The sequence below is a fragment of the Paenibacillus lautus NBRC 15380 genome (genome assembly GCF_004000945.1).
GTDB lineage: Bacteria > Bacillota > Bacilli > Paenibacillales > Paenibacillaceae > Paenibacillus_AQ > Paenibacillus_AQ lautus.
Map to the genome: position 1 here is coordinate 1 of NZ_BIMF01000021.1, position 57,671 is coordinate 57,671.

Consider the following 57,671-nt stretch of genomic DNA (forward strand, 5'->3'; position numbering starts at 1 on the left):
TTTTTAAATTAATTACTTACTCATTATGAAATTTCATTGTGCCGGTGTGGCGGAATTGGCAGACGCGCGCGACTCAAAATCGTGAGGGAAACCGTGGGGGTTCGAGTCCCTTCACCGGCATTAAATAACGGGATGTAGCTCAGCTTGGTAGAGCACCTGGTTTGGGACCAGGGGGTCGCATGTTCAAATCGTGTCATCCCGATTCGAATCGAAAGACTGCTTTCAGTGAAACTGAAGGCGGTTTTTCTTTGTTATGGATTGAAATTGATGCTAATGGCAAAAGCGGAACTGAATAATTTGGCAGCTTCCCGGTCACAATATGAAAAACATTGAATAGAAGGGGATAACCTTGAGTGTTTTTCATTTCTTTAAGAAGCTGTTCAGAAAACGCTGGAGACGCTGGAGACGCGCGATTTGGTCCTGTGCGATCATTTTGATCGCAGGTATCATGATATGGTCCGGCCAGAATATAAAGGATCAGATGAAAAAGCTGCTCACTGCTGCATCCAACGAAACGCCACTGGCCGTAGAAACGATGCATTACTTGCAGATCGAGGATGAAAAGCAGGAAGAACGCAGGCAGGATCAGAGGGAATTCATGCAGAAGCTGAATACCTCGAAGGGAAAGAAGCTTGTTCATGTTCGCATCACTTATGTATGTGGCATCGAAGAGCAGGATATGGGAAAGCTTACGGCGGACGGTATTTATGAACTGATGAATAAAAATCCTTTATGGCAGGGACGATTGGATAACAAAGGCGAAGTCTGGCTGGAGCATGCCGTATCGGACCTTTCCCCCACCTGTAAGAGGCAAGCCTATATGAGCATCGATTCCAACGGAAACTTATCATTGTTTGATGGCCCGCCGGAGGAAGAGAAAGTGATGCGGACCTTCTTTCAGCTGGATGTCGGTTCGATGGAGTCCTCTTTGCCTAAAGATGTGATTCAACAGCTTGAAGAAGGTATTCGCATTCAAGATATGGAAGAGTATAACAGTGTTCTGTCAACTTTTAGCGACTATGCACGGGATATGGCTGAGAATGTCATGAACCCGACCCCTTAGATCGTCCCATACTTGTCGCTTCGTGACCGAAGATGCTGCTGCCCGGAAATTGTCCGGGCAGTTTTTTTGCGTTCTACGGGGATGTCAGCGGTCTCAATATAGAGGATACGTAACTGGTGCTTAAAGGATCAAAGTTTTTCCTCAACAGAGGTCGATCTTTTGTTATAATGGGAGAACGATACATATGTTCGCTTCATCAGAGGAGAGATTGGTTTGCGTATTTTAGGGATCGACCCCGGGATCGCGATTGTAGGTTTCGGGTTTGTAGATAAGGTTGGAAGTAAAGTCACGCCAGTACAGTATGGCTGCATCCAGACGGAAGCCCATACACCGGATGAAGAGAGGCTGCAACACGTGTACGAAGGCATGCTGCAGCTCATTGATAAATATGAGCCTGAGGCCGTTGCTTTCGAGAAATTGTTTTTTAACCGCAACGTTACCACGGCGATGTCCGTATCCCAGGCCAGAGGGGTTCTCATCCTGGCTGCGGTCCAGCGCGGGCTCCCGATTGCAGAATATACGCCGATGCAGGTGAAGCAGGCGATTGTCGGCTATGGCAAGGCCGAGAAGAAACAGGTACAGGAGATGGTCAGGATGTTCCTGAAGCTGCAGAGCATTCCCAAACCTGACGATGTGGCGGATGCATTGGCTGTTGCGATCTGTCACGCTCATTCCTATACACTGAATTCCAAGTTAAATGAGGTATTGCGAAAATGATTGATTTTTTACGGGGACAGGTTGTCCACTTAGAGAGTGAATATATTGTATTGGATGTTCAAGGGGTAGGATATCGGGTGTTCTGCCCGAATCCGTATGCCTTTGCCAAAACTGAAGGAACCATCACGGTGTTTACCCATCATCATGTCCGGGAGGATGCCATCCTGTTGTTTGGATTTCCGACACGGGAGGAACAGAAGCTGTTCCGTAAACTGATCGAAGTCTCAGGAATCGGTCCGCGTGTGGCGCTCGGCATATTGGGCGGGGGATCTCCGGATCATGTAGTTTCCGCGATCTACCAGGAGAATGTATCCTTCTTAATCAAACTTCCCGGAATCGGTAAGAAAACGGCGCAGCGCATGATTCTGGACCTTAAGGACAAGCTTGAAGGATTCGGGAATGCGAGCATGATGACCGGTCTTTTTGCCATACAGGAGCCTGAACCGGAAGCAGATGGCTCGGCGTGGTCTGAGGCACGTGAGGGATTGAAGGCTCTTGGTTATACGGATAGCGAGCTGGACAAGGTTTGGCTCAAAATTAAGGATTCTGCCGCAAGCGGTGAATCCGTCGATGTGCTGATGAAACGGGCACTGCAGCAGCTATACGCCGGTTAGAGGATCGCTGCAGGAGAGGAGTTTATTTAGATGGACGATCGAATTATTTCCGCCAATCTGATGATGGACGAACAGGCTGTCGAGCTTAGTCTGCGTCCACGCTATTTGGCTGAATATATAGGACAGAATCAAGTTAAGGAAAATCTCAAGGTATATATCGAAGCGGCAAAAATGCGTAACGAAGCGCTTGACCACGTGTTGTTGTACGGTCCTCCGGGACTTGGTAAAACGACGCTGGCGAATATTATCGCCAATGAGCTTGGCGTTAATCTCCGTACGACGTCCGGTCCGGCAATCGAGCGTCCGGGGGATCTGGCTGCGCTTCTCACCAATTTGCAGGAAGGAGATGTCCTGTTTATTGATGAGATCCATCGGCTGCACCGGACGGTAGAGGAAGTGATGTATCCGGCGATGGAGGATTTTGCGCTGGATATTATGATCGGGAAAGGGCCAAGCGCACGTTCGGTTCGTCTGGATCTGCCGCCGTTTACCTTAATTGGCGCCACTACCCGGGCTGGATTGCTCTCTGCGCCGCTAAGGGATCGTTTTGGTGTGGTAAGCCGTCTGGAGTTCTATACGGTCGACGAGCTGAGTTACATCGTGTCACGCAATGCCGATCTTTTGGGGATCGAGATATTGGGAGAGGCAGCGGAAGAGATTGCCCTGAGATCGCGCGGGACGCCCCGCATTGCCAACCGTCTCTTGAAACGGGTGCGTGATTATGCCCAGGTTCGAGGAGATGGCATGATAACGCCAAGCATCGCTCAGGAAGCGCTGAAGATGCTGCAGATCGATCCGATGGGTCTGGACTTTATCGATCATAAAATGTTGAACGCCATGATCAAAAGCTTCCGCGGGGGACCTGTAGGCCTGGATACCATCGCGGCAACCATCGGAGAAGAAAGCCAAACCATTGAAGATGTATATGAACCGTATCTCCTGCAGATCGGTTTCTTGCAGCGTACACCCCGGGGACGGGTTGTAACGCCTACAGCTTATCAACATTTAGGTATTCCTTTCCCTGAGGATCGCCGTTAGATTATAGAATCATTACATTCATACCAAATCCTAATAGCTACAGGAGGAAAGACGTAAATGGATAGGAACTGGACGAAATCATTATTTGGTTGGACCACCAAGGGACTATTGTCACTGGCTGTTGCCGGAACCTTATGGAACGGGCCTGCGGTACATGCGGCCGCTCCTTCATTAGATACGATTCGAGTTGCGATGTTTTTGGATCTGGGCAGTCAGTATAAATCGACAACCAATGCCGTTACGCTAAAATCCACTGAGGCTCTGACCGCATCGCTGCGTGAATCCGGTGCTCAGCAGACTTTGATGAACATCCCAGCAAACCAGCAGGTCCGAATGAGTGTGGATACATACCGCGTCAAGGTGCTTGAGACCGCGGATTGGAAAACGGCTTCGGAAGCAGCGAAAAAACTGCAGGCCACGAATGACAAACCGATGCTGTTTACGGACGGCAATGTATACAAACTATATGCCGGTATGTACGGTACAGAGAAAGCGGCCGTGGAAGCGGCTGCGCGAACTGCGAAAACGGCGGCTGCTTATCTGAATGGTCAAAAGCCTTCCGTTAAAGGAGGGCTGCATCTGTCTGCGGGCTCGTACGGATCGGAGGCGGAGGCGGAGTCTGTGCGTAAGACGTATGCAGATGCCGGAATGGATGCTTTCAATGTTGTGGTGCAAAGCGGAGGTACATCCGCTTATGAGGTGTGGGTAGGCGAGGCTGCCAACACAGCCGATCTGGCTGCAGTCAAACTGGAAGCTGCTGCAATATCCGGTTCCCTCGTTGAACAGAATGCCACCACCCCGGGTCTGATTATGAGACGAGATGTAAGCCTGAACCTGGCGACTCCTCAAGAGTCACAGCATTATATGTTGTCGGGTGGTCAGTCCGTTCTGCGGGTGGAGGGGAGTTCAGGAGCCGGGACGAATGTGAAGGAACGATCGGATCGTTCGTATCGAGGCGCTTTGGAGATCGGACAAAAGAACGGTCAATTGTATCTTGTCAATGAACTGCCGTTCCAGCAGTACCTGTATTCCGTCGTTGGAGCCGAGGTGCCGTCTATTTGGGGGGCTGAAGCTCTGAAAGCCCAGGCTGTGGCAGCGCGCAGCTATGCGCTATTCCAAGGAAATAAGTTCGAAGTAGCTCATGTCGTGGACACAACGCTAAGCCAGGCCTATTACGGAACAGCCTATGAGTATCCGAGCATTATTCAGGCAGTGGATGCAACCGACGGCGAAGTGGTCATGAAGGACGGCAAAATCGTGGAAACCGTGTTTTCTTCCAATAGCGGAGGAATGACGGCAGACTCCACCGAGGTGTGGGGTAACCGTAACGATCTGTTTGCCGCGGTGGAAAGCCCTGGAGATTCCTCATCTCAAGCAGCGCTTAAATCCTGGTATCATGTACTTCTTCCGAGTGGCATTACAGGTTATGTACGTGAGGACAATGTGAAGGAAACCGGCAACAAAACATCGGCAGGACTCCTGTATATGACCGTTACCGCCAAGGATACAAACGTACGTCCACTGCCATTGATCCAATCCAACGTTGAGCCTGTAGGCAAGATGAATCCGGGAGAAACAGCCGTTGTCCTTGAGAAAGTGCCGGAATCCAATAGCTATGACTGGGTTCGCGGTCCCTATACTTCGGATCAACTGCTGGCCTCTCTAAAAGGAAAAACCTCCAACAGTCTGCCTGCTTCCATTACTTCGCTGGATGTAACGGAGCGAGGCCCGTCCGGACGTGCCCTTACGGTGAAAGCAAACGGTCAAGTGCTGGACGTAAAATATCCGGATATGTTCCGCTCGGCTTTTAACGGTCTGCCAAGCACATTGTTTGATATTGAATCGACCGGAAGTTATACTGTATTGAGCGCGAATGGTGCGGTATCCACGGTTTCAAGCGGCCAAACGGTATCCGTCATCTCAGGGAGCGGTAACGGTAATGTCAAAGGTTCCGGTACCGTTGTGATGAATGGAACGGGAAAAGCCCGTGTGATTGAAAGCTCTTCCGGCTTTAAATTTACCGGTAAAGGCTTTGGTCACGGACTGGGCATGTCCCAATGGGGTGCCAAGGGAATGGCAGATGAAGGGTATGATTATAAGCAGATACTCCAACACTATTACCGCAACACGACTATTACGAAGGACTGACCGATATGAATGTGGATTTGTATGATTTTGAATTGCCCGAACATTTAATTGCGCAGACACCGCTGCTGGATCGAAGTTCTTCCAGGCTTCTCACGCTTAACAAAGAGAGCGGACACATAAGCCACCAGACGTTTGCGGACATCATAGACAGCCTGAATCCGGGAGATACGCTCGTATTAAACGATACGAAGGTTATACCGGCCCGATTGTTTGGTGTAAAGGAAGACACCGGTGCGAAAGCAGAGGTCCTTCTGCTGAAAAATATGGGACAAGACCGGTGGGAAGCACTTGTAAAACCCGGCAAGAAGCTGAAAAAAGGAAACATAATTTCCTTCGGTGACGGGAAATTAAAAGCTGTGATTGAGGAAGAAGGCGAGATGGGTGCTCGCACCTTATCCTTCTCGTATAAAGGGATTTTCCAAGAAATCCTGGATGAACTGGGGCAAATGCCGCTCCCGCCATATATTAAGGAAAAGTTGGATGACCGTGATCGTTATCAGACGGTATACGCGAAGCATGAAGGGTCCGCAGCCGCACCGACGGCGGGCCTGCACTTCACGGAAGCTCTCCTAGAACAGATCCGGGCCAAGGGAGTGGACATCGCTTTCATCACCCTGCACGTGGGATTGGGGACATTTCGTCCGATGTCCGTGGAACAGGTTGAGGATCATGTCATGCATGAAGAGTACTATTCCCTTTCCCAGGAAACCGCTGAGCTGCTGAATGAAACGAAGCGGCGCGGCGGCCGGGTTATCGCTGTAGGGACTACCTCTTGCAGAACGCTGGAGACGGTTGGATCGGAGCTGAACGGCGAGCCTCTGCGCGAGAGCAGCGGCTGGACAAGCATTTTCATATATCCCGGATATGCTTTTACCGTCGTGGATGCGCTGATTACGAATTTCCATCTGCCGAAATCCACGCTGGTTATGCTGGTCAGCGCGCTGGCCGGTCGCGAACACATTATGAAAGCGTACAAGGAAGCTGTTGATAAGGAATACCGATTCTTCAGCTTTGGCGACGCGATGTTTATCTATTAATTCGGAGGTTGGTTATCACAATGGTAGCAGCTGTTACTTATGAACATATTAAAACGTGTAAACAATCGGGCGCTAGGCTCGGCAGAGTGCACACTCCGCATGGCGTGATCGATACGCCGACATTCATGCCTGTGGGAACATTGGCAACCGTAAAAACCATGAGCCCGGAAGAGTTAAAAGCTATGGATGCCCATATTATTTTGAGCAACACCTATCACCTGTTCCTGCGTCCGGGACATGATATTGTGAAGGAAGCAGGCGGACTGCACAAATTCATGAACTGGGACCGGCCGATTTTGACCGATAGCGGCGGCTTCCAGGTATTCAGCTTGGCAGAAATGAGAAAAATATCGGAAGAAGGCGTACATTTCCGTTCCCACTTGAACGGAGATAAACTGTTTATTTCCCCGGAAGTTGCGATGGAGATTCAGAACGCGCTCGGATCTGATATTATGATGGCTTTTGATGAATGCCCGCCTTATCCTGCAGAGTATGAATACGTCAAACAATCCACCGAGCGGACCTCTCGCTGGGCTGAACGCTGCCTTAAGAGCCATGCAAGACCGGAAGACCAAGCCCTATTCGCCATCGTTCAGGGAGGCATGCATGAGGATCTGCGCCGTCAGAGCGCCCGTGATTTGACTTCCATGGATTTCCCGGGTTATGCTATTGGTGGACTTAGTGTGGGAGAATCGAAGCAGCTTATGTATGAAGTGCTGGATTACACGGTGCCCCTGCTGCCGAACAATAAACCTCGCTATTTGATGGGAGTCGGATCACCTGATGCGTTGATTGAGGGCTCGATTCGTGGTGTGGATATGTTCGATTGCGTGCTTCCGACGCGGATCGCTCGCAACGGGACAACGATGACAAGTCAAGGCCGTCTTGTCGTTCGAAATGCTCAATATGCCAGGGATTACGGACCGCTGGATCCGGAATGTGACTGCTACACTTGCCGTAACTACTCGCGTGCTTATCTGCGTCATCTGATTAAAAGTGATGAAACGTTTGGATTAAGATTGACGACGTATCATAACCTGCATTTCCTGCTCAATTTGATGCGTAACGTGCGTCAGAGTATTATGGAAGACCGTCTGCTTGATTTCCGCGATGAGTTTTTTGATAAGTACGGCCTTCATGATAATGAAAAAGGGTTCTAAAGCAAGTTCATGGCCATCATGATAAGTTTGTGAAAGGGGGGAAAGATATGTTTGGAACTTCATTTGATTTAGCAACTGGTGCAGGTCAAGGCGGAGGCGGCATTTTAGGGTTGATTTTGCCGTTCGTTCTGATGTTTGTCATCTTTTATTTTCTGCTTATTCGTCCACAGCAGAAGAAACAGAAGACCAGGAACGCAATGCTTAGCGCCTTGTCAAAGGGCGATAAAGTCGTAACCATTGGAGGCCTTCACGGCACAATCGTGGAGATTACCGACGACATCGTGGTTTTGAAAGTGAACGATGTAACGAAGTTGACGTTCGATCGTAACTCTATCAGCCATAGTGTGAATGCGGATGCATAATGACGTTTCACCTACATATGGAATGTAATCGTCAAAACAAAGGCCGATTCCTTTTAGGAATCAGCCTTTGTTTTTTTAGCGTGCTAGTGAGATGCTCCGAGGATTAGAGCCTAAATTTATTTTTTTAAATTGACCCCGAACATTCCCCCAATGGCGCCCCCAGCAAATACCGTGGCAATCAGCGTCAAATCTCCGAGAGATAAGGAACTATCCAAGGCAAGAAAGCCAATGACGAGCAGCGTAATGCCGTATATCAGCCCTGTCAGGCAGCCGTAATACCAACCTCTGTTTCCTGCACGCTTACCGCTGACACAACCACCGATAAAGGCTGCGATAGCATGTACGAGAAATGTGTAGAACGATAAATCATCTTCGGCCAGCCCGCTGCCCCATAGAAGCAGGGATAACGCCAACGCGCCAAGAAACATCCAGAAAAAAGAATACAATAATCCTGAAAGAATCGGATTGGTGATCCTGAAAGTGAATACTCGACGGATCGGTTCCATGAATCATCCCCCTTAACTAATCTTGATCATTAAATTGTATGGCCAAGCCTGTACATATAGTACAAACTGAACATTTTGCTGCCGGTTTTGCATGATTTCCATTAATTAATCCGTTGTAATCGAATGGGAAAAGCTATAGCAGGTCAGAATAGCTGTACATGAGAATGTTCGACAAGCTAGGAGGGATTGTTTATGTCTCATATGACTATTCTGATTCTGCGGACCATTCTGATGTATGTGGTCATCTTTGTTACCATGAGAATCATGGGCAAACGGGAAATCGGAAAGCTGTCCATCTTCGATTTGGTCATATCCGTTATGATTGCAGAGATCGCCGTTTTTGTTCTTGAAGATGTCCATAAGCCGATTTGGGAGGGACTCGCTCCTATCGCCGTTTTGGTTGCCATTCAGGTAGGTCTTGCTTACATCGGACTGAAAAATCGAAGTATACGGCTGTTTGCCGACGGAAAGCCAAGTGTATTGGTATCCAGGGGCAGGCTGCACCGCAAAGAGATGGCAAGGCTTCGCTATAATCTGGATGATCTGATGCAGCAGCTCAGAGGCAAAGATATTGACAGTCTGGCGGATGTGGAATTTGCGATACTTGAAACATCCGGTCAGCTCACCGTGATTCCAAAGGATACGGGCAACAGCTCCAACAGTAGTTCGAATAGCTCTTCACGTTCGTCCAACACCTCAACTGCCAACAATTCTTCATCCACTTCATTCCAATCCGAAAAAGATAACCCTACAGTCGTAGATATTCCTTACGATAAAATTACGTATGAAGGCCTGCCCATTCCGCTTATATTGGATGGAAAGGTGCAGGACGAGAACCTTGAATTGATCCAAAAAACGCGGTTCTGGCTTAAGAACGAGATACAGAATTACGGTGCTAAGGATTTTAAGGATATTTTTCTATGCTCCATTGACCATAAAGGCCGGATTTACATTGATCGTAAAGACAGGATCTAACGGCGGCTGAATTTATTGAACCAGGGACCGACGACAGGCACACGCTCCAGATCCCGCGGCGTGACCAGCTTGGTCATAAAAATCATGACGAAATAGACCAGAATACCAACGGCGATAGAGGTCCAAAATTGCAACCATGGCGCGGTCGAAAACGGAAGATGTTTGTACCCATAGAGGACGCAAGCACCCATAATAATCATAACCGCCCCGATTTTGACATAATCCAGCAGACGGAATCGAAAGCCGATCAGTCTCGATAGACTGAAACCGTGGAGTAATGTAACTGCAATGCTGTTTACGATAATGGCAATGACGGCCCCTTTTATGCCAAAGGCGGGATTGGATGCCAAATACACGATGAGGCTCATTTTGATGATCGCCCCGAATAACGTATTGAGCAGTGCCCGGCCCGGACGGTCCAGTGCTTGTAAAGCAGCTTGAAGCGGGGACTGCACATACAGGAACAAGGCAAACGGCGCCATGATTTTGAGCATATCGCTAATCTCCGCGTTGTCGTACAGGAGCAGGCATAATGGCTCAGCCAGAACAAACATGATGATGGCAAACGGAGCTCCGGAGACCAGGGCTAACCGAAGGGATTGATTCATACGTTTGTGGATCGTAGACCGATCATTACGGGCGGCTGCTTCCGAGAGTGAAGGTACCAGAGAGATGGCCAAAGAAACCGTCAATGCGCCGGGCAGCAGCAGGAGCGGGATGATCATCCCTTGCAGTGCACCGTACTGGGCTGTGGCTACGGATGTCGCTATACCTGCCATGGCGAGGCTGCGATTGGTCAGAATCGTCTCCAGCAGGTAGGAGAAGGAGCCTACCATCTTGCCTCCCGTTACCGGCAATGCAATGCCGAGTAAACGTTTTAGGATGCCTTGATTCGATGGAGAGTCTTCTTTCGCAGTGTTTTCGGATATTGCTTTTTGCGGTTTAGGTAAAAGTTTATTCGTACGTCGTCCCTCGCCGGAATATTGCAGCAGCAGCGCGATCATGCCAATCAGTTCCCCCACGGCAGTTCCGAGCATGGCACCCGCCGCCCCATAAGCGATGCCTTTGGGCATCAGAAGATGCGCAAACCACAGCATGCAAATAATTCGGACAATCGTCTCGATCACGGAGGAGCTCGCGGAGGGAATCATGTTCTGTTTACCTTGAAAATATCCGCGGTAGACCGACGAAACGGCAATGATAATCATCATGGGCGTCATGCTGATAAAGGTTTGGTATACACGCTCGTCCGGCAAAAGCACGCCGGTTACCCAAGGGGCAAGGAGCAGACTGAGTCCCATAAAGAGGGTGCCTGCTGTAAGCGTCAGCATCAGGCTGACATGCAGAATTTGCTTGGAAGCATCCTGCTTCCCGGCGCCCTCTGCTTCGGCAACCATTTTGGCGATGGCAAGCGGAATTCCGCCGGTAATGATTGTCACGAGCACGATAAAGAAGGGGTAGCCCAGTTGGTAAATTCCGACACCCTCGGGTCCAATGATCCGGGGGAGGGCGATCCGGGGGATAAAACCGAGTAGGCGGTTTACTATGCCGGCTGCAAGTAAAATCAGCGTTCCTTTAATAAATGATTGCTTGTTCACTGTCCATCCCACTCCCTGGTTAAGACTGAATACGGTGACACGACATGGCTATTCTTATGGATATGCCCTACCTGTCCCATCTGATGACTTTACTTTTTTTTCAGGACATGATAGGAATAGAAGGAAAGCAATGTATCATGTCGAATGTAACTTAGGGACAACAGGGAGTCAGTGAGGAGGCCATATGCATGGAACTCGAGCAAATGAGCGAGGAAGAATTGATGAGCACCATTGAGATGGTATGCTTGAGCAAGGTTGAGGAAATGCATTTGATTGGGTACGAGTATGTGACGAGCGACGATATTTGGAACTGTGTCAGCAGCAAATATAAAAAGGAAGGCGTCCCCTCCCTCCACAAACTGGTCAATGACATTCTGTCCTTGAAGGCGACAGCGTTAATGAACTATATGACAATATCAGCATATAAGGGATCTTCTTTCGATTAATCGAAGAGGTCCCTTTTGCCTTGCGGATATAAGAGTTCATTCATAAGCCCGACAAATTTTGATAAATTGACTGGGTTTTATGACATCGCTATAATAGGAATATTGAGTAAAAAGGGGGAACATAGGACGGCATGAAGAGAATTATCAGTTTCGTCGGAACCGTACTCGTGATCACTGTATTAATGGCCGTTACAACTCCAGGCTTGCTGAAAGACGTCCGTCTAGGTTTGGATCTTAAGGGTGGATTCGAAATCCTTTATGAAGCAGAGCCTTTGATGGAAGGGCAGCAAGTCACAAAAGAAGCACTGCAGGAAACCGCAAAGAGCTTGCAAAAGCGTGCGGATGCAATGGGAACATCGGAGCCTGAGGTTACACCGGAAGGGGCGAACCGGATTCGCTTGAAGGTGGCAGGCGTAACGGATGAGGCCGAAGTTCGAAAAACAATGAAAGAACCTGCAAACCTCACATTCCGAAGCAATGACGGCTGTAAAGAAGGCGAGGAGTTCTGTAAAATTGAGCTCCGCGGCGACGATTTCGTCGAGAACGGCGCTTCTGTTGCCTACGACCAGCTTAATCAGCCTATGATAGATATTAAAGTGAAGGACAAAGGGAAGTTTGCTGAAATTACAGAACGTCTTCTCGGTCAAGAGCTGGCTATCTTCATGGACGACCAATTGCTGTCAGCTCCGACGGTACGGGCCGTATTAACCGACGGTACCGCACAAATTACGGGGAGCTATTCGCTGGATGAAGCGAAGCAGATCCGGGATACGATTAATCTCGGCGCCCTGCCGCTGAAACTGGTTGAGAAGTACTCTCAGAGCGTAGGAGCTACGCTCGGTATGCAGTCTCTTACGAAAACGGTACAAGCAGGTCTTATCGCGTCTGTTGCGATTCTGCTGTTCATGATTATCAGATATCGCGTACCGGGTTTGCTGGCAAGCTTTGCACTTATTTTGCATACATGGCTTCTCATTCTTATTTTCGTATGGGCTGACTTTACGCTGACGCTTCCAGGTATTGCGGCATTTATATTAGGTATTGGTATGGCGGTTGATGCTAATATCATCACCTATGAGCGCATTCGGGAAGAGATCAGAACTGGCAAGAGTGTTCCATCAGCGGTGAAAGCAGGCGGTAAGTCATCCCTGCGAGCGATTATGGACTCCAACTTAACAACGATACTCGTTGCAGCTGTCATGTTCGGATTTGGTACCGGCGCGGTTAAAGGTTTTGCGCTAGTATTGATTCTGGAGATCATCGTGAGTATTGCCACGAACGTTTATTTCTCCCGTTTCTTGCTCAATCTGCTTGTGAATATTGGTTGGGCCCGCAAACCGAGCCATTATGGCGTAAAGGAGCGTGACATTCGTGAGCTTTAAGAACTTTGATTTCGTAGGCAAAAGCAGATTTTTCTATATCCTATCCATTGCAATTACGATTCTGGGCTTGGTATTCCTCTTGACTCGTGGTCTTAACTACGGAGTTGATTTCCAATCCGGCTCGAACGTAGACATCTCACTCTCCAAGCCCTTGACTACGGAGCAGATTAATACCGTATTAAAAGAGGCTGGAATTGGTGAAGATGCGAGCGTCACTCCCGGTAATGACCGTGTGAATATTCGATTCAGCGAGGTACTGACCGAGGATCAGGATCTGAAGCTCCGTTCCGGAATTGAGAAGCTGGATAATAAGGCAACCTTCGAGATCAATACGGTTGACCCCGAGATGGCCAATGAGCTTGGACGGAACGCCATTTATGCCGTGCTGCTCTCCTGTATCGGGATTATTATCTATGTCAGCATCCGCTTTGAATGGCGATTTGCGATTGCAGCGATCGTAGCGCTGCTGCATGATGCATTTGTTGTCATCAGTATCTTCTCCATCCTTGGATTAGAGGTGGATCTAACATTCATTATCGCCGTTCTGACCATCATCGGTTATTCGATAAACGATACAATCGTTATCTTTGACCGGATCAGAGAGAACTTGAGATTTGCCAAGATTAAGAGAGTCTCGGATCTTAAGGATCTGGTTAACAAAAGTTTGTCCCAGACGATCGGACGTTCGATCTATACGGCATTGTCCGTATTCATCGCTGCATTCTTCATGCTCCTGCTTGGGGGCGAGTCGATTCAGATGTTCTCTCTGGCCATTTGTATCGGTTTGGCATTCGGCGCGTACTCTTCGATCTTTATCGCAAGTCCGTTGTGGCTCCTTCTTAAAGGCCGCAATGTGAGCAATAAACCGAATTCACCGAAGCCAAGCAAAGATAAGATTGAAATCTAATTGAGCCGCTGTTGGCGTAGCAGTCTAGATAGCAGAGGATCCTATACAAGTAGAAAGCCGCGTCGCAGGCGACGCGGCTTTCTAAAGTTAACAGCACGATAAGCACAGGATCGATAGTGACATTGAGGGGGGCCTCAAGTGAGCAATGAACGTTTGAATCATACGGAGACTGTCCTTTGGACAGGCATTGTAACGGATTTTGCATTGGCCTTGTGCAAAGGGATCGCCGGTTATTTATCCGGCAGCAAGGCTCTAATCGGAGATGCTCTGCATTCTGCGGCAAATGCCGTAACTTTATTGGTGGACCGTTTGCCAAGCCTGGGTATTTTCGGCAGTAAAAGCTCCATTCGGGACAAACGGAACGTTTCGGACACGACGGAGCCCGTGATCTCGATTCTATTTGCCGTTTTATTGATCATGGGCGGTATTCAAATTGCGGTATCCGCGATTCAGACCATGGCATCAGGCGACTTGGAGCCGCCAACCAAATCGGCACTGCTTGCGGTCTTCATCTCACTCGCGGTGAATGAAGCGGTATTTCAGTACCAATGTCGGCAGATCAAAAGAAACAATGACCCCCGGTACGAGGTGCTGTCCGCTGATCATCGATTTGCCCTGTACTCTTCGCTTACGGTATTGATCGGCGTGTCACTAGCGATGGGTGGCTCCTACTTTGAATGGACACCCCTGCTCTACATGGATTCGGTTGCGGCTCTGATTGTAGCTTGTCTCGTGGTCCGCAAAGGGTATATACTAATCGTTCATTCCGTCTATGGAACGCTCGTGGAAGAGAAGCGGCATGAGCACGAAGCCGAATTCATGGATACGATTCAGCGAGTGCATGGCGTGATCACGATCGAGGAACTGAAGGTACAAGAATACGGGCAGATCCGTCATGTGAACATTGAAGTGAAAGTTACCGTGAATCCGCGGACGTCCGTATTGGAAGCTCAAGAAATTGCCGAGCGAATCCGGAAGCTGTTGACCCATCGTTTTATTCAGGTTACGGATGCCAAGGTTCACGTTGTACCTTATGAACCGGGATATCCATATAAATCGAACTATGACTTGATGGATAACGATATGCCGACACTTCCGCAGTAGCGTCTGGAGCTAATAGGTGTAAGACAGCAGGAAAAAGGCAGGAAAAGGAAGGTGAGTCCCTGTGCTGTATTCCAAATATGAATGGAGAATACGCTCGGCAGAGTCATCGATCACCGATAGGCTGGCCCAGGATCTGTCGCTGCCACCCATGGTGGCATCACTCATGGCGTCACGGGGGATACAATCAGCCGAGGATGGACGTAGATTTCTATATGGAACGTTTGAGCTGACGCATGACCCTTATCTTATGCAGGGGATGCAGGAGGCTGTACCGCGTATTCGTAAAGCGCTGGAGGATCGGGAGCATATTCTAATCTATGGCGATTATGATGCAGACGGTGTTTCCAGTACGTCATTGATGATTCATCTGATGCGGCACTTGGGCGCATCTTATGATATTTATATACCTCACCGATCCAATGAAGGTTATGGCTTACATAATCACGCGCTGGATTGGGCCCATCAGCAAGGGGTCAGTCTGGTCATTACCGTCGATACCGGGATTAGCGCAGTCGAGCAAATTGCGTATGCCAACAGCCTTGGCATCGACGTGATTGTTACGGACCATCATGAGCCGCCGGAAGTGCTGCCAGAAGCTTACGCGCTGATCAACCCGAAAATCCCTACATGTCCGTATCCCTTTAAGGGGCTGGCAGGCGTAGGCGTGGCTTACAAGCTGGCACAGGCTCTCGTTGGAGAACCGCCGGAGGAATGGTTACAGATTGTTTCGATCGGGACCATTGCTGACTTGATGCCGCTCACGGGGGAGAATCGGGTGCTTGTGAAGCACGGGATCGAATCGATGCGGAATACGAGGTATGAAGGCATTCGATGCCTGCTTGAGGTATCCGGGATCCATGTGGAGCAGGTGACAGCCGTTAATGTGGCATTCTCCATGGCACCCCGGATTAACGCCAGTGGCCGTCTGGATCATGCAGGACGTGCCGTCACGCTGCTTACAACAGAACACCGGGAAGAGGCGGAGCGGCTTGCCTGGGAATTGGATGGGCTGAACAAGGATCGGCAGCAAGTGGTTGAAAACATCGTCCAGGAAGCGCTTGGCATGGTTCAAAACCGTTGGAGAGGACAGGAGGTTCCTCCTGTCATCGTATTGGCGGGTGAAGGCTGGAACGTTGGCGTGGTTGGCATCGTGGCTTCCAAAATACTGGAGCGATTCTACAGGCCTGTCGTTATCCTCGGGATTGATCCCGAGACGGGGAACTGTAAAGGTTCCGCCCGATCAATTCCGGGATTCGATATTTATGCGGCTCTGCACTCCTGCAAGGACGTCATGGACCATTTTGGCGGTCATCCATCTGCAGCGGGCATGAGCCTTCATCGGGATCGCTTGGAGGAATTTGAACAGGGACTTCATCGATATGCGGAAGAAGCACTCGAAGGAGAGCATTTAATTGCAACCTGTGAAGCGGACCTGGAGGCCAGCTTGTCGGATGTATCGGTGCCCGTTATTGAACAGATGGAACAGCTAGGTCCATTTGGCATGGCCAATGCCGTACCGAAGATCGTCTTTCGGGATGTTGTCATCAAGGACGTCCGCAAAATCGGCAAAGAGGGGAAACATTTGAAGCTTCGTTTGCAGCAGAAGCGGGAGGTTATCGATGCAATCTCATTCGGCTGGGGACATCTTGCCGATATTTTGCCGGTGGGATCGGTTGTGGATGTGCTTGGCGAGCTTTCCGTGAATGAATGGAACGGGAGCCGTAAAGTACAGCTTATGATTCAGGATATCTGCGCCCCTTATCAGCAGGTGTTTGATTACCGCGGGATCAAAGAGCCGTTACAGGAAATTCAGCGGTGGAGAGCCGAGCTGGAGCCGCATCTGCGTTGCCCGGCAATCCGTTCGGCAGTGGTGTACGCAAAAGATTCACATCCGGAAATAAAAAGTCAATTGTATGATATGTGCCTTTGGGTATATGATAGGAATGCTGGCATCATGCCGGAAAATGATATTGCTGAGAGCAGTCAAGAAGATATTTCCGTTTTGTTTGTACTGGATGTACCGGAAACGGCTGAACAACTGGATGCATTCATGTCAGCCTTCCATTCCGTTCCCAATATATTCATGCTGCATCCGACCCGGAACCAGCGCGATCGGTTGCAAATTCCGGACCGCGAACAGTTTAAAAAGCTGTATGTTTTACTTGCCGGAATGACGTCCGCTCCCATGTCGGAGAATGAGGTTGTAACACGTCTGCAGAAGCGGACGTCCTTGTCCACTCGCATGCTGCTCAAAGTACTGGATGTGTTTGAGGAATTGGCGTTCATCCAGCGTGTCCAGGGACAGATAACCTTCATACCGAAGCCGGAGAAAAAACCGCTGGACGCTTCCCGTCACTTCCGTGAACTAAGCGATTTGGCGGATATGGAGCAGCATCTGCTGCATGCCGGTACGGAACAATTAACCCAATGGATGATGTCCCGCACAAAAGGCGTATCTTAACCGCAACTATACAGGAGGAGATTATTTTGGATTTTAAAGATTATATTCGTGTCGTTCCCGATTTTCCGCAGGCGGGGATCAGCTTCAAAGATATTACTACACTGCTGAAGAATGGTGAGGTGTATCGCAAAGCCATCGAAGAATTGAAGGTCTTGGTATCCGATCTCAAAATTGATGTGATAGCTGGTCCCGAAGCCCGTGGATTTGTCGTGGGTGCTCCGCTGGCTTATGCGCTTGGAGTAGGATTCGCGCCCATTCGCAAAAGCGGAAAGCTTCCCTACGAAACGATTGAAGTGGGATATGACCTCGAATATGGTAAAGATCGCTTGGCGATGCATACCGATGCGATCGAGAAGGGGCAAAATGTATTGATTGCGGATGATCTTCTTGCAACAGGCGGTACGATTGCGACTTCGGTTAACCTCATCCGTCAATTAGGCGGAAACGTCGTTGGAGCTGCATTCATGATCGAGCTGGCTGATCTCAATGGCCGTTCGAAGCTGGATGGAATCGATGTATTTACATTGATGCAATACGAGTAATCGACAAAATGCTTCCCGATTTTCCCGGGAAATAATAAACGCCCTGAGCAACCAGCTCAGGGCGTTTTTTGATTAGCGATAAGGCCGTTAGTTTCAATCCGGTGTTTTTTCCACGAGCGGCTCATCATTTTTTTCATTGGAGAGGCCGGTAATTTCGAAGACTTTGAAGAGGAGAGCCATAAGGACACCTACGATGGTTGCCAAGGCCATACCCTTCAGCTCGACGGTACCGATTTTCAAGGTTACACCGCTAATCCCTGTTACCAATACGATTGTAGCCAAGATCATGTTGCTTGCTTTGGAGAAATCCACCTTCTGCTCGACGAAAATTCGAAGACCGGAAGCTGCGATTACCCCGAACAACAGGAGGGACACGCCGCCCATTACTGGTGTAGGAATGTTCGCTACAACGGCGGAGAACGTTCCTGAGAAGGAGAGTATAATCGCAATAATGGCTGCTCCGGCAATTACGAATATCGAGTATACCTTAGTGAGTGCCATGACCCCGATATTTTCACCATAGGTGGTATTAGGGGTGGAACCTACGAATCCTGACAGAATAGTGGATATACCGTTACCGAGAAGGGAGCGGTGCAAGCCCGGGTCTTTGGAAAGGTCTCTGCCCACGATATTACTTGTTACTAACAAATGCCCGATGTGCTCAACGATAACTACGATCGCAACCGGAATGATGCTCCAGATCGCCCCGCTATCGAAAACAGGGGTTGTCAGCTCCGGAGCCGACAGGAACTTCGCGTTCGCAATTTTCTCCGTCTCCACGACCCCAAGCGCGAAGGAAAGCGCATATCCGACAACGATCCCGATCAGGATGTGAATGATTTTGGCGAAGCCGCGGAACAGGATGGATCCGAGTACAGTGACTCCAAGTGTTACGAGTGAAATCGTAATGATTTTGGGATCAATGGATTGTCCCTCTTCTGGTAAAAAGCCGGCCATACCTGCGGCAACCGGTACAAGCTCAAGCCCGATCATCGCAATGATGGCACCCATAACCGCAGGCGGGAATACGAAGTCGATCCATTTGGTTCCCGCATATTTAACGATGAGAGCTACGAGACAGAAGATGATACCGGTAACGATAAAGGCTCCTAATGCTTTGCCGTAGTTGGCTTCCGGATTTTTGGCCAGTACGACCAGAACCGGTGCGATAAAGGCGAAGCTGGATCCCAAGTAAGCCGGAATTTTTCCTTTACATAAGAAAATGTAGAGCAGTGTACCAATACCGTTCATCAGCAGGATCATGCCGGGATCCACACCAAAAAGGTTCGGTACAAGCACCGTACTTCCGAACATGGCGAACAAATGCTGCAGGCTTAGAAGGAAACCGGGGCCAAACGGAAGTTTCTCATCTACTTGAATTTCACGTTGCAAACCATTTCACTCCTCTTAGGACTTTAAATATAGGACCGTTCGCGTACGATCTTTACTAGATTAAATACAATCGTTCGTTTTTTCAACAATAATTTTTACAGTTCGTCAAAATATCCAATTCATGTCAAGTTTTGATGTCTCCTCGCCGGAAACGGGCATACTATAAGTGTCTGAATGCTAGACATGTTGACGTATAACGTCACAAGCGTCATAATGATAGGAAAACAATCACGAGGGAACCTGCACGTTTTGACAAGGGCGGGTTCCATTTTATATAGAAAGGGAAGAGAAGGACTCCAAAATGGGCATAGAGCGATTACTCGAAAAGGCCAGCGCCTATACAAAAGAACCCGATCTTCTCCGCATCCAGGAAGCTTATGAATTTGCGGAGCAAGCCCACCACGGACAAGTGCGGAAATCGGGAGAACCTTATATTCTTCATCCGCTTGCGGTTGCAGACATCGTGGTGAATATGCAGATGGACACGTTGTCTATTATTGCTGCGTTGCTTCATGATGTCGTTGAGGATACAACCGTATCGCTCGAGCAGATCCGTGAGCGCTTCGGGGATACCTGTGCACTGCTGGTGGATGGTTTAACGAAACTCGAACGTATCCAATTCCGATCCAAAGAAGAGCAGCAGAACGAAAATTATCGTAAAATGTTTATCGCGATGGCACGGGACATCCGGGTGATCGTGATTAAGCTGGCTGACCGGCTTCATAATATGCGCACTCTTAAGTATCAGTCCGAGGAAAGCCAGCGCCGTATTTCATATGAAACGCTAGAGATCTTTTGCCCGATCGCCCATCGTCTAGGTATTTCCGCGATCAAGTGGGAGATGGAGGATATTGCGCTTCGTTACTTGAATCCGCAGCAGTATTACCGCATTGCGAATTTGATGCACAAGAAGCGGGCTGAACGAGAGCAATATATCGACAATGTCATAGTCTGTATCCGGGAGAAGCTTGACGAGATGGGCATACAAGCCGACTTATCCGGCAGACCGAAGCATATCTACAGCGTGTTTAAGAAAATGACGGTCAAGAACAAACAATTCAACGAAATTTATGATCTCCTTGCAATCCGCATTATTGTGGACAATATTAAGGATTGTTATGCTACGCTGGGGATCATCCACACCCTGTGGAAGCCGATGCCTGGCCGTTTCAAAGATTATATCGCCATGCCAAAAACGAATATGTATCAATCCCTTCACACAACGGTGGTTGGACCGAACGGGGAACCGACGGAGGTTCAGATCCGGACCTGGGAGATGCATCGTACGGCGGAGTACGGTATTGCGGCACACTGGTCCTATAAAGAAGGTTCCGCAGGCAACGGAGGCAGCTTCGATAATAAGATGACGTTCTTCCGTGAAATATTGGAGCTGCAGCATGAGACGAAGGATGCCTCGGAGTTTGTAGAATCTTTGAAGATGGACTTTTTCTCTGATTTGGTCTTTGTGTTTACGCCAAAAGGCGAAGTGATCGAGCTGCCTTCAGGCTCCGTCCCTCTCGATTTTGCCTACCGAATTCATACTGAAGTAGGAAACCGAACCATTGGTGCGAAGGTCAACGGCAGAATTGTTCCGCTGGATCATCAGCTCAAGACCGGCGACATTGTGGAAATTTTAACATCAAAACATTCGTACGGCCCTAGCCAGGACTGGTTGAAGATTGCCCAATCCTCGCATGCCCGCAGTAAGATCAAGCAGTGGTTCAAGAAAGAGAAGCGGGAAGAGAACGTGGAGAAGGGGCGCGAGATGCTGGAGCGCGAGATCAAGCGCCTCGGTCTTGAAGTGTCCGAGTGGACGACCGATGATAAATTAATGGAGGCGGCCAAGAAATTCGCCTTTAATGATATCGAGGATATGTTATCCGCGGTTGGCTTCGGGGGGATCACGGCCGCCCAAATCTGTACCAAAGTGACCGAGAAGCTTCGTAAGGAGCAGGAGGAAGCGAATCAGCTTGAATTGACCTCCGAGATGAAGGAAATCAAGCCGGCGGAGAAACGGAGCCGTCCGACTAACGGCGTTCGCGTTAAGGGGATTGATAATCTGCTTGTGCGTTTTGCGAGATGCTGCAATCCCGTACCCGGCGACGATATTGTCGGTTACGTTACCCGCGGACGCGGCGTATCGGTCCATCGTTCGGATTGTGCCAATCTGCCGTCCATGGGTGAAGGCGAAGATGCCGCGCGCGTGATTGAGGTGGAATGGGAAACGGCGGTTGAGGCTAATTACAGCGTCGATATCGAAGTGACGGGCCATGATCGTAACGGACTGTTAAATGAAGTTCTTCAGGCCGTATCAGAGAGCAAGACGAATATTTCCGCTGTGACCGGCCGATCTGATAAGAACAAAATGGCGATGATCCACATGACGATTTTGATCCGCAATACGGATCACCTTCATTCCGTTGTGGAACGAATCAAGCGGGTGAAGGATGTTTATACCGTTCATCGAATCATGCAGTAATGGCAATGATGGCACGATTGCGTGGTTAACGGACACCGGGGTTCATGGACATGGACAGTCTCGGATATTAAACGAATGGGCGGTCTGTTATCCTGCGGGAGACAGGCCGTTTTATTTTAAGATATCAGGTATAGACTTCGGAGGATCTGCTGCCTGATATCGCAAGAAAAACTACCGATAAACGCGGTTTGTCTTCTTAGAGAGTACATCGATAGACATTTTTCTTATGGAAATGAAGGAGCTAAACCAATGAGAGTGGTTATTCAAAGATGTAAGCATGCGCAAGTCACGGTTGACAACGAAATCGTTGGCAAGATTGAAGCGGGATTGATGGTGCTGGTTGGTGTTACGCACGAGGATGAAGAGAAGGATGCCAAATACCTTGCCGAGAAGGTTGCGGGGCTGCGGATTTTTGAGGATGAGGATGGAAAAATGAATTTTAGCGTCCAGGACGTGGGCGGAGCCATTCTGTCGGTATCCCAGTTTACGCTCTATGGCGACACCCGCAAGGGAAAACGTCCGAACTTCATGGCCGCCGCCAAACCGGATGAAGCGAATGCATTGTACGAATCCTTTAACCGCGAGCTCTTAGCGAAGGGATTGCAGGTTGAGACCGGGGTATTCGGAGCCATGATGGACGTGTCGCTAACCAATTGGGGACCGGTAACCCTGATCATTGACAGCAGATCATAAACGGTTAAATAGGCGGGCAGCATGCATCATATTGGAGAGATGGGGCATCCTGAGTGGATAATCGCTTGTTAGGTATTCACACTTAAAAAGGAGTCGTGTTCGTTATGCGTCAACCTCCCAAATTTTCGATATGGAGCAGTTTGCCTACGATGGTCGGGTCCGGAGACATTAGGGAAGCAGCGAGCACGGAACGCATGGTTACGGCTTCGGAAGATCCTGTACAACTCATTAGCATAAAGGGAAATATGCGGAAGCAGCTGCCGAGATCGTAGAGCTAAATAGGATAGTGAGTCACTTCTGGTGACGACGTAGCAGAGCCTGAGAACATTTCAGGCCTTTTTTTATTTCACTCATAAACCGGGAGTCCTTACAGTCCTTGTAATGCCCATGTACTGTACCTGAACGGTGTAGATCGCAGGATTTCCGTCCATTCCGCTGTTATAAAAAGGACATTCCCGGGTAATAACAAATCGAGGACGATCATGAAAGGAGACATGCCAGATGAGTAAAGTTGCATTTCTACTAGCTGACCAATTCGAAGATTCCGAGATGAAAACTCCTTATGATGCCGTGAAGGAAGCGGGGCATCAAGCTGATATTATTGGATTGAAACAAGGACAAGAGGTAAAGGGCAAACAAGGCAAGGCATCGTATACAACGGATAAAGCCATTGCCGACGTCAATATAAACGATTATGATGCGGTGGTTATTCCAGGCGGCTCTTCTCCGGAAAATTTGCGTCTGGATTCCCATATATTGCAGTTTGTTGCATCAGCGGACAAGGCAGGCAAACCGATTGCCTCAATATGCCACGGGCCGCAAATTCTGGCAAGTGCCGACCTGCTGAAGGGACGCACGATTACTTCCTATCCTCCGCTTCAAGATGACATGGTAAATGCCGGCGCAAACTTTAAGGATGAGGAAGTCGTCGTGGACCGCAACTTCATTACTTCCCGGACGCCGAAAGACGAGCCAGCCTTCGTGCGCGAGCTGTTAAAGGCACTGTAAGTGGATAGCAGCTGCAAGCTGCAATGGTTGTCCATGTTATACCGGTCTTTCAAACAAGTGGGTTGAAAAAAAGGAGGAATGGACATGTCTAGACAAATTCAAGCTTATTTCAGAACGGAAGACGACGCTGAAGGCGCAAGGACAAAGCTGTTAACGTACAACACGGAGCAGCTGGAGGTGGGACAGCTACAGGATCCGGTTCGAGGTGGAGGCCATATCCTTGTGCCGCTGGTGCCATGGGGTAATTCCGGCACGGGTGGAGCGACCGCAGGGGCTACAACGCTGGGGGCTCCCGGCGGAGTCGTCGGGGCACCCGGGGTTATCGTGGGCTCCCGGGATGCCAATGCTAGCCGCGATATAGCGCAAGATCGGCCGCACGGCGATGACACGCTGGGCGACGCATGGCGCGAAGCGGACGTGACCGACCGGGACTATGATGATCTGAGATATACGCTGTCCGTTAAGGTAAGGGACGAGGATTACGATCAGATTGTGCATGATTTGCGGGCGAATAATGCTTATGTGGAGCGTTTTGATTAATTAGCGGAGAAGCCGGCAGCGTTATCCCCCTATTGAAGATAAAAGCTATTCATTCTCGTGGGGCCGCTTATCCCTGGGAACGAAAAAAAAGGGCTGTTCCGCTGATGGAGCAGCCCTTTCATGGTTTTAATAGTAAAAGCGCTTTCTCGCTTGTAACATAACTGTAATGTTTGTTCAATGTTCCTTTAATATTCCCTGTTTATAATAACAGCATGACCCCCTTTTTTATATAATATATGTTTTGGACCTACAACGTGGTTTGTAGGTTTTTTTCTTTTTTCGGGGAAATTCAACAAAGTTTCTTGACTTTAGTGTGGCAGTTCATTAGAATCTAAAAATATAATGTTTTGGGTATACTATATTTATGAATAACAGATTTCATGACGGGAACAAGTACTCCATCCCCACAAGACCAGAGAAGAGTCCCTTTGGCTGTAAGGATTCGCTTGATGAGTGGACGAATGACCTCCCCGAGAACAGACGGCGAAGCAAGCACCGGTTAACCGGTGGGATAGACAGTAGCCGAACTGCGCGGCCGGGCGTTAAACGGATAAAGCGGAATGGTTGAACGCACTGTAGGGTGTGTCAACGCCGGAATGTGGGTGGTACCACGGGTGATTATATGATATCTCTCGTCCCTGTTGTCTTAGAACAACGGGGCGGGAGATTTTTTAGTTTTCACGACTTATTGCGAAATGACTCCCTAGGAGTTTTTCCATAGTTAGTTCTAAAGTTAGTTCTAAGTGATGAACCAGATCAAGGTAAGGGACATGTTCAAAAGGTGAAGATGTCATAGGACGTGGAGGGATGAAGATGGCAAACGAGAAATTCGAGAAACCAACAGGCACGCAGGACATCCTGCCAGGTGCCGTCGAGAAATGGCAGTTTATCGAGGAGAAGGCACGCGATTTGTGCCGGAGATACAACTATCGCGAAATCCGCACACCGATCTTTGAACAGACCGAGTTGTTCGAACGCGGGGTGGGCGAAACCACCGACATCGTAGAGAAGGAAATGTATACGTTCAAGGATAAAGGGGATCGCAGCATGACCCTTCGTCCAGAAGGAACGGCAGGCGTCGTCCGGGCTTACGTGCAAAACAAGCTGTATGGGGAGCCAGACGTCACGAAGCTGTACTACATGGGTCCCATGTTCCGCTATGAGCGTCCGCAGGCGGGACGCTACCGCCAGTTCCATCAGTTTGGCGTAGAGGTATTCGGGAGTGCAGATCCGGCTATCGATGCCGAGGTGATTGCGCTGGGATACAGCTTCTACAAGGAGCTTGGGCTGAACGGGGTAAAAGCGGAGATTAACTCCGTTGGGACGCCAGAGGTACGGGCGGCTTACCGCAGTGCACTGCTTGCTTTCCTGGAACCGATGAAAGAGAGCTTGTGCTCGGATTGCCAGTCGCGCATGGAACGCAACCCGCTGCGCGTGTTGGACTGCAAGAAGGACCAAGGGAAGTTCGGTGATGCACCTTCGATCCTGGACAGCCTGGATGAGGAATGCAGCACGCACTTTGAGAAAGTGAAAGGGTATCTGGACGCCATGGGCATCGAGTATGAGATCAATCCAAGACTTGTTCGGGGATTGGACTATTATACGCATACCGCATTTGAATTCAAGGCCCAGGGCATCGGCGCGATTGATACGGTAGGCGGCGGCGGACGGTTCAACGGACTGGTCGATCAGATTGGCGGACCGGATCAGCCTGGCATCGGGTTCGGGATTGGTCTTGAGCGAATCCAATTGATTCTGGAGCATCAAGGGGTCAATCTGTCGGCCGCCAAGCCGCTGGATGTCTATCTGGTGGCGCTGGGTGAAGCTGCCGAGCAGGAAGTGGCAAAATTGATCTACGAACTGCGGAGCAAAGGCGTAGCTGCCGAACGCGATTACCTCGGCCGGAAAATGAAAGCCCAGATGAAATCCGCCGACCGTTTGCAAGCTCGTTATACCGCCATTTTGGGTGAGGACGAACTGGCACGAGGAGAAATCGCCCTCAAGTCGATGGAGACCGGCGAGCAGCGTACGGTGAGATTGGATCGTCTGGTTCAAGAATTGGTTTAATCGTCGCATGAAGCGACTTAATTATATTAAAGGGGAATGATAAACGATGAAAAGGACGCATCATTGCGGTCACCTGACAACCGCGAACATTGGAGAAACTGTAACACTGAACGGCTGGGTACAGACCCGCCGCGACTTGGGCGGCGTGCTGTTCATCGATCTTCGCGATCGCAGCGGCATCATGCAAATCGTATTTAACCCGGATTTCTCCGGCGAGGCTTTGGCTGTCGCCGATAAGGTCCGCAGCGAATTCGTGGTGGCCGTATCCGGTAAAGTCGTAAAACGCGATCCTGAAACGTTCAACCCGAACCTGCCGACTGGCGAAATCGAAGTCCAAGTGACAGGCATTGAAGTGCTGAATGCAGCCAAAACACCTCCGTTCTTTATCGAAGACGGCGTGGAGGTGGATGAGCAGCTTCGCTTGAAATATCGCTATCTCGACCTTCGCCGTCCAGAGATGCAAAAAACGCTGATGCTGCGCTCCAAAGCGTCGAAGATATTCCGCGACTTCCTCGATGACGAAGGCTTTGTGGATGTGGAAACGCCAATTCTGACCAAGAGCTCGCCGGAAGGCGCACGCGACTATCTCGTACCGAGCCGCGTACACGCAGGTGAATTCTTTGCCCTTCCGCAATCTCCGCAAATTTACAAGCAGCTCCTTATGGTGAGCGGGCTTGAGCGTTACTACCAAATCGCACGCTGCTTCCGTGATGAAGACTTGCGTGCTGACCGTCAGCCTGAGTTTACCCAGGTCGACATCGAGACATCCTTCATGGAACGCGACGATCTCCTCAACATGATGGAGCAGCTGATGGTGAAGTTGTTCAAGGAAACCATCGGCGTTGAACTTGCAACGCCATTCCAGCGTATCAGTTATGCCGATGCGATGGGCAAATACGGCTCCGACAAGCCGGATCTTCGCTTCGGTTTGGAATTGATCGAAATGAACGATATCGTTGCAAGCAGCGGCGTTAAAGTATTCTCTTCCGTTATTGAAAAAGGCGGCGAAGTGAAGTGCTTGAACGCTAAAGGCTGCGGGACTTGGACACGTAAGGAAATTGACGATCTGGGGCCATATGCAGCCCGTTACGGAGCGAAGGGTCTTGCCTGGATTCAAGTGAAAGAAGGCGAGTTCAAGGGGCCGATCGTGAAATTCTTCAGCGAGCAGGAAATTGAAGCGGTAAGAGAACGTACGGGTGCCGAAGACGGCGACTTGCTGTTGTTCTCCGCGGACAATAAAAAAGTGGTTGCCGATGTCCTAGGCGCGCTCCGCTTGAAAATCGGACGTCAGCTTGGCCTGATCAACGACAACGAATACAAGTTTGCTTGGGTGCTGGACTTCCCGCTGTTCAGCTATGATGAAGAAGCGAAGCGCTATGTGGCCGAGCATCATCCGTTCACCCGTCCAAAAGACGAAGATCTGGAATTGATGGATACGGATCCGCTTGCCGTACGAGCAGAAGCATATGACATCGTTCTGAATGGATACGAAGTAGGCGGCGGTTCCATGCGGATTTACAAACGCGAGATCCAAGAGAAAATGTTTGCGGCTCTTGGTATGTCGCCGGAAGTGGCGCACGACAAATTCGGCTATCTTATGGACGCCTTTGAGTACGGCACTCCTCCGCACGGCGGAATCGCCTTCGGATTGGACCGTTTGGTGATGCTGCTTGCCGGACGCACCAACCTGCGTGAAACGATTGCGTTCCCAAAAACGGCAAGCGCAACGGATCTGTTGATGGACGCTCCTTCCCAGGTGGACGGAGGACAACTGGAGCAGCTGCATATCAAACTCGCCAAGAAGCCGGGCGACGAGAAATAATAAGCCTGTTGTTCTTGAAAAAGGAGGTTGCTTGAATTATGCTGCACCAATTTTCCCGTACGGAATTAGCCATAGGGCCTGAAGGCCTTGAAGTCATGAAGAACAGCACGGTGGCGGTGCTCGGTATCGGTGGCGTGGGCTCCATTGCGGTGGAGGCCCTCGCCCGTACCGGGGTTGGCCGTATCATTCTGATCGACAAAGACGTGGTGGATATCACCAACATCAATCGGCAGATACATGCGTTAACGACCACGGTAGGTCAGAAGAAAGCGGATCTGATGGTTGATCGGGTTAAACTGATCAATCCGGAATGTGAAGCGATTGCCCTGAACATGTTTTACACAGAAGAGACGTATGAAGAGTTGTTTAAATTCGATCTGGATTATGTAATTGATGCATCCGATACGATTATTTATAAAGTGCACCTGATCAAGGAATGCCTGCGGCGCGGTATTCCGATCATCTCCAGCATGGGGGCAGCCAACAAAATGGACCCGACGAAGTTCCAGGTAGCCGACATCTCCAAAACCTCCATGGACCCGATTGCCCGTATTGTACGCACCAAGCTGCGCAAAGACGGCATCAAGAAAGGGGTCAAGGTCGTATTCTCTCTAGAGGAGCCGATGAAACCCCGCCAGGACGTTACGGAGAAGATCGTACCCGAGAACGCCCCTGAAATCCGGAAGGCGAAGCAGCCGCCGGCGAGCAATGCATTCGTTCCGCCCGTGGCCGGACTTATTATGGTCAGCGTAACGGTGAAAGAACTGCTCGAAAAAGGCGGCGTCTCGTTGTAAGAAGCATCTAGACAAACGGAAGGCAGGGAGAAACAGCCTTTCGGCAAAGTTTAGCGTGGTTAATAAAACGCAGTGTCCCAAGCAAGGGAGGCTGTGTTTTTTTATGGTCATTGACGAAGCGATTATGATGGCAAACCGGCACCATGGGATTCCGATGACAGAGCTTTGCTAGTATATCCGGGCCAGGTGTGCTACAATGGAACTCCTTTTTGTGTCACGGCCCTTAAAGCCAGACTTTCGATGCGAAAAAAAATATGTTTCTTAGGAGGTAACTGAAAGTGTCAGAATCTTTTCAAAGTGCCTATCAAGAAGAAGAGTCAAGGCTAAACGAGGTTATCGTTGAAATTGACCGTCAGCTTGAACGTTTGCGCGGGATTCCGGTATACACGGGCCATGATTTTACGGAGCAGGTGCTCGAAGCAGGACGGGAAGAGAAACGGCAGGCCCTCGCCAAAAGTTTGCCCGAGCCTTACTTCGGGAGGCTGGATTTTCAGGAGAGTGGAACGGGAGCAAAGAAACCGCTCTACATTGGGAAGATCGGCTTTGATAAGGAAGATGCCGAGGATCACCCGATGGTGATTGATTGGCGAGCTCCGGTCGCAAGTCTTTTTTATTCGTTTACGGGCGGTACCGACCCCGCATCGTTTGAAGCACCCGAAGGAATCATCGAGGGGCTGGTGTATTTAAAACGCAACGTCGTAATCCGTAAGCAAATTTTGGAACGGGTATCGGATACGTACAATCGGGAAAACGGCGGACCTGCGGTATCCGATGAGTTTTTGGTTTACCGTCTCGGGGAAAATAAGGATAACCGACTGCGGGATATCGTATCCACGATCCAAGCGGAGCAGGACAAAATCATCCGGGCAGCCAAAAACACCGCCCTCATCATCCAAGGGGTGGCGGGAAGCGGAAAAACGACGGTGGCACTGCATCGGCTGGCCTATTTGCTCTATCAGTACAAGGAGCAGGTAACCGCGGAGAAAATGATCATATTCGCACCCAACCTGATGTTTCTGGATTACATATCCGACGTGCTGCCTGAGCTCGGAGTTGGCGATATACAGCAGCGCACGTTTGGCGATTGGGCAGCCGAGCTGCTCGATATTCAGCTCGCTTCGGATGATCATACACACACGCTTCATCAATGGTTCGAGACGGAGCCGGGTCAGGGTACCCCGGATATTGACGATAATGTCAGCGGGCGTTACAAAGGCTCATTGAGACTGATGGAGATCATCCGGCGCTGCGTGGAGTCCATCGAATCCGAAGCTCTTCCGGACGGGGACTTCTCTCCATGGGATGGGGCTATCCTGAAACAGGAGACGATCGCTGAATGGTTCTACCAGGAATATAAACCGTATCCACTGGCCAAACGGAAGGAACGGCTGCTGGCCAGATTGCACCGCTGGGTCGAGATGGAACTGAAGAAATCGCCATCAGCGGTTGTGATGAAAGAACGAAAGAAAAAAGCGGCTCAACGAGAAAAGGCTTATGCAAACCGATGGCTGAAATTTGAGCCGGTCTCACTATATAAACAATTGTTTGGGGCGGTTAAGGCAACCGGATCGTGGTTTGAAGAGCTATCCGCTCTGATTCCGTCCGAGGTGCTCGCCGCAACGCGTAAGGATCTAAAGAAGAACGTGGTCCGCGAAGAGGATTTGCCTGCCTTGCTGTATTTCCACTGTTTATTGAATGATATTACCGGAGAGCAGCGTTTTGACCATATCGTTATTGATGAGGCTCAGGATTTCTCGCCATTCCAGGTGGCTGTGCTGGACCTGTTCGTCAGAGGACATTCCTTCACCATATTAGGTGATTTGTCGCAGGGCATTCATGCCTATCGCGGCGTTCATGCGTGGGAAGAGATGAGCTCCCTGTTTAAGGAAGAGGAGACAGCCTATTTTGCGCTGACACGCAGTTATCGCTCCACGATGGAGATTATCGAATTTGCGAACGGCATTTTGGAGAAGGGGGTTAGCAGTGATCTGCTCGCCGTACCCGTATTTCGAAGCGGCGATGCCGTTCGCCTGATTCCTTATGATTCGGAGAAATCCAGAACGAGAGATTTGGAGCGGGCGATGGAGGCACTCATCGCTAAGGAATATCGGACGGTAGCCATTCTCACCCGAACCTTGCGGGAAGCGCAAGAGCTGCATAAGCAATTCATTACTGCGTGGCCGATGCTGAATCTGATCGATGGCAGCAAAGGAACGTATCAGGGCGGTTATTCCGTACTTCCTGTTTATTTGTCCAAGGGGCTTGAGTTCGATGCGGTTGTGGTGGCGGATGCAGATCGGGTGCATTACGCGGAGAAAGCCTGGGATGCCAAGCTGATGTATGTGGGATGTACGCGGGCACTGCATGAGCTGTGGCTGCTGCATGGTGAGCCGCTGCCTTCGTATATCATGACGGAGACCTCAGAAATTACGGCCAGCGGCTGGCCTGCGGAGTAAGGTGAGATGGTGTTACTAACGTAGCAACGTTAAGCGTGAAGAGGAAAGAACGGGAAATGTCCCGTGGGGTGGTACATGTCTGCATGTGCTTGTCTCTGCGGGACTTTTTGTTGTGCTTGTGCCTAACCAAGCATTTGGTAGGAGGAGCCCAGATTTTCGATAAACCGGATCAAAGTCCATACAGCGAGGATGGAACCTGCAGTTGCCAGGATGATGAAGAGTGTCATTTTTCGCATAGGCTTTCGTTTCAATTCAATAGCCTCCCTTCGTGCGTGGTATTCGAGTGAAACGTTTATAATAAGACCTCGTTCTCTTCCTCATTTCGGATGCCCTGCTTATATTCATAGAGAATGATGGATGAACGGGTGAAGGCATAAAGGCCGACCAGGAACTGCAAGATGAGGTGGCATACAGCAGGTTTATCGCGAGTCTCTCATTGTCGAGGTATCCGGGGCCGAATGTTTCTTGTAAAAGATTATGAGTACTGACATAAAGGTAGAGCCCCAGTATACTGAACGTCATATGGATAGCCGCGTTATACAATTTGCGCACGGATTTTTTGCGAGTCGTCATAACATTCTCCCCAGATCAGGTTTTTCAATAATTCCCTATTATATTAAACGCTCCAAACCGATGAAAGTTGGGATGTGGTTGAAATAAGCCGCAAATATTGATGGATCTATGAAAGATGAAGCGTAGGACAGGAACTTGCCGCAGCCGCAGGCACGGAGAAATCGAATATGATATGATAGAGCGTGATGGATTGGATTGAAACGCAGCATTGTTTATTATTGCATTGATATCAGACAAGGAAGTGTAGCAATGGATTTATTCAGTATCGGGCGTGAAGGGGACCGTGATTCCCGGCTGCTGGCCGATCGGATGCGCCCTTCGTCGCTGGATGAATATATAGGACAAGAACATATTATCGGTCCGGGCAAACTGCTTAGACGGGCCATAGAGGCAGACCAGGTTTCTTCCATTTTATTGTACGGCCCGCCGGGATGCGGCAAAACAACGCTGGCCCATATTATCTCACAGCAAACGAAGGGGTACTTCGTTCGGCTGAATGCGGTGGAAGCCTCGGTTAAGGACGTCAGGGAAGTCATCGAACAAGCCCAGAGCAACCGCAGCCTGTACGGCACCAAAACGATCCTGTTTCTGGATGAGGTTCACCGCTTTAACAGCTCAAGACAGGACGCGCTGCTGCCTGCCGTGGAGAACGGCACGATTATATTTATCGGCGCGACGACAGAGAACCCCTTTCATTACGTAAATGGGGCCTTGATGAGCCGTTCAACCTTGTTCCAGCTTGAGCCGCTGACTAAGAACCATTCCATGATCGCCATGTTGCGCGCGCTATCCGACCCAGATAAAGGTCTTGGTTTCATGGATCTCCAGGCCGATGAGGAAGCATTGGAGCATATTGCAACCATGGCGAACGGGGATATCCGGCGTGCACTGAATGCGCTTGAGCTGGCGGCGATGACGACCCCGCCCGATGCAGGCGGTACGGTTCATATTACGCTCGAAGTGGCCGAGGAATCGATCCGCAAGCCGCTCGTCAAGGCGGACGAGTCCACGCAGTATGACGTGCTATCAGCCTTTCATAAGAGCATTCGAGGTTCCAGCGATGCGGCCTTGTTCTGGTTTTTGTATGCGGTCGAAAAGCTTGGGATGGACCCGATGGTGTTCATCCGCCGCTTGATTGCTGCCAGCAGCGAGGATATCGGACTTGCCAATCCGCAAGCGATGGTGCAGGCGGTGAGCGCACTGGATGCCTACCGGAACAACGGGTGGCCGGAAGCCAAGCTTAACATTGCCCAGGCCATCCTGTTTGCGGTGGAGAGTCCGAAATCCGATGGCGTTGTGTCAGCCATATCCCGGGCGATGTCCGCCATGGATGAAGTGAAATCGGCAGAGGTTCCGCTTCATCTGCGTGATGCGCATTACTCGGGGGCGGTGAAGCTGGGACATGTCGGCTATAAGTACCCGCACGATTATCCGGGCCATTACGTGAAGCAGGAATATTTGCCGAAGGAGCTCTCCCGCCGGGTGTTCTATCAGGCGACGGAGCAGGGGAACGAAGCCAAGATCGCACATAATCAGCGATTACGACGCGAAGAATAGGGTCGTATGAACATGAACGGTAACTACGGCCGCGCAAATGGGGGGAATGAATGATGAAAACAGGGAAACAACGGTTTGCCATCCTGCTGCTGTCCGTCGGCATGGTGCTGAGCGGCTGCTCGGGAAAAAGCGCTTCGGAACAGGTCTCCAATAGACAGGCCGCCGAGGCCGTGCATGAGCATGGGCATCAGACCCAGCTGTCCAATGGGGATATCCAGGAGGCGACGGCTTCGATAGACGAGCTGCCTGCTTTTTTGAAGAGCCAGACCAGCGAGCTCCAAACGATCTATGCCTTATCCGCGCAGGTGAGTGATGTCCTGAAATATATTCCTTGTTATTGCGGCTGCGGGGACAGTGCCGGTCATGAGAGCAACCTGAACTGTTTTATTGATGAGATCCAGGAGGACGGCACCGTGGTGTGGGACGATCATGGCACCCGCTGCGGGGTTTGCTTGGACATTGCCGTGGAATCTGCCAAAATGAGCAGCGAGGGCAAGAGTCTGATGGAGATTCGGACCGCAATCGACGAGAAATACAGCACAGGTTATGCTAAGCCGACACCAACCCCGATGCCGCCTGCCGAAAGTTAATCCTACTGCAGCTAAACAAGAAGGCACCCGATGTGATCGATGGATCACTCGAGTGCCTTTTTTATGTTGGGATTCATGTCCTTTATGGACGTTATCAGGAATCGCTGATCCGTTTCTTAGCTCAACAGGTGTGATCTATCTCACAGCATTAAACTATATATGGATGTAAATTAATAAAACAAAACTATATATAGTATGTTGATGAGATGAATACGAGGAGTTGATTATATTCATGAAAGTTATGAAGAGAGACGGATGTCTGGTGAATTTTGAGATAAGCCGGATCGTGGAGGCGGTGGATAAAGCATTTATAGCGGTTGAGGGTGCTTCCCGCAAGGAAGCCTCCTTGCGGATTGGGGATGAGGTTGCTCATGCCACCGCGGGTATGGAACAGGTGAGCGTGGAGGAAATTCAGGATATCGTTGTCGAGCATTTGCAAAGAACAGGATACGTAAAGGTGGCGGCAGCTTATCAACATTACAGGGAAACCCGTGACCTGGAGCGGATGCGGCGGGGAGAACTCTACAAGATCAGCAGGGATGTGATTGGGGTAACGAATCTGGATCTGCTCCGGGAGAATGCAAATCTGAACGGAGAATCCTTCAGTGGAAAAATGAGTCGGATCGGCTCCGAGTACGCCAAATGGATGGCAAGCAAATTCATCCTGCCTGGAGAACTCATGAGAGCGGTTAGGGATGGCTATGTGTACGTGCACGACCTGGACCAGTATGCACTCGGAACGACGAACTGCATTTTCATCCCATTTGACCGTCTATTGGCCAAGGGCTTCAATACCGGTAACGGATCGGTCAGGCCGCCGCAGAGCATCATGACTGCGATGGCGCTGGTGGCCATCATCTTTCAATCCCAGCAGAACAGTCAATTCGGCGGCGTGTCCGGAAATAAAATCGATTGGGATCTGGCCCCGTATGTCGGCAAATCGTTTCGTCGGCATTTTCGCAAAGGGCTGGCTTACTTCGGAGAAGCGGAGAAGGGAGAGGATTGGTCATATGAACGAGCTCTTCAGGATAATGAAATATACATAGACAATGGGCTACTGAAGGACATGTACCCGCGAATATATCACTACGCATATAACGAAACGGTAAATGAAGTAAAGCAGGCTGCAGAATCCCTGATCCATAATTTAAACACGATGAGCAGCCGGGCCGGCGGGCAGATTCCCTTTACATCGCTGAACTACGGCATGTGCACGTTAACCGAAGGTAGGCTGGTATCCCACGCTTTGTTGGATGCCACGATGAAAGGGCTCGGCGGCGGCGAGACGCCGATATTTCCGCAGCATATTTTTCAGTGCAAGCAAGGGGTAAACCAGGCGGAAGGGGAGCCCAATTACGATCTGTTCCTGAAAGCCGTTGAGTGCTCCAGCCGCAGGCTCTACCCGAATTTTGTCAACGTGGATGCGTCGTTTAATCTGGTCTACTATAACCCGGACGAGCCAGACACGATTATTGCCACCATGGGCTGCCGGACACGGACAATTTCAGACCGGTTCGGGCGAAACCGCCTGAGCGGCAAAGGCAACTTATCCTTTAATACGATCAATCTGGTTCGTCTAGGCATTGAGCATGGCATCATTGAAGGGAAACGGGATATGCCTGACCTGAATCTCTTCTATGAGCAGCTGGATCAGTATATGACCATTGCGGTAGAGGGTTTGATTCACCGTTACGAGCTGCAGGCCGACCAACCGGCCAAAGCGTCGGATTTTATGATGCGGGAAGGCGTGTGGGAAGGCGGCGAAACCCTGGCCCCGGAGGACAAGGTACGAGAACTGATTAAGCACGGTACCCTGGCGCTTGGATTTATCGGGCTGGCCGAATGCCTGAAGGCGTTGACCGGACTGCATCACGGAGAGGATGAAAACAGTCGCGTTCTGGGAATCGAGATCATCCGGCATTTGCGCCAGTTTTGCGATGCAGCCAGTGAAAGATATAACCTGAACATCACGTTGTTTGCCACGCCGGCAGAAGGGTTGTCCGGAAAATTCACGAAGCTGGACCGGCAAACCTTCGGGGTGATCGAGGGTGTGACAGACCGCGAATATTATACGAACTCGTTTCATATTCCGGTGTACTATCCGATGGCGGCGTACCGCAAAATCCGTTCCGAAGCTCCTTTCCATGAGCTGTGTAATGCAGGAGCGATTTCGTATGTGGAGCTGGACGGCAACGCAAGGCAGAATACGGCTGCTTTTCAGGACATCGTGAAGTTTGCCCTGAAGCAGAACATTGGATATTTCTCTGTAAACCATCCCGTCGACCGTTGTCCGGCATGCAACTACGAAGGGATTATCGGAAGTGCTTGCCCTGGATGCGGCGCCTTGGAGGCGGATGGAAACTTCCAGCGGCTGCGGAGAGTGACGGGATACTTAACGGGCAATTATACCGAGCGCTTCAATTCGGCCAAGCAGGCTGAGGTCAGGGATCGGGTGAAGCATCTGTGAATGTGTGCGGATACATCCCCGAGAGCATTAATGAAGGTCAGGGACTTCGGGCAGTTCTATTCGTGAGCGGCTGCCGTCATGCGTGCGCCGGATGTTTTAATACAGATTCCTGGGACTTTGAAGCGGGGGAGCCGTTTACAGAAGAATTGTCCGCGTCCATCCTGCAGGATATCATCGACAACCCTTTGCTGGATGGCGTGACCTTATGCGGTGGAGACCCGTTCTTCTCGCCGGAGGAATGCACGGCATTTGTACGCAAGCTCAGGACCCTCTGTCCCGGGAAAAGTGTATGGGCCTACACGGGCTTCACCTTTGAAGGGCTGCTGAGGCAGCCGAAGCTGCGCGAATTGGCGATGCAGTGCGATGTAATCGTGGATGGCAAATTCCAGCTGGAGTTAAGGGATGTCTCGCTTCCCTTTCGAGGCAGCTCCAATCAGCGTTTCATTGACGTAGCCGTCAGCCTAGAACGGGGAGAAACGGTAGAATATGTTCTTCGCTAGCAGGTAAAAAAAGAGCACTCACTTTACGGATTCTTCCGTGTTAAGTGTGTGCTCTTTTCGTTTAGGCCAGCGGATTAATATGGAATTTTATCCGCCGTTTCGATCGTTCCTCCGCCAAGGCAGTCGTCCCCTTGGTAGAAGACAACGGCTTGTCCCGGCGTGATTGCTTTTTGCGGCTTCGCAAAAGCGACATGAACGGTTCCGTCTTCGCGCGGAGTTATCGTAACTTCCTGATCCGGCTGACGGTAGCGGAATTTCGCGGTGCAGGTGTAGGCGTCTTTGGGCATAGCGTCTTGTCCTGCAATCCAGTTGATTCCGGAGGCAACGAGTCCGGTTGAATACAAACTCGGATGATCGCCTTGAACAACGTACAGAATATTGTTAGTTAAATCTTTGTCGGCAACAAACCAAGGCTCTCCGGAGCCTGATCCGCCGATTCCGAGACCTTGGCGTTGGCCCAGCGTGTAGTACATCAAACCATCATGACGGCCTTTCACTTCACCGGTGACAATGTCCACCATATCGCCGGATTGGGCGGGGAGGTATTGTCCAAGAAATTCTTTGAAATTCCGTTCTCCGATGAAGCAAACGCCGGTGCTGTCTTTTTTCTTGGCGGTGTACAGTCCGGCTTCCTCAGCGAGTCGGCGAACTTCCGGTTTCGGAAGATGCCCGATCGGGAACATCGCCTTGGAGAGCTGCTCTTGGCTCAGCGCATTGAGGAAGTAGGTTTGATCCTTGTTGCTGTCGACGCCGCGCAGCAACCGGTACTGTCCGTCTTCCTCGATGACGCGGGCGTAATGGCCGGTAGCCACGTAGTCGGCTCCCAGATCCATTGCCTTGTTCAGAAATTCGCCGAATTTGATTTCACGGTTGCACATGACATCGGGGTTCGGCGTTCTCCCGGCTTTATATTCATCGAGGAAATAGGAAAATACTTTATCAAAGTATTCCTTCTCGAAATTGACGGTATAGTAGGGAATGTCGAGCTGCTCGCACACGCGGCGCACGTCTTCAGCGTCCGCTTCAGCTGTGCAATAGCCAAGCTCATCGGTATCATCCCAGTTTTTCATAAAGATGCCGATCACTTCATAGCCCTGCTGTTTGAGCAGGAGCGCTGTTACGGAGGAGTCGACTCCTCCCGACATGCCGACAACGATACGAGTGTTATGTTTTTCTTTTGACATCGTTATCACCATTTTCATATTGAATTGTGCCCATGGAGGTATTTTAACATATTGGAACAAGGTTCACACGTTTCATTTTGTCCACTCAGGGTGAACATTTTTCAGGTTTCCGATTGGAATATTACCCATTGAGGTTCAGGATATGTTACCATAAGCTGAGGGTAATGATCGGAATACGGAGAAAAACACAGGATAAGCTGCTTCACGCGTGGATTACGCCGTATTTGTCGCTCACCCGCCACCTACAATTCATGTACAGGATGGACATAATATACAAATTGCCGAAAGAGGTGTCACCTTTGAAGATATCAACAAAAGGAAGATACGGATTAACGATTATGATGGAGCTGGCCGCGAGGTTTGGGGAAGGGCCGACTTCGCTGAAGAGCATTGCTGAGAAGAACCAGCTGTCGGAACATTATCTTGAGCAGCTGATCGCACCGCTGCGGAATGCGGGTCTGGTCAAAAGCATCCGCGGCGCATACGGAGGATATATCCTTTCCCGTGATCCGGCATCCATAACGGCTGGAGATGTCATCCGCGTGCTGGAAGGACCGATATCCCCTGTGGATTTCACGGAAGAGGACGATCCGGCGAAGCGGGATCTATGGCTTCGTATCCGCGACAGCATTGCTGAAGTGCTGGATTCCACGACGCTGGACTATCTGATCAACTATCAGGAACAGTCTGCTGCAGACAACTACATGTTCTATATTTAAGGGTGACGACGGATATGAGATCAGTATATTTGGATCATGCCGCATCAACCCCGGTTCATCCGGAGGTTGCCGAGCGGATGATGAATGTGATGACAAGCCAATACGGCAATGCTTCAAGCGTTCATGCTTTTGGACGGGAAGCGAAGAAGATTGTGAACGGGGCGCGTGATCGAATTGCGTCCCTTTTAGGATGCCAATCGGACGAGCTGGTGTTCACCGCAGGCGGAACCGAGAGTGATAACCTGGCTATACTTGGATTGCTGGAGTCGCTTGGCGTGAAGGGCAAGCATGTGATTACGTCGGCGATTGAACACCATGCGGTGCTTCATACATGTCATGAGCTGGAACGGCGGGGCTGTGAGGTTACCTATGTCCCCGTCGACTCTACTGGGCGTGTCTCTGTGGAGGACATTGCGGGCGCGATTCAGGACAACACGGTGCTGGTCACCATCATGTATGGCAACAATGAAGTAGGCACCGTTCAGCCGATTTTCGAAATCGGCGAGCTCTGCCGCAGCCGGGGGATCGTATTCCATACCGATGCTGTTCAGGCATTGGGATCGGAGGCGATCAACTGCCGCGAACTGCCGGTGGATATGTGGAGTTTTTCCGCTCACAAAATCAACGGACCCCAGGGCGTCGGTGCCTTGGTTGTCCGCAGAGGACTCAGCGTATCTCCACGTCTGTTCGGAGGGCTGCAGGAGAAGAAACGCCGTGCCGGAACAGAGAATATGGCTGGAATCGCTGGTTTTACGGCAGCAGTGGAATGGACCGTTAAGAATATGGAGGCGCGGATCCAGCATTATCGCGAGCTGAGATCGACGCTGCTTGAAGGGCTTCGTCAGGAGATTGGCGAGGATGCTTTTGTGATCAACGGAAATTCGGAACATTACCTACCTCACATCCTAAATATCAGCTTTGCCGGTGCCAATACGGAGACGATGCTGATGAACCTCGATATGGAAGGAATTGCGGCGGCAAGCGGCTCGGCTTGTACGTCGGGATCTCTGGAAATATCCCATGTACTCCAAGCAATGAAACTTTCTGATCCTGTTTTGCGCTCCGCGATTCGTTTTAGTTTCGGTTTGGGTAATACTACTCAAGAAATGGAGTACACTGCCCAAAAAATTGGAACCATCCTTAATCGGTTACGTAAATAGATGTTAAGGGATTTCTCCTTCTAGGGAACAGGGGGTATGCGTTCGTCCATTTCATCCTTGGAAATGGCCCGTCAGGCTAACGAAATTTTGACCGGCGGCTGATTTCAAACCATGAAGGATGAGGAGGTGTCCACTGTATATGAAACTTCAAGAAATGATTGGACTGGCTGTATTCGACGTGGAGAACGGTAAGGAAATCGGCAAAATCCACGATTTTATACTAGATGAGAACTGGTTGATTACCGGGTTGGAGCTGGAAGGCAAGGCTTTGTTTTCCTCGCATGTGAAAAGCGTCTCATGGGAAGATATCGTAGCGTACGGGGAAGATGCCGTCATGATCCGGAGTCAAGAGGCTGTCCGCAAGCTGGGCGCCAATGATATACCGCTTACGTACCTTTTGGGCAAGCGCAAACTGAAAGAGATGCAGGTCTTGACAGAGGATGGTATCCTGCTCGGGCGTATATCGGATGTTTATTTTGAGCAGGAACAGGGCAATACAATACTAGGGTTGGAAATATCCGATGGATTTGTCTCGGATTTGATCGAAGGTCGCAAATGGCTGCCTTGCACAGCGGAAATGGCTATCGGCGAAAGTGCCGTCATGGTACCTCCGATGAGCGAACAGCGTCTGGAAAAAGCCATTAATTCTGTGAACGGATAGGGTGAGGTAGGATGAAATGTCCAAACTGTAGTTCCAAAGATATCGGAAAAATCGGCTCCCACCAGTTTTATTGCTGGGGTTGCTTTATCGAATTGACAGTCAACGGAGAGAAAATGTCCGTATACCAGGTAGAAGAGGACGGCACGCTCAGCTCGCTGGATGATTTGTTCTTCGGTGATGACATGCAGCCGGATTTCCCTCCTATGCACGCGTCTTCCTAAAGAACGCGTACATATTGTAAGATAACGACTCCTTGCTGAAGGCCTGTACGGCTGAGACAGCAGGAGTCTTTTTCATTTTGGCCGGCGGAAATGTTAGTTTATTTCTGGAAGCTTGTACATATACTACAGGGTAGCTTTCGAAAAAGGAGGGTGCCTGTTGGAACAGCTGACCGAGAACAAATGGTTTCGATTGTTGGTATGGTTAATGCTTGGACTCATCTCTCTTTACTTTGTCTGGCTGCTGCGCCCGCTGTTTATGGATGTCTATCGATTTCTCAAGGCTGTCCTGGCGCCATTTCTGGTTGCCATGATCATATCTTATGTGTTGAATCCGGTTGTATGCATGCTCTCCGACCGCAAAGTTCCGCGGAGCATGGCGGTGCTGCTCATCTATGCCGTCTTTCTGACGTCGCTCGCCGTCATTCTAATTAATATGATTCCGATGCTGATCCGGCAGCTGGAGGAGCTCAACGAGCACTTGCCTGAATTAACGATGAACGCCCAAAGTCTGATGACCAATCTGGACAGCAGGCTCCTGCCTCCGGGAGTAAGGACAGGCGTCAACAGCTGGTTCCTGCAGATGGAATCGAGGTTGGCCGGGGGAATCTCGGATTTCATGGACAATATCGGCAACATGATTAATATTCTGTTTAACGTGTTAATTGTTCCTTTCTTGATCTTCTACATATTAAAAGATTTTGAGGTGTTCCAGCGGACCGCCGTATCCTATCTGCCGCGGAGCCGCCGGAAGTCGATTGTCACGCTGCTTAAAGAGATTGACATGGCCCTTGGAAATTATGTCCGCGGACAATTCCTGGTATGCTTAATCATAGGCGTACTGGCTTATGTGGGGTACATGATCGTGGGCATGCCGTACGCACTGCTGCTGGCAAGCATCGTGGCGGTGTTTAACATCATTCCGTATTTGGGTCCCTTTCTCGGGGCGGCACCAGCAATTGTGATGGCATCCACGATTTCCTGGAAGATGGTGCTGCTGGTGGTGGTGGTTAATATGATCTGCCAGACGCTGGAGAGCAACATCATTTCACCCCAAGTGGTGGGGAAAAAGCTGCATATGCATCCGCTCCTGATCATTTTTGCACTCCTTGTCGGCGGTCAGCTCGCAGGAACTGTGGGCTTGATTTTGGCTGTTCCCGTCTTTGCCGTCATCAAAGTGCTGCTGCAGCATTTTTTCGCTTATTATGTTAGAAGGAAATCCGGCTGAGGGTTCCAGTCTGTAGCTGCAAAGTTCATGCATTGACAGATAGTATCACCCTATATATACTTGAAATGATAAACCTATAACCGTACAAATCGATGAGAAAATCGAGTAGGCTTTGCGTACCTTGCCCAGAGAACAGGTTCCTGCCCGGAGAATTTCCGGCTGGCTGCGAGAACCTGGAAGTGAACCTTAGCCGAATGCTAATTTTTGAGTGTGATTCAAATTCACCGGGTGGCTCCCGTTATCCAGCTGTTACGAGGCGATCGTCACATAAGCTGCTCCAGGAGGAACCCTGCTGGAGGATGAATGGACGATAACCAGGGTGGTACCGCGAGAACATCGTCCCTGAATTCAATTCAGGGGCGTTTTTTGTGTTCGGAACCAAGTGATCCGGGCCCTATATTATGACTGGAGGAAGTGTAGAGATGAAAGCTAGTGAAATCCGTTCCAAATGGCTAGAGTTTTTTGCAGAGAAAGGCCACAATATTGAGCCAAGTGCATCGCTTGTTCCGCACAATGACCCGTCCCTGCTCTGGATTAATGCAGGCATGGCTCCGCTCAAAGCTTATTTTGACGGGCGTGTGAAGCCGGAAAATCCGAGAATTGCGAACTCGCAGAAATGCATTCGGACCAATGATATTGAGAATGTCGGCAAAACCCGTCGTCACCATACATTCTTCGAAATGTTAGGCAACTTCTCCATCGGGGATTACTTTAAGGAAGAGGTTATCACCTGGGCTTGGGAATTCCTGACGGACAAGAAATGGATCGGATTCGATCCGGAGAAGCTGTCCGTTACCGTGTATCCGGAAGACGAGGAAGCCTACAAATTGTGGAACGAAAAAATCGGTCTCCCGAAGGAACGCATCATCAAGCTGCAGGATAACTTCTGGGATATCGGCGAAGGACCTTGCGGACCTTGTACCGAGATTTTCTATGATCGCGGAGAAGGATACGACACGGATGCTCCGGAATCTGAAATGTTTCCTGGCGGTGAGAATGAACGCTGGCTCGAAGTATGGAACCTTGTATTCTCCCAGTTTAACCACAACAAGGACGGCAGCTATACACCGCTTCCGAACAAGAACATAGATACGGGTGCGGGGCTCGAGCGCTTTGCTTCCATCCTGCAAAATGTGGCGTCCAACTTCGATACTGACCTGTTCCAGCCGATCATCCAGAAGACGGCAGAGCTTGCCAACGTAAAATACAATGAGAAGACGGAATACGATATCGCGCTGAAAGTCATTGCGGACCATATCCGGACGGTTGCATTTGCAGTTGGCGATGGCGTGCTGCCTTCCAACGAAGGCCGCGGCTATGTCATCCGTCGTTTGCTCCGCCGTGCGGTTCGTTACGGAAAGGTGCTCGGGCTGGACAAACCATTCATGTATACTTTGACCGGAACCGTAGGCGATATTATGGGCGTATACTACCCAGAGGTCGTTGAGAAGCGCGCCTTTATCGAGAAGGTCATTGCAACGGAAGAAGAACAGTTCCACAAAACACTCTCTGACGGATTGAACATCTTGGCTGACGTCAGCGCAGAAGCGAAGAAGCAGGGCAAATCGGTAATCAGCGGCAGCGACGCGTTCAAATTGTATGATACGTATGGCTTCCCGTTTGATTTAACGGAGGATTATGCATCCGAACACGGATTGACCGTGGATCGTGAAGGCTTTGATGCCGCGATGAAGGAACAGCGTGACCGTGCGCGTGCGGCCCGTCATGAAACGGAAAGCATGAAGGTCCAAGGCGGCGTTCTTTCCGATTATACGGTTAAAAGTGAATTTGTTGGATATAATGACACCGTCAGCGAGGCTAAAGTGCTCGCCATTGTTTCCGGTGACAGCTTCGCAGACAGCGTCAGTGAAGGCGAGACTTGTCAGGTCATTCTGGACGTAACCCCGTTCTATGCCGAAAGCGGCGGCCAGGTCAGCGATCAGGGGATTTTGGAAGGCGGATCCGTCCGTGCCAGAGTGGAAGGTCTCTTCAAGGCTCCGCATGGACAGCATGTGCATTTCGTAACCGTAGAGCTTGGCGAGCTTAAAGTGGGCGATACGGTCAAGGCGCAGGTGGACTCCGCCATGCGCAATGATATTGTCAAGAACCATACAGCCACACATCTTTTGCATAAAGCATTGAAGGAAGTGCTGGGCGATCATGTCAATCAGGCAGGTTCCCTTGTTGAACCTCAGCGTCTGCGCTTCGACTTCTCCCACTTCGGCAGCATTACGCAGGAGGAGCTCGCCGATATTGAGCGCCGCGTGAATGAACAGGTATGGAAGAGCATTCCAGTTGTTATCGAGCGCAAGGCCATTGACGAAGCGAAGGCGATGGGTGCCATGGCATTGTTTGGAGAGAAGTACGGAGATATCGTCCGTGTTGTCCAGGTCGGGGATTACAGCATCGAGCTGTGCGGCGGATGCCATGTAGGCAACACCTCCCAGATCGGAATCTTCAAGCTGCTTGGAGAGAGCGGCATCGGCTCTGGCGTTCGCCGCATTGAAGCCGTAACGGGACGCTATGCTTATGAGCATCTGGAGGGGCAAATGGACCTGCTCAAGCAAGCCGCCGGCTTGTTGAAGAGCAATCTTACAGACGTGCCGAAGCGGATCGAGGGCCTGAACCAACAGGTGAAGGATCTTGCCCGGGAGAACGAGTCCCTGCAAGGCAAACTGGGAGCGATTGAGGCTAGCCAGTTGACCGATAAAGTGAAGCAGGTCGGGAACACGTCGCTGCTTGCAGCTGAAGTACAGGCTGGCAGTATGGACGGACTCCGCGGCATTGCTGACGAATTGAAGGGCAAGCTGCCGGAGACCATCCTCGTGCTCGGCTCCAAAGCGGGCGACAAGGTGAATTTCGTCGTAGCCGTTCCGCAGGACCTGGTGAAGCAGGGATATCATGCCGGCAAGCTTGTGAAAGAAGTGGCCTCGATCTGCGGTGGAGGCGGCGGAGGCCGTCCGGATATGGCGCAAGCCGGGGGCAAGGATGCTTCCAAACTAGCCCAGGCGCTGCAGCACGCTGAGGATCTCATAGCCCAGGGCGTGTAACAGATTTGTCCAGATTGTGTACAGCAAGCAATAGTAAGCGGGATCCAACATTTTGCTGTACACAATCCCGAATTTTTTGGAACACTCTCTAAATATTTCGCTTTCGATTTCCGTAGAGACTTAGGATTATGTTATGATATAACTAGATCAAGCTGGTAAATATTTATTCGACGAAGCATGGTAAACATGTTCTTTGAAGAAGCGAGGTGTGTCACACATGGACTCCATGGATAAGACAGTCAAGTTCAATGTAAAAGGTGATGAAAAGGAGGCTTCCGCCCAGGACATTCTACTTTCGGTATACGATTCGCTGGTAGAGAAGGAATACAATCCGATTAACCAAATCGTAGGGTATCTTTTGTCCGGGGATCCCGCTTATATACCTCGGCACAATAATGCCAGAAGTTTGATCCGGAAAAAAGAGCGAGATGAATTGATTGAAGAACTGGTCCGGTTCTATTTAGCCAGTCACCGTTAGGAGCACACAGGGATGAAGAAGATCATGGGATTAGATTACGGGGACCGCAGAATCGGTGTTGCCATAAGCGACGCGTTCGGATGGACGGCCCAAGGGGTTGAAGTTATCGAGCGCCGCCGTGATGAAGGCGAACTGGACAGAATTGCCACACTCGTCAAAGACAACGAGGTCGGTGAAATTGTGGTCGGCTTGCCTAAAAATATGAACGGCACGATTGGTCCGCGGGGCGAAATCTGCATGGAATTCGCAAGTACATTGCGAGAGTCCCTATCCTTACCCGTTCACCTTTGGGATGAACGGCTATCAACAGTATCCGCTGAAAGGACATTGCTTGAAGCCGATGTCAGCCGAAAGAAGCGAAAACAGGTTGTAGATAAAATGGCGGCAAGCTTGATTTTGCAAAACTACTTGGATTCTAAAAGGTAAAGGTGAGGGTGATTACAATGGCTAATGAGCATATTGGTATGGAAGAAGAACCGGAAATTATTTATATTCCCGACGATGAAGGCAACGAGGAAGAATTCGAAGTCATCATGAAATTCGAAGTGGATGGCTCGGATGCTAAATATATGATGGTCGTACCAAGGGAGTCTGCCGACGAAGAGACAGACGAGGTCTACGCCTTCCGTTATGAGGAAGACGGAGACGACTTGAAATTGTTTATGATTGAAGACGATGAAGAATGGGCCATTGTTGAAGAAACCTTCAATACGCTCGTGGAAGAGCTTGACGGGAGAGACGAATGATGTCTGATTTTTCGGTTGAGAATATCGTATGGACCCAAGTACTTAAGGAAGCATTCGGTGAGAGTGTAGAGCTTGAGGACGATAAAGGCCATATCGAGGTTTATGATATTGCCGCCGAATTTGAAGTGGATGGTCAAGGGTATGCCATTCTGGTTCAGCCGGATCGAACCGATGAGGAGTACGAGGTGCTCCGTATCGTCAAGGGCGAGGACGGCGGATTGCAGCTGGCAACCATTGATGACGACGAGGAATGGGAGAATGTGTCGGAGCTCTATGATGAGCTGACGTTTCCCGAAGGAGACGAGGATTAAGTTCTCTCCTGCAGGAGCACATGCTTAATTTTCAAATGAAAGTTCAGGAAGGGGCGGAGCTGTCCGCCCCTTTTGGTGTGAAGGGATGAGTAGATTGAAGAAACTGGCAATAGCAGTATTGGTCCTGATCCTAGTTGCGGGCGGGGCCGTATTTTACGTATGGAATGGTTTACAGCCCGTACAAAGCTCGGAAACTCCTGTCGAATTCACCGTGGAGTCCGGCATGAGCACGTCCTCTATCGCCGATCTGCTTGAGGAAAAGGGACTGATCAAGAATGCCCTTATACTTAAAGGTTATTTAAAGCTTAGCGGGGAAGGAAGCCGTCTGATGGCAGGGACCTATGAGGCAACCCCAGGCACTCCGTTCAAGGAACTGTTATCGAAGATGAACAAAGGCGAAGTGAAGCCCGAGGAGATGGTTCGTTTCACGATCCCTGAGGGTTATACGATCCTTCAGATGTCAGAGACCATTGCTAAAGAGAGCGGAATCGATGAGAAGGAATTCCTGGAGGTTGTGGATCAGCCTACCGGCTGGGATGTTCCGATTGCGGGAGAAATTCCCCAAGAAGCACATCTCAGGCATCATCTCGAGGGATACTTGTTCCCTGCGACCTATGAATTGCCGAAGAAGGATATCACGGCAAAAGGCATTGTCGAAACGATGCTGAAAGAAACGGAGAAACGTTTGGCCGAAATTCCGGGTTGGGAGAGTCAGTTGGAGGCTCGCGGCGTAACGTTCCATGAACTCATGACCATCGCTTCACTGGTTGAGCGCGAAGTGGTTGCAGATCAGGAGCGTGCCCTGGTGGCCGGCGTTATTTATAATCGATTGGAAGAGGATATGAGGCTGGAAATCGATGCCACGGTTCAATATCTGTTAGATAAACCGAAGGAACGATTGCTTTATGCTGACCTGGAGGTTGAGAGCCCGTATAACACGTATCGTCAAAAGGGTTTGCCGCCTGGGCCCATCTCAAGCCCGAGCCTGGAATCCATTCAGGCTGCTCTGAATCCGGAGAAATCCGATTATTTGTTCTATGTGACAAAGAAAGACGGTACACAAGAGCATCTGTTTGCCAAAACGTATAAAGAGCATTTGAAGAATATCGAGACCAGCAAGAAGATGGCACAACAATAATATCACGTGTTGAGCAAGTCCCCTGATACGCTGGTGACAAGGAACAGATCCAGCTCGTACTCAGAAGAGTCTTGTTGTACAACCTCTAACTAGGGAGGAATTTTTAAATGAGTATCAAACCTGAATTATTAGCGGCAGCCGGGTCCGTGGCTGATGCTGCTGCTTACCTGAAAGCGGGAGCCGATGCACTGCTTGTCGGCGAGGATCGATTCGGCATGAGATTGCCTGGCAGTCTGACATTGGACGAAATAACGCAAGTCGTACAGCTTGCACACGAGCGAGGAAGTAAAGTATACGTAAGCTTGAACAATTTGATGACAAATGATTTGCTGCCCGAGCTCCCCGCCTATGTTAAGGCGCTCGGAGAAATCGGCGTTGACGCGGTGGAATTTAACGATCCCTCCGTGCTCACTACCGTAAAAGAGCTGGCTCCACAGGTAAAACTTCATTGGAATGCAGAAATGACCGCCACCAACTATTCAACGGCCAATTATTGGGGAAGCAAAGGCGCCTCCCGGGTTATTCTTGCGCGTGAATTAAATATGGACGAGGTAACGGACATGAAGCCGCAGCTTCAGCTGGAAGCACAGGTTCAGGTTCATGGCATGACCAACATCTATCATTCCAAGCGGCGCCTGGTGAACAGCTATATGCAGCAGCAGGGCAGACCCGTGAAGGAAGGCAGCCTTGGAAAGGAGCGCGGTTTGTTTCTCATTGAAGCTGAGCGTCAAGAAGAGAAGTATCCGATCTATGAGGATATCAACGGAACCCATATTATGAGTTCGGAGGATATTTGCATTCTGGAGGATTTGCATCTGTTAATGGCAGCAGACATTGACAGCTTTAAGGTTGAGACGCTGCTGAAGCCGCGGCATTACAATGAGTTGGTGATTCGAACCTATCGTCAAGCGATTGATCTATATGCTGCAGATGCTTCCACTTATGCATTTCAGGAAGAGTGGATGGACGGAATCCGCGCGATTCAGGATCCGGAACGTGAATTGTCGTTTGGATTTTTCTATAAGGAACAAGTTTATTAAGGAGTGGACAGCATGGAAGCAATGGCACAGCCAAAATACAAGGGCAAACGCTATCGCCTGGACAAGCCGGAATTGCTCGCCCCGGCTGGTAATTTGGAAAAATTGAAATTTGCGGTGCATTATGGCGCCGATGCAGTTTATATTGGGGGTCAGAAATATGGCCTTCGTTCAAATGCGGACAACTTCAGCTTTGAAGAAATGAAAGAAGGCGTGGAGTTCGCCAAGAAATACGGCGCGAAAGTATTTGTGGCCACCAACATCTATGCGCATAATGAGGACATTGAGGGAATTGAATCCTACCTGCGAAGTTTGGAGGAAGCAGGCATTGCGGCAATCATCGCTGCTGATCCGGCTATTATTGAGGTGGCTAAACGTGCTGCACCCAAGCTCGAAGTTCATCTGAGCACACAGCAATCCACATTGAATTGGCAGGCCGTGAAGTTCTGGAAGGACGAAGGATTGCCGCGGGTTGTACTGGGACGTGAGGCGAGCCTGGAGGAGATCGCAGCGATTAAAGAGCATGTCGACATTGAGATCGAGGCCTTTATCCATGGCGCGATGTGCTCCTCGTTTTCCGGTCGCTGCGTGTTGTCCAATCATTTTACGGATCGTGATTCCAACCGGGGCGGATGCTGCCAATCCTGCCGTTGGAAATACGATTTGTTTGTAGATGGAAGAGAAGAGCAAGGCCAGTGGGTATCGGAAGAGCAGCAGTTGATGGAACAGCCGGCCCCTGCACCGTCCCCATTCCAACCAGGCGTTACGCAGATCCCGCTGTTCCAGCCGGAGGACAACCAGTTTACGATGGGGTCGAAGGATCTCTGCATGCTCGAGCATATTCCGGATCTGATTGAGGTGGGAATCGACAGCTTCAAGATTGAAGGACGGATGAAATCGATCCATTACGTAGCGACTGTGGTCAATGTATATCGACAGGCGATTGATTCCTATATGGCTGACCCAGATCATTATGTATTGAAGCCGGAATGGATCGAGGAAATTAATAAAGCGGCCAACCGACCGCTGAATACCGGATTTTTCTACGATACACCGGACCATGAGGATCATATCTATGAACCCGAAGAGAAGGCAGTTCCTTATGACTTCGCCGGATTGGTGATGGAGTATGATGAGAAATCGGGAACGGCCGTCATTCAGCAGCGGAACCACTTTAAGCCCGGGGATGAAATCGAGTTTTTCGGACCGGAAGGAACCTTCTTTAAGCAGGCAGTTGGTCCTATCGGAGATGAGAATGGCAATGAACTTGATGCAGCTCGTCATCCTTTGCAGCTCATTCGCATGAAGGTGGATCAGCCGGTGCGTCATTTTGATATGATGAGAAAACGTAAAGGGTAATAAAAATACGGTTCTTAAGAACTACACAATTGAGAATCCGGGTCTGTGGATGGACCTCGGATTCTTTTTGTTTGTAAAAAAATTAGGGATTAAGAATTATTTTTTTGCGAAAAGCCAAAGGAAAACACCTCCAATTGTCGAAATAAAGAGTAACGAATACGTTTCAAGGGATTGGACCGACGTATTAATAATATGATTGTGGTAGGTGAACAGCTAATGTCAGAAGTTGAGCAGCATGATAAGAAACCGAAGAAGGACAAGAAGCCCGGAGGAATCAAAGAGAAAAAGAAAAAACCTTCGGCATCAACAGGGATACATACTGCCAAGTCGTTTTTTTCAAACGTGGGAACGGCTATAGGCCGGATGCCGATGAACCCGGCGAAATCCGTCGGTATCCGGTTGTTCCTAATCTTTTTGTCAGCGATTGTATTTTTTGTGATTGTCTTGGGTTATCTGTCGTACGATAAGGCGAAGAGCACGATTGAGAAGAATGCTGCGAACGGCAATCAGCAGACGATCATTCAAACCTCTGAGAAAATCGACATCATTCTGGAGAAGTATGAGAATGCCGGTAGACAAATCTTCTATGACATTGAATTGCAGAAGTTATTGTCGGAGTACACGGATAAAAAATTAAGCGATTACGATGCGTTTACGGTGGAACGCAGCATTCGGGATAAACTATCCAATCAGATCACTTCGGATTCGTCGATCAGAGCCATATATCTGATTCCTACCCAGGGAGAGAAGATCATATCGGCAGGTCAGGCCTCGGAATCCTCCAAAACCGTCCTTGAGCAAAGCTGGTATACTGAACTGAAGGAAGGCGACAAGAAGATTATGTGGCTGCCAACGATGCAGAACAGCGGAGCTCCATATTTCACGATTGCCCGTTCTTTGGGGTCTATGAACGATCTGACTTCAACGTATGTGGTTATGTTTGAACTTAACGCCTCGGTGCTGGATACGCAGCTGAAGGGGATTAACCTGGGCGAGAACGGCCAACTGCAATTGATCAGTCCGGAAGGCATCGTTGTTTCCTCCAGCGAGTCCTCCATTGTGGGTTCGGAAACCGCCTGGGCATTTGCGAAGGAATTCCCGGCCGACACCAAAACGGATGACGTAAGAACGAAGGATGAGCAAGGAAGAAATGTACTGGCGGTTTATAATACGCTGAACACCAACGATTGGAAGCTCGTAGGTTCTGTCCAAACCAGCGAGCTCACGAAGGATGCGTCCAGCATACTGGTCATCACGCTTATCGTGGCTGCCATCGACGTTATCTTTGCCATTCTGATCGGGATTTGGATGGTAAGAATGATTGCCCGTCCGTTAGGCAAACTTAACCTGTTGATGAAGGAAGGCGCCAAAGGCAACTTGAATGTTCGTACAGACCATAAGAGCCAGGATGAAATCGGTCAGCTCTCCGCAAGCTTTAACGATATGATGGAGCAGATTACCGGACTCGTGCAGCAAACGAGCAATACCGCTCAGGAAGTGCTTAGAACGGCAACCGAGTTAAGCGATGCCTCGAAGAAGACGGCTATTTCCGCCAAAGAAATTGCCGTAGCTACCGAGGAAATTGCCAACGGTGCCAGCAGTCTGGCGGTAGAAGCCGAACGCGGCAGCGATCTGACCAACAACATCTCGAAGCAGATGCAAATTGTCGTTTCAGCGAACGAAGAGATGGGCAAATCGGCCCGTCACGTGGAAAGCGCGAGTGAGCTTGGAACGAAGCATTTGAGTGACTTGCTGGATAAGACCCATCAGACCGAGGATATGACCCGCTCGATGATGCACAAGGTCGATGGCTTGAAGGAGACGACTTCATCGGTTGTCAAAGTGCTTGACGTACTTCAAAACATTACGAAGCAAACGAATATCCTCTCATTGAATGCAACAATCGAAGCAGCCCGCGCTGGGGCGGCTGGTAGAGGCTTTATGGTCGTGGCTGATGAAATCCGTCAGTTGGCAGACCAATCCAGACAATCCATCGATATGGTCAGCCAGATTACCGATCGCATCATGACCGAGATGAATGAGACCGTGCAGGTATTGCTGGACGCCAACCCACTCTTCAAAGGACAGATGAATGCTGTTAAGGAAACGAATGATATCTTCGTATCCGTTCAGCAGCAGATGGTCGACTTTATCGAGTCCTTGGATTCGGTAACGCATTCGATTGATGAACTGAATGAATCTCAGAATGTACTTTCGGAAGCGATGAGTAATGTGAGCGCGGTAGCCGAAGAATCCTCTGCAACTTCGGAAGAGGTGGCTTCTCTCTCCACAGAGCAGCAAAGCGTCAGCAGTCAGCTGGTTAATCTATCATCGCAGCTGGAGAATGTATCGAATGAGCTGAAAGAGACCTTGTCTCGTTTTAGACTGTAAGATTGATTGCATAATTCAAAGGCTGTTCCATCAGTTTAAGCTGATGGGGCAGCCTTTTTTTAACTTTCAGAGGAAAACTCCATTTGCTGCAGCCTATGCGGTGAAGCTGCTGATTGAGTCAGGTTCCATATGGAAATAATGATGAGACAATAGACCATATTGGAGGAGCAAGACATGAGGCTTATCCGCAATAAGCGAATTACATACGGATGGCTGATACTGACGATTTTAATTGCCGTTTTGACGCTGCGTCTTGGATGGGTACAACTCGTGATGAAGCATCAGCGGGTTCCCGGCAGCCGGCATACGATGGTAGAGGCATCGCTGATACAGAGGGAGCGGGGCATTGTGCTGGATTCCGGTCGCGGACATTTTACGGATCGGAACGGAAAACCGCTCACGGGCAAACTCATTTGGGCAGCCGTGTTGTTTCCTGCTGGCGAGAAGGAACTGAAGAATTCCCATAAACAGTTAGTGAAGCTGGCCCGTATACTGGGAACGAATAAGGATCATTTGATACAGACTTGGGGCAAGTTAAAGGAGCCAGAATTGTGGCATGGAGACAACTCCCTCATTCCTCGTTCCTTAACCAAAGATCAGATAACGCAGATTCAAGAACTTGACCTACCTAAACTCAAGGTTCTTCCTTATGAGCAGCGGTACGGCCATCGTCAATCGGGAATGCAGTGGCTTGGATTTGTGTCCGGTCAGCGTAAGGAAAGCCTGTTCTTTGACGATAATCCGGAGGTTACCGGAACCAGTGGATTGGAGAAAACGATGGATTCGTTGATACGGGGAGAAGGGCCGACCATCGTCTATTTTCCGGTTAACAGCACCAATGACGTCATTCAGGATATTAAACCGATGGTGAAGGCGCCTGACAATCGGTACTATCCGTTACGGGTAACCACCACGATTGATATCGATATTCAACAAGGGATTGAGGCCATAACGGAGAAAGCGGGCATGAAAGAAGGGGCGGTAGTTGTACTGGATGCCCGAAATGCGGATATCGTGGCCATGGTTTCCAGACCCTTCTACAATCCGGAGCAGATTCACCCGAAGGATGGTCAGTGGGAGAACCGCGGGTTGAAAGCAGCCACGCCAGGATCCATCTTCAAGTTAGTCACGGCTGCAGCCATACTTAAGAATGGGTTAAGCTCTGAAGCTGAACACTTCCATTGTGATGGCGAATACGGTAAGTTCGGAATGTCCTGCTGGAAAAAGGGAGGGCATGGAACGATTGATCTTCGTGAAGGCTTCGCGGAGTCATGCAACGTCGTATTTGCTGCACTTGCGGAGAGATTATCAGCTCAGCAAATGGCGGAGGCGGCCTCCGCGCTGGGTTTCGGGCAAACGGTAGGCTGGAAAACCCAGCAGTTTCTGGGGCTCCGTTCCTTCGCGCCATTGGATCATGAAGAGAAGGGCACGGTATTTTCCAGTTCTGTGGACGCCTCTGATGCAGGTGTCAGGGTTCAGACAGGCATAGGCCAAAGAGACGCTGCCGTATCCCCGCTGCAAGCTGCTAATGCGATAGTAACGCTCCTTCATGGCGGGGTGAAGACCAAGCCCCGTATTTTACAGCAGATCCGGTATGCTAACGGCCAGTTGCTTCAAGATACGGATCCGCTAAAGGAGCGAACATCAGGAAAGGGGATTTCCCGTGAAACCTCTTCCATCCTGCTCGAGTGGATGAAGGATGTTGTCGAAGAGGGAACTGGCAGCTCATTAAAAAATCGCAAATGGACTCTTGCCGGTAAATCCGGAACGGCTCAGGTAACAGTAAAAGGCCGTTCCCGAAACAACCAGTGGTTTGTCGGGTACGGCCCAGTGGAGAAGCCACGTTATGCCGTGGCTGTATTGGTTGAGAATCGGAGCCTGAACAGCAGCAATCAGGCAACCGACGTATTCGGTCAGGTTTCCGATTTCTTGGCTTCGGTTGAATCGGCCTCCGGCTCTGCGTAAGAGCGGGACATGTCCCAAGGGGACACATCGAATTCTTCGCTCGGAAGCCGGATCCACTGCTTCAGATATCCTTGGGTAAGCAATTCCTTAATGAGAATCAGCAGGATGGGAGCCAGGATCAAACCGGCAACTCCAAAAATGGACAGCGAGATCATCATGAAGGACAGCATCAGAAATGCAGAGGATACGCCGATCGAGTTTCCTGTAATTTTTGGCTCAAGCAGCTGTCTGGAAATCACAACTACGGCAAGCAGTACGATCAAGCCAATGGCAAGCCCGGTGTTGCCGACGATGAACAAATAGGTAATCCACGGAATAAGAATAACGGGAACACCCAGCAGCGGCAGTACATCGAACACAGCGCAGATGAGCGCAACGGACAAGGAATTTCCCGTACCTAATATCAAGAGTCCTATGTATATAATGACAAAGGTAATGCTGACCAACTTCATCTGGGCTTTTAAATACGAGCCAATCGCCTTGAATACATTTTCCTTGAGGAACACAAAAGCCGTCTTGAGGGTCTTTGGCGTCTTGTCTTTGGCAATTCTCCGCCAGCTGCCGATCTCAATGCTCAGGAAGAAGGCAAGGATGATCGCAACCCCGAAATTCGCGATGAACGAGGAGAACGACCCCATAAAGCCAACGACATAATGAAAGAACGACTCGGCTGCACCCTGGGCAAAAGTGGTAATGTCCTGAAAATAACCGTTCAGACGGTCGGTCAGATCCGGTGGCAGCGCGTCGAGCTTGGATTGGAGAAACATCAGGCTCTCTGAGAAATGCTTCTGGATCGTTTTGGTATAACCCGGCAAATTATCCTGCAGATTCATGAACTGCGATACGATGAGCGCGCCGGCTCCGAACAGGATGCCCAGGATAACGAGCAGGAAGAGCAGAACGGATATCGCGGCGGCAAACGGTTTTGGCAGTCCCCTGCGGTGCAAGAATTTGGAGAAAGGCTCGATAATCAGGAAAACGAGGAAAGATAAAAACACCGGAGCCGCAATTTGGTACAGCTTGCTGAATATGAACATGATCAGGTAAACCGTAAGCACGATTAAACCTATATCGAAGGCGGTTCTCCAATATTTTTTATACAAGGGAAGCATAGTGGGATATCGGCTCCTTTATACTTTATTAATTGATATCATTGTACACGATTTGTGAAAAAAAAGCCTATTTCTTTAAGTGCTATGCTAAAATAATAATAGTGGGTTCATTAGAAAAAGAAATAAAAAGCGGGGAGTTAGCATGCAAACATTACTGCTATGGTTGTTTTACCTTTCATCTTTTTATGCATTCATTCCCGGCATCTTGACCCGGATATTTGGTTTCCGAGTATTTCGCAGGGGAACAGGCTCGAACGACTTCGCCTTAACCTTTGATGATGGTCCTGATCCGTTCTATACACCAAGACTGCTGGATCTTTTGAAGCAGTATAATATGAAGGCGACGTTTTTCCTGGTGGGTTCTCATGCCGAGAAACATCCAGAAGTTGTAAAACGCATTCATAGTGAAGGTCATCTGATCGGGATTCACAACTATGTTCACAAGAGCAATTGGTTCATGCGGCCGGTCACCGTCCGTAAACAAGTCAAGCGCACGGATGATATTATTTACTCCATCACCGGTGAACGTTCGAGTTATTACAGACCGCCATGGGGAATCGTGAATTTATTCGATTTTGCCAAGAATACCGGCTGCCGCATTATCCTATGGTCGTCGATGTTTAATGATTGGCGGAGCAAAATTGGCGCCGACAAGCTAACGCAGCGAATGCTTGCCAAGCTTAGCGGTGGCGAGGTCATGCTCCTTCATGACTGCGGCACGACGATGGGGGCGAACCCCGATGCACCAGAGCAAATGCTGATCGCGTTGGAACGTGTTCTCAAAGTCGCAGAGCAGAAGGGAATGAGAAGCATCCGAATCGACGACATGATGGCGAAGGAAAGCAAAGCGAAAGCGAAGAAGCTGTCTCCTCTCAAGCGTATGATCGTCTCGTTGTGGCTTTTGTGGGAAAAAGGATTTCATGCGGTATTTGCACTCGAAACGGTTACTCCGGCAGATCCGATGCTGCATTTCCGGAAGCGTGCTTTTACCGGTAAAACGGTTGTGATGGAAGATGGCAGTCTGCTTGAAAAGGGAGACCAGGTGCTGGAGCTCCATTTTGATAACAAAAAATTGTTCGAGATCGGCAGCCGCTCCCGTTCGGAAGTACAGCTTGCCATCAAAATGATTCGTGCCGTGCAGAAAGACCTGCCTTCTATGGCTAATATGGTATTGGAACGGCCCGAGTACAAGGATATCAAGGGATTGTATGCTGTAACTATGATTTCACGGGGACCGGAGCAATTCGGATTTCTTGTCATGGATTTACCGCGGGGACTGTTTGCAAGCTCATCCAGACTTTATCTGAAACTGCTGCTTAGCGTCATTCACCCGAAAGGGCAGGCCCGTCTTAAAGAGGGCAGTCATATTATGGAACCGAAGATGCTCATGATGCCGGTGGATGTTCTGATCGGGCGTTATGCTGAGAAGAAGAGTCAGCTTCAGCCTCCATCCGAGGAGCAGCAGGAAATACAACAGGAACATGTGGGTGACCTGGCGGTTGCCAGTGCATCGCAGGGCATGTAGTTCATCGAACCGATTTGTTTACTGTCATTATGTATGGATTATCTCTAAGCTGTAATTTGGATATAAAAAAGGGGTTATCCCCGCAGGCTTACCAATGCCTGCGAGGGATAACCCCTTTGCTTTGTATGAGTTAGATTTTCAATACGCCGCCTGAGCTGGCGTTCGTAACAAGCTTCGAGTAGCGAGCGAGATAACCGGTCTTCACCTTCGGTTCGAAGTCAACCCATTTGCTTCGGCGTACAGCCATTTCCTCATCGGAAACGTCCAGTAATTGAATGGTCCGGTTATTCAGGTCCAGCTCGATGATATCTCCGTCTTCAACGAAAGCGATAGGTCCGCCTTCTGCCGCTTCCGGCGAGATATGTCCGATGCTGATGCCACGGGAAGCACC

General features: G+C 49.9%; 51 protein-coding genes and 2 tRNA genes (1 of these 53 running past the window's edge). 46 read left to right on the top strand and 7 right to left on the bottom strand.

Going from position 1 to position 57,671, the window contains the following annotated elements; translation table 11 throughout:
• The first annotated feature begins 40 nt into the window (after window positions 1-40).
• The 10 genes from PLA01S_RS25975 to yajC all read left to right on the top strand — a co-directional run bounded on the left by PLA01S_RS25975 (window position 41) and on the right by yajC (window position 8,139).
• Window positions 41-120, top strand: a tRNA-Leu gene (locus tag PLA01S_RS25975).
• Between the two features lie 8 nt (window positions 121-128).
• Window positions 129-202 (top strand) — tRNA-Pro (locus tag PLA01S_RS25980).
• A gap of 147 nt (window positions 203-349) precedes the next feature.
• Window positions 350-1,063, top strand: a complete 714-nt coding sequence (locus PLA01S_RS25985) for a BofC C-terminal domain-containing protein (protein WP_127594676.1) — start codon at window positions 350-352, stop codon at window positions 1,061-1,063.
• 213 nt (window positions 1,064-1,276) lie between these two features.
• Complete coding sequence (ruvC, locus tag PLA01S_RS25990; protein WP_100535749.1) at window positions 1,277-1,780, top strand: crossover junction endodeoxyribonuclease RuvC; 504 nt, start codon at window positions 1,277-1,279, stop codon at window positions 1,778-1,780.
• Window positions 1,777-2,394, top strand: coding sequence for a Holliday junction branch migration protein RuvA (gene ruvA, locus PLA01S_RS25995; RefSeq protein ID WP_127594677.1), 618 nt, complete (start codon window positions 1,777-1,779; stop codon window positions 2,392-2,394). The genes ruvC and ruvA overlap by 4 nt, the downstream gene beginning before the upstream one ends.
• A 30-nt stretch (window positions 2,395-2,424) precedes the next feature.
• Window positions 2,425-3,432, top strand: a complete 1,008-nt coding sequence (gene ruvB / locus PLA01S_RS26000; RefSeq protein ID WP_071222748.1) for a Holliday junction branch migration DNA helicase RuvB — start codon at window positions 2,425-2,427, stop codon at window positions 3,430-3,432.
• A gap of 57 nt (window positions 3,433-3,489) precedes the next feature.
• Window positions 3,490-5,580 (top strand): SpoIID/LytB domain-containing protein, encoded by a 2,091-nt coding sequence (locus tag PLA01S_RS26005; protein WP_127594678.1) that lies wholly within the window; start codon window positions 3,490-3,492, stop codon window positions 5,578-5,580.
• Between the two features lie 5 nt (window positions 5,581-5,585).
• Complete coding sequence (queA, locus tag PLA01S_RS26010) at window positions 5,586-6,617, top strand: tRNA preQ1(34) S-adenosylmethionine ribosyltransferase-isomerase QueA (protein ID WP_127594679.1); 1,032 nt, start codon at window positions 5,586-5,588, stop codon at window positions 6,615-6,617.
• Between the two features lie 20 nt (window positions 6,618-6,637).
• Window positions 6,638-7,777: a tRNA guanosine(34) transglycosylase Tgt gene (gene tgt, locus PLA01S_RS26015; RefSeq protein WP_127594680.1), complete on the top strand. Its 1,140-nt coding sequence runs from the start codon at window positions 6,638-6,640 to the stop codon at window positions 7,775-7,777.
• 47 nt (window positions 7,778-7,824) lie between these two features.
• Window positions 7,825-8,139 (top strand): preprotein translocase subunit YajC, encoded by a 315-nt coding sequence (gene yajC / locus PLA01S_RS26020; RefSeq protein ID WP_127594681.1) that lies wholly within the window; start codon window positions 7,825-7,827, stop codon window positions 8,137-8,139.
• A gap of 116 nt (window positions 8,140-8,255) precedes the next feature.
• Here the strand turns inward: yajC and PLA01S_RS26025 are convergent, their stop codons facing one another.
• Window positions 8,256-8,645 carry a TIGR04086 family membrane protein gene (locus PLA01S_RS26025; RefSeq protein ID WP_100535755.1) on the bottom strand — a complete coding sequence of 130 codons (390 nt, stop codon included), beginning with the start codon at window positions 8,643-8,645 and terminating at the stop codon, window positions 8,256-8,258.
• Window positions 8,646-8,837: 192 nt separating this feature from the next.
• Here PLA01S_RS26025 and PLA01S_RS26030 point away from each other — a divergent pair, with 192 nt between their 5' ends.
• Window positions 8,838-9,620, top strand: coding sequence for a YetF domain-containing protein (locus PLA01S_RS26030; RefSeq protein ID WP_127594682.1), 783 nt, complete (start codon window positions 8,838-8,840; stop codon window positions 9,618-9,620).
• Here PLA01S_RS26030 and spoVB read toward each other — a convergent pair.
• Window positions 9,617-11,218, bottom strand: a complete 1,602-nt coding sequence (spoVB, locus tag PLA01S_RS26035) for a stage V sporulation protein B (RefSeq protein ID WP_127594683.1) — start codon at window positions 11,216-11,218, stop codon at window positions 9,617-9,619. The genes PLA01S_RS26030 and spoVB overlap by 4 nt on opposite strands.
• A 188-nt stretch (window positions 11,219-11,406) precedes the next feature.
• Here spoVB and PLA01S_RS26040 point away from each other — a divergent pair, with 188 nt between their 5' ends.
• The 6 genes from PLA01S_RS26040 to PLA01S_RS26065 all read left to right on the top strand — a co-directional run bounded on the left by PLA01S_RS26040 (window position 11,407) and on the right by PLA01S_RS26065 (window position 18,060).
• A complete protein-coding gene (locus PLA01S_RS26040; RefSeq protein ID WP_127594684.1) occupies window positions 11,407-11,664 on the top strand; it encodes a post-transcriptional regulator in 258 nt (85 codons plus the stop codon).
• A gap of 131 nt (window positions 11,665-11,795) precedes the next feature.
• Entirely contained in the window at window positions 11,796-13,046 is a 1,251-nt protein-coding gene (gene secD, locus PLA01S_RS26045; protein WP_127594685.1) for a protein translocase subunit SecD, read from the top strand.
• Entirely contained in the window at window positions 13,036-13,953 is a 918-nt protein-coding gene (secF, locus tag PLA01S_RS26050) for a protein translocase subunit SecF (RefSeq protein WP_127594686.1), read from the top strand. The genes secD and secF overlap by 11 nt, the downstream gene beginning before the upstream one ends.
• A gap of 138 nt (window positions 13,954-14,091) precedes the next feature.
• Window positions 14,092-15,057 carry a cation diffusion facilitator family transporter gene (locus tag PLA01S_RS26055; RefSeq protein ID WP_127594687.1) on the top strand — a complete coding sequence of 322 codons (966 nt, stop codon included), beginning with the start codon at window positions 14,092-14,094 and terminating at the stop codon, window positions 15,055-15,057.
• 61 nt (window positions 15,058-15,118) lie between these two features.
• Complete coding sequence (gene recJ, locus PLA01S_RS26060) at window positions 15,119-17,518, top strand: single-stranded-DNA-specific exonuclease RecJ (protein WP_127594688.1); 2,400 nt, start codon at window positions 15,119-15,121, stop codon at window positions 17,516-17,518.
• Window positions 17,519-17,544: 26 nt separating this feature from the next.
• Window positions 17,545-18,060, top strand: coding sequence for an adenine phosphoribosyltransferase (locus PLA01S_RS26065; protein WP_100535762.1), 516 nt, complete (start codon window positions 17,545-17,547; stop codon window positions 18,058-18,060).
• A gap of 93 nt (window positions 18,061-18,153) precedes the next feature.
• Here PLA01S_RS26065 and uraA read toward each other — a convergent pair whose 3' ends face one another.
• A complete protein-coding gene (gene uraA / locus PLA01S_RS26070; protein WP_127594689.1) occupies window positions 18,154-19,452 on the bottom strand; it encodes a uracil permease in 1,299 nt (432 codons plus the stop codon).
• A gap of 301 nt (window positions 19,453-19,753) precedes the next feature.
• Between uraA and PLA01S_RS26075 the strand changes: the two genes are divergently transcribed.
• The 9 genes from PLA01S_RS26075 (at window position 19,754) to PLA01S_RS26110 (ending at window position 31,311) form a co-directional block, all read left to right on the top strand.
• A complete protein-coding gene (locus PLA01S_RS26075; protein ID WP_127594690.1) occupies window positions 19,754-21,931 on the top strand; it encodes a RelA/SpoT family protein in 2,178 nt (725 codons plus the stop codon).
• Window positions 21,932-22,180: 249 nt separating this feature from the next.
• Window positions 22,181-22,624, top strand: a complete 444-nt coding sequence (gene dtd / locus PLA01S_RS26080; RefSeq protein WP_076320444.1) for a D-aminoacyl-tRNA deacylase — start codon at window positions 22,181-22,183, stop codon at window positions 22,622-22,624.
• A gap of 104 nt (window positions 22,625-22,728) precedes the next feature.
• Window positions 22,729-22,896 carry a hypothetical protein gene (locus PLA01S_RS32140; RefSeq protein WP_164817522.1) on the top strand — a complete coding sequence of 56 codons (168 nt, stop codon included), beginning with the start codon at window positions 22,729-22,731 and terminating at the stop codon, window positions 22,894-22,896.
• 229 nt (window positions 22,897-23,125) lie between these two features.
• Window positions 23,126-23,632 (top strand): type 1 glutamine amidotransferase domain-containing protein, encoded by a 507-nt coding sequence (locus tag PLA01S_RS26085; RefSeq protein ID WP_100535766.1) that lies wholly within the window; start codon window positions 23,126-23,128, stop codon window positions 23,630-23,632.
• 84 nt (window positions 23,633-23,716) lie between these two features.
• Entirely contained in the window at window positions 23,717-24,172 is a 456-nt protein-coding gene (locus PLA01S_RS26090; RefSeq protein ID WP_127594691.1) for a hypothetical protein, read from the top strand.
• Between the two features lie 813 nt (window positions 24,173-24,985).
• Window positions 24,986-26,239, top strand: a complete 1,254-nt coding sequence (gene hisS, locus PLA01S_RS26095; RefSeq protein WP_127594692.1) for a histidine--tRNA ligase — start codon at window positions 24,986-24,988, stop codon at window positions 26,237-26,239.
• A 46-nt stretch (window positions 26,240-26,285) separates the two neighbouring features.
• On the top strand, window positions 26,286-28,061 hold the full coding sequence (gene aspS / locus PLA01S_RS26100) for an aspartate--tRNA ligase (protein ID WP_127594693.1): 1,776 nt from the start codon (window positions 26,286-26,288) through the stop codon (window positions 28,059-28,061).
• A gap of 38 nt (window positions 28,062-28,099) precedes the next feature.
• The gene (locus tag PLA01S_RS26105; RefSeq protein WP_113061422.1) at window positions 28,100-28,855 is read left to right on the top strand and encodes a tRNA threonylcarbamoyladenosine dehydratase; all 756 of its coding nucleotides are present in this window, start codon (window positions 28,100-28,102) and stop codon (window positions 28,853-28,855) included.
• A 278-nt stretch (window positions 28,856-29,133) separates the two neighbouring features.
• Window positions 29,134-31,311, top strand: a complete 2,178-nt coding sequence (locus PLA01S_RS26110) for a HelD family protein (RefSeq protein ID WP_127594694.1) — start codon at window positions 29,134-29,136, stop codon at window positions 31,309-31,311.
• 122 nt (window positions 31,312-31,433) lie between these two features.
• On the opposite strand, the gene PLA01S_RS32910 is transcribed toward PLA01S_RS26110, so the two are convergent.
• Window positions 31,434-31,562, bottom strand: a complete 129-nt coding sequence (locus PLA01S_RS32910) for a hypothetical protein (protein ID WP_272868173.1) — start codon at window positions 31,560-31,562, stop codon at window positions 31,434-31,436.
• 571 nt (window positions 31,563-32,133) lie between these two features.
• On the opposite strand from PLA01S_RS32910, the gene PLA01S_RS26120 reads away from it, so the two are divergent.
• The 4 genes from PLA01S_RS26120 (at window position 32,134) to nrdG (ending at window position 36,998) form a co-directional block, all read left to right on the top strand.
• Complete coding sequence (locus PLA01S_RS26120; protein WP_100539272.1) at window positions 32,134-33,441, top strand: replication-associated recombination protein A; 1,308 nt, start codon at window positions 32,134-32,136, stop codon at window positions 33,439-33,441.
• A gap of 50 nt (window positions 33,442-33,491) precedes the next feature.
• On the top strand, window positions 33,492-34,031 hold the full coding sequence (locus PLA01S_RS26125; protein ID WP_127594695.1) for a PCYCGC domain-containing protein: 540 nt from the start codon (window positions 33,492-33,494) through the stop codon (window positions 34,029-34,031).
• Between the two features lie 232 nt (window positions 34,032-34,263).
• Window positions 34,264-36,498, top strand: coding sequence for an anaerobic ribonucleoside triphosphate reductase (locus PLA01S_RS26130; protein WP_127594696.1), 2,235 nt, complete (start codon window positions 34,264-34,266; stop codon window positions 36,496-36,498).
• On the top strand, window positions 36,495-36,998 hold the full coding sequence (gene nrdG / locus PLA01S_RS26135) for an anaerobic ribonucleoside-triphosphate reductase activating protein (protein WP_127594697.1): 504 nt from the start codon (window positions 36,495-36,497) through the stop codon (window positions 36,996-36,998). Before PLA01S_RS26130 ends, nrdG begins: the two co-directional genes overlap by 4 nt.
• Before the next feature lie 74 nt (window positions 36,999-37,072).
• Here the strand turns inward: nrdG and mnmA are convergent, their stop codons facing one another.
• Window positions 37,073-38,182 (bottom strand): tRNA 2-thiouridine(34) synthase MnmA, encoded by a 1,110-nt coding sequence (gene mnmA / locus PLA01S_RS26140; RefSeq protein WP_164817523.1) that lies wholly within the window; start codon window positions 38,180-38,182, stop codon window positions 37,073-37,075.
• A gap of 299 nt (window positions 38,183-38,481) precedes the next feature.
• On the opposite strand from mnmA, the gene cymR reads away from it, so the two are divergent.
• The 15 genes from cymR to PLA01S_RS26215 all read left to right on the top strand — a co-directional run bounded on the left by cymR (window position 38,482) and on the right by PLA01S_RS26215 (window position 54,643).
• Window positions 38,482-38,901, top strand: a complete 420-nt coding sequence (gene cymR, locus PLA01S_RS26145; RefSeq protein WP_071222772.1) for a cysteine metabolism transcriptional regulator CymR — start codon at window positions 38,482-38,484, stop codon at window positions 38,899-38,901.
• Window positions 38,902-38,915: 14 nt separating this feature from the next.
• The gene (locus tag PLA01S_RS26150; RefSeq protein ID WP_127594698.1) at window positions 38,916-40,061 is read left to right on the top strand and encodes a cysteine desulfurase family protein; all 1,146 of its coding nucleotides are present in this window, start codon (window positions 38,916-38,918) and stop codon (window positions 40,059-40,061) included.
• A 139-nt stretch (window positions 40,062-40,200) separates the two neighbouring features.
• The gene (locus tag PLA01S_RS26155; RefSeq protein ID WP_071222774.1) at window positions 40,201-40,722 is read left to right on the top strand and encodes a PRC-barrel domain-containing protein; all 522 of its coding nucleotides are present in this window, start codon (window positions 40,201-40,203) and stop codon (window positions 40,720-40,722) included.
• Between the two features lie 11 nt (window positions 40,723-40,733).
• Entirely contained in the window at window positions 40,734-40,943 is a 210-nt protein-coding gene (locus PLA01S_RS26160) for a YrzR-like zinc ribbon domain (RefSeq protein ID WP_100535777.1), read from the top strand.
• A 157-nt stretch (window positions 40,944-41,100) separates the two neighbouring features.
• A complete protein-coding gene (locus tag PLA01S_RS26165) occupies window positions 41,101-42,168 on the top strand; it encodes an AI-2E family transporter (RefSeq protein WP_127594699.1) in 1,068 nt (355 codons plus the stop codon).
• A gap of 422 nt (window positions 42,169-42,590) precedes the next feature.
• The gene (gene alaS, locus PLA01S_RS26170; protein WP_127594700.1) at window positions 42,591-45,218 is read left to right on the top strand and encodes an alanine--tRNA ligase; all 2,628 of its coding nucleotides are present in this window, start codon (window positions 42,591-42,593) and stop codon (window positions 45,216-45,218) included.
• A gap of 217 nt (window positions 45,219-45,435) precedes the next feature.
• On the top strand, window positions 45,436-45,696 hold the full coding sequence (locus tag PLA01S_RS26175) for an IreB family regulatory phosphoprotein (protein ID WP_006208869.1): 261 nt from the start codon (window positions 45,436-45,438) through the stop codon (window positions 45,694-45,696).
• 12 nt (window positions 45,697-45,708) lie between these two features.
• Window positions 45,709-46,122 (top strand): Holliday junction resolvase RuvX, encoded by a 414-nt coding sequence (gene ruvX / locus PLA01S_RS26180; protein WP_100535780.1) that lies wholly within the window; start codon window positions 45,709-45,711, stop codon window positions 46,120-46,122.
• A 17-nt stretch (window positions 46,123-46,139) separates the two neighbouring features.
• Entirely contained in the window at window positions 46,140-46,442 is a 303-nt protein-coding gene (locus tag PLA01S_RS26185) for a DUF1292 domain-containing protein (protein ID WP_071222779.1), read from the top strand.
• The gene (locus PLA01S_RS26190; RefSeq protein WP_174819256.1) at window positions 46,442-46,753 is read left to right on the top strand and encodes a DUF1292 domain-containing protein; all 312 of its coding nucleotides are present in this window, start codon (window positions 46,442-46,444) and stop codon (window positions 46,751-46,753) included. Before PLA01S_RS26185 ends, PLA01S_RS26190 begins: the two co-directional genes overlap by 1 nt.
• Window positions 46,754-46,847: 94 nt before the next feature.
• Window positions 46,848-47,891, top strand: a complete 1,044-nt coding sequence (gene mltG, locus PLA01S_RS26195; RefSeq protein ID WP_127594748.1) for an endolytic transglycosylase MltG — start codon at window positions 46,848-46,850, stop codon at window positions 47,889-47,891.
• A gap of 107 nt (window positions 47,892-47,998) precedes the next feature.
• The gene (locus tag PLA01S_RS26200) at window positions 47,999-48,931 is read left to right on the top strand and encodes a peptidase U32 family protein (protein ID WP_127594701.1); all 933 of its coding nucleotides are present in this window, start codon (window positions 47,999-48,001) and stop codon (window positions 48,929-48,931) included.
• A gap of 12 nt (window positions 48,932-48,943) precedes the next feature.
• Window positions 48,944-50,287 (top strand): peptidase U32 family protein, encoded by a 1,344-nt coding sequence (locus tag PLA01S_RS26205; protein WP_127594702.1) that lies wholly within the window; start codon window positions 48,944-48,946, stop codon window positions 50,285-50,287.
• A gap of 216 nt (window positions 50,288-50,503) precedes the next feature.
• Window positions 50,504-52,678 carry a methyl-accepting chemotaxis protein gene (locus tag PLA01S_RS26210; protein ID WP_127594703.1) on the top strand — a complete coding sequence of 725 codons (2,175 nt, stop codon included), beginning with the start codon at window positions 50,504-50,506 and terminating at the stop codon, window positions 52,676-52,678.
• A 174-nt stretch (window positions 52,679-52,852) separates the two neighbouring features.
• Window positions 52,853-54,643 carry a peptidoglycan D,D-transpeptidase FtsI family protein gene (locus PLA01S_RS26215; protein WP_127594704.1) on the top strand — a complete coding sequence of 597 codons (1,791 nt, stop codon included), beginning with the start codon at window positions 52,853-52,855 and terminating at the stop codon, window positions 54,641-54,643.
• On the opposite strand, the gene PLA01S_RS26220 is transcribed toward PLA01S_RS26215, so the two are convergent.
• On the bottom strand, window positions 54,592-55,755 hold the full coding sequence (locus tag PLA01S_RS26220; RefSeq protein WP_127594705.1) for an AI-2E family transporter: 1,164 nt from the start codon (window positions 55,753-55,755) through the stop codon (window positions 54,592-54,594). The genes PLA01S_RS26215 and PLA01S_RS26220 overlap by 52 nt on opposite strands.
• Before the next feature lie 142 nt (window positions 55,756-55,897).
• On the opposite strand from PLA01S_RS26220, the gene PLA01S_RS26225 reads away from it, so the two are divergent.
• On the top strand, window positions 55,898-57,280 hold the full coding sequence (locus PLA01S_RS26225; protein ID WP_127594706.1) for a polysaccharide deacetylase family protein: 1,383 nt from the start codon (window positions 55,898-55,900) through the stop codon (window positions 57,278-57,280).
• A gap of 130 nt (window positions 57,281-57,410) precedes the next feature.
• Here PLA01S_RS26225 and ilvD read toward each other — a convergent pair whose 3' ends face one another.
• Window positions 57,411-57,671, bottom strand: the 3' portion of a protein-coding gene (gene ilvD, locus PLA01S_RS26230) for a dihydroxy-acid dehydratase (protein ID WP_127594707.1). It continues 1,428 nt past the right edge of the window; 261 of the gene's 1,689 nt are visible here — the last part of the coding sequence; its start codon lies beyond the right edge, outside the window; the stop codon is at window positions 57,411-57,413.

Bases quoted from the DNA above. Each gene is read 5' to 3' on its own strand.
- ruvA (WP_127594677.1), top strand. From the start codon at position 1,777: ATGATTGATTTTTTACGGGGACAGGTTGTCCACTTAGAGAGTGAATAT.
- ruvB (WP_071222748.1), top strand. From the start codon at position 2,425: ATGGACGATCGAATTATTTCCGCCAATCTGATGATGGACGAACAGGCT.
- PLA01S_RS26005 (WP_127594678.1), top strand. From the start codon at position 3,490: ATGGATAGGAACTGGACGAAATCATTATTTGGTTGGACCACCAAGGGA.
- queA (WP_127594679.1), top strand. From the start codon at position 5,586: ATGAATGTGGATTTGTATGATTTTGAATTGCCCGAACATTTAATTGCG.
- tgt (WP_127594680.1), top strand. From the start codon at position 6,638: ATGGTAGCAGCTGTTACTTATGAACATATTAAAACGTGTAAACAATCG.
- yajC (WP_127594681.1), top strand. From the start codon at position 7,825: ATGTTTGGAACTTCATTTGATTTAGCAACTGGTGCAGGTCAAGGCGGA.
- PLA01S_RS26025 (WP_100535755.1), bottom strand. From the start codon at position 8,645: ATGGAACCGATCCGTCGAGTATTCACTTTCAGGATCACCAATCCGATT.
- PLA01S_RS26030 (WP_127594682.1), top strand. From the start codon at position 8,838: ATGTCTCATATGACTATTCTGATTCTGCGGACCATTCTGATGTATGTG.
- PLA01S_RS26040 (WP_127594684.1), top strand. From the start codon at position 11,407: ATGGAACTCGAGCAAATGAGCGAGGAAGAATTGATGAGCACCATTGAG.
- secD (WP_127594685.1), top strand. From the start codon at position 11,796: ATGAAGAGAATTATCAGTTTCGTCGGAACCGTACTCGTGATCACTGTA.
- PLA01S_RS26075 (WP_127594690.1), top strand. From the start codon at position 19,754: ATGGGCATAGAGCGATTACTCGAAAAGGCCAGCGCCTATACAAAAGAA.
- dtd (WP_076320444.1), top strand. From the start codon at position 22,181: ATGAGAGTGGTTATTCAAAGATGTAAGCATGCGCAAGTCACGGTTGAC.
- PLA01S_RS32140 (WP_164817522.1), top strand. From the start codon at position 22,729: ATGCGTCAACCTCCCAAATTTTCGATATGGAGCAGTTTGCCTACGATG.
- PLA01S_RS26085 (WP_100535766.1), top strand. From the start codon at position 23,126: ATGAGTAAAGTTGCATTTCTACTAGCTGACCAATTCGAAGATTCCGAG.
- PLA01S_RS26090 (WP_127594691.1), top strand. From the start codon at position 23,717: ATGTCTAGACAAATTCAAGCTTATTTCAGAACGGAAGACGACGCTGAA.
- hisS (WP_127594692.1), top strand. From the start codon at position 24,986: ATGGCAAACGAGAAATTCGAGAAACCAACAGGCACGCAGGACATCCTG.
- aspS (WP_127594693.1), top strand. From the start codon at position 26,286: ATGAAAAGGACGCATCATTGCGGTCACCTGACAACCGCGAACATTGGA.
- PLA01S_RS26105 (WP_113061422.1), top strand. From the start codon at position 28,100: ATGCTGCACCAATTTTCCCGTACGGAATTAGCCATAGGGCCTGAAGGC.
- PLA01S_RS26120 (WP_100539272.1), top strand. From the start codon at position 32,134: ATGGATTTATTCAGTATCGGGCGTGAAGGGGACCGTGATTCCCGGCTG.
- PLA01S_RS26125 (WP_127594695.1), top strand. From the start codon at position 33,492: ATGATGAAAACAGGGAAACAACGGTTTGCCATCCTGCTGCTGTCCGTC.
- PLA01S_RS26130 (WP_127594696.1), top strand. From the start codon at position 34,264: ATGAAAGTTATGAAGAGAGACGGATGTCTGGTGAATTTTGAGATAAGC.
- mnmA (WP_164817523.1), bottom strand. From the start codon at position 38,182: ATGTCAAAAGAAAAACATAACACTCGTATCGTTGTCGGCATGTCGGGA.
- PLA01S_RS26150 (WP_127594698.1), top strand. From the start codon at position 38,916: ATGAGATCAGTATATTTGGATCATGCCGCATCAACCCCGGTTCATCCG.
- PLA01S_RS26155 (WP_071222774.1), top strand. From the start codon at position 40,201: ATGAAACTTCAAGAAATGATTGGACTGGCTGTATTCGACGTGGAGAAC.
- PLA01S_RS26160 (WP_100535777.1), top strand. From the start codon at position 40,734: ATGAAATGTCCAAACTGTAGTTCCAAAGATATCGGAAAAATCGGCTCC.
- alaS (WP_127594700.1), top strand. From the start codon at position 42,591: ATGAAAGCTAGTGAAATCCGTTCCAAATGGCTAGAGTTTTTTGCAGAG.
- PLA01S_RS26175 (WP_006208869.1), top strand. From the start codon at position 45,436: ATGGACTCCATGGATAAGACAGTCAAGTTCAATGTAAAAGGTGATGAA.
- ruvX (WP_100535780.1), top strand. From the start codon at position 45,709: ATGAAGAAGATCATGGGATTAGATTACGGGGACCGCAGAATCGGTGTT.
- PLA01S_RS26185 (WP_071222779.1), top strand. From the start codon at position 46,140: ATGGCTAATGAGCATATTGGTATGGAAGAAGAACCGGAAATTATTTAT.
- PLA01S_RS26190 (WP_174819256.1), top strand. From the start codon at position 46,442: ATGTCTGATTTTTCGGTTGAGAATATCGTATGGACCCAAGTACTTAAG.
- PLA01S_RS26200 (WP_127594701.1), top strand. From the start codon at position 47,999: ATGAGTATCAAACCTGAATTATTAGCGGCAGCCGGGTCCGTGGCTGAT.
- PLA01S_RS26205 (WP_127594702.1), top strand. From the start codon at position 48,944: ATGGAAGCAATGGCACAGCCAAAATACAAGGGCAAACGCTATCGCCTG.
- PLA01S_RS26210 (WP_127594703.1), top strand. From the start codon at position 50,504: ATGTCAGAAGTTGAGCAGCATGATAAGAAACCGAAGAAGGACAAGAAG.
- PLA01S_RS26215 (WP_127594704.1), top strand. From the start codon at position 52,853: ATGAGGCTTATCCGCAATAAGCGAATTACATACGGATGGCTGATACTG.
- PLA01S_RS26220 (WP_127594705.1), bottom strand. From the start codon at position 55,755: ATGCTTCCCTTGTATAAAAAATATTGGAGAACCGCCTTCGATATAGGT.
- PLA01S_RS26225 (WP_127594706.1), top strand. From the start codon at position 55,898: ATGCAAACATTACTGCTATGGTTGTTTTACCTTTCATCTTTTTATGCA.